The 57,671-nt window shown below is 43.5% G+C and carries 57 protein-coding genes and 3 tRNA genes (2 of these 60 only partly in view); 30 read left to right on the top strand and 30 right to left on the bottom strand.

All coding sequences use genetic code 11. The annotated features are described in order from the left end of the window. A protein-coding gene (secA, locus tag RMO68_RS07580) for a preprotein translocase subunit SecA (protein WP_310440119.1) crosses the window boundary here: on the bottom strand, nt 1-1,109 show its 5' end (the start). It extends 1,459 nt beyond the left edge of the window; only the first 1,109 of its 2,568 coding nucleotides appear in the window; it begins with the start codon at nt 1,107-1,109; its stop codon lies beyond the left edge, outside the window. A gap of 118 nt (nt 1,110-1,227) precedes the next feature. On the opposite strand from secA, the gene lolA reads away from it, so the two are divergent. Then, nucleotides 1,228-1,746 carry a LolA-like outer membrane lipoprotein chaperone gene (lolA, locus tag RMO68_RS07575; RefSeq protein ID WP_310440118.1) on the top strand — a complete coding sequence of 173 codons (519 nt, stop codon included), beginning with the start codon at nt 1,228-1,230 and terminating at the stop codon, nt 1,744-1,746. 3 nt (nt 1,747-1,749) lie between these two features. Here lolA and RMO68_RS07570 read toward each other — a convergent pair whose 3' ends face one another. Then, nucleotides 1,750-2,664 carry a cation diffusion facilitator family transporter gene (locus tag RMO68_RS07570; protein ID WP_310440117.1) on the bottom strand — a complete coding sequence of 305 codons (915 nt, stop codon included), beginning with the start codon at nt 2,662-2,664 and terminating at the stop codon, nt 1,750-1,752. A 147-nt stretch (nt 2,665-2,811) separates the two neighbouring features. Here RMO68_RS07570 and RMO68_RS07565 point away from each other — a divergent pair, with 147 nt between their 5' ends. From RMO68_RS07565 to RMO68_RS07555, 3 genes are all read left to right on the top strand, one after another. After that, on the top strand, nt 2,812-3,459 hold the full coding sequence (locus RMO68_RS07565; RefSeq protein ID WP_310440116.1) for an EF-hand domain-containing protein: 648 nt from the start codon (nt 2,812-2,814) through the stop codon (nt 3,457-3,459). A gap of 61 nt (nt 3,460-3,520) precedes the next feature. Then, the gene (locus RMO68_RS07560) at nt 3,521-4,189 is read left to right on the top strand and encodes a response regulator transcription factor (protein WP_310440115.1); all 669 of its coding nucleotides are present in this window, start codon (nt 3,521-3,523) and stop codon (nt 4,187-4,189) included. Then, nucleotides 4,182-5,444 (top strand): ArsS family sensor histidine kinase, encoded by a 1,263-nt coding sequence (locus RMO68_RS07555; RefSeq protein WP_310440114.1) that lies wholly within the window; start codon nt 4,182-4,184, stop codon nt 5,442-5,444. Before RMO68_RS07560 ends, RMO68_RS07555 begins: the two co-directional genes overlap by 8 nt. Here RMO68_RS07555 and RMO68_RS07550 read toward each other — a convergent pair. Beyond that, on the bottom strand, nt 5,436-6,689 hold the full coding sequence (locus tag RMO68_RS07550; RefSeq protein ID WP_310440113.1) for an arsenic transporter: 1,254 nt from the start codon (nt 6,687-6,689) through the stop codon (nt 5,436-5,438). The genes RMO68_RS07555 and RMO68_RS07550 overlap by 9 nt on opposite strands. Continuing rightward, nucleotides 6,686-7,123, bottom strand: a complete 438-nt coding sequence (locus tag RMO68_RS07545; protein WP_310440112.1) for an arsenate reductase ArsC — start codon at nt 7,121-7,123, stop codon at nt 6,686-6,688. The genes RMO68_RS07550 and RMO68_RS07545 overlap by 4 nt, the downstream gene beginning before the upstream one ends. 111 nt (nt 7,124-7,234) lie before the next feature. Between RMO68_RS07545 and RMO68_RS07540 the strand changes: the two genes are divergently transcribed. From RMO68_RS07540 to RMO68_RS07525, 4 genes are read left to right on the top strand one after another with little or no spacing between them, the layout of a single operon-like run. Further along, nucleotides 7,235-7,558, top strand: coding sequence for a metalloregulator ArsR/SmtB family transcription factor (locus RMO68_RS07540; RefSeq protein WP_310440111.1), 324 nt, complete (start codon nt 7,235-7,237; stop codon nt 7,556-7,558). Continuing rightward, nucleotides 7,555-7,959 carry an arsenate reductase ArsC gene (locus RMO68_RS07535; protein WP_310440110.1) on the top strand — a complete coding sequence of 135 codons (405 nt, stop codon included), beginning with the start codon at nt 7,555-7,557 and terminating at the stop codon, nt 7,957-7,959. The genes RMO68_RS07540 and RMO68_RS07535 overlap by 4 nt, the downstream gene beginning before the upstream one ends. 2 nt (nt 7,960-7,961) lie before the next feature. Continuing rightward, on the top strand, nt 7,962-8,912 hold the full coding sequence (locus tag RMO68_RS07530) for a permease (RefSeq protein ID WP_310440109.1): 951 nt from the start codon (nt 7,962-7,964) through the stop codon (nt 8,910-8,912). A gap of 8 nt (nt 8,913-8,920) precedes the next feature. Further along, on the top strand, nt 8,921-9,157 hold the full coding sequence (locus RMO68_RS07525) for a thioredoxin family protein (RefSeq protein WP_310440108.1): 237 nt from the start codon (nt 8,921-8,923) through the stop codon (nt 9,155-9,157). A gap of 7 nt (nt 9,158-9,164) precedes the next feature. On the opposite strand, the gene RMO68_RS07520 is transcribed toward RMO68_RS07525, so the two are convergent. After that, on the bottom strand, nt 9,165-10,760 hold the full coding sequence (locus tag RMO68_RS07520) for a cation:proton antiporter (RefSeq protein WP_310440107.1): 1,596 nt from the start codon (nt 10,758-10,760) through the stop codon (nt 9,165-9,167). Nucleotides 10,761-10,814: 54 nt separating this feature from the next. After that, entirely contained in the window at nt 10,815-12,308 is a 1,494-nt protein-coding gene (locus RMO68_RS07515; RefSeq protein WP_310440106.1) for a SulP family inorganic anion transporter, read from the bottom strand. 187 nt (nt 12,309-12,495) lie between these two features. Between RMO68_RS07515 and RMO68_RS07510 the strand changes: the two genes are divergently transcribed. Further along, the gene (locus tag RMO68_RS07510) at nt 12,496-14,181 is read left to right on the top strand and encodes a SulP family inorganic anion transporter (RefSeq protein ID WP_310440105.1); all 1,686 of its coding nucleotides are present in this window, start codon (nt 12,496-12,498) and stop codon (nt 14,179-14,181) included. 2 nt (nt 14,182-14,183) lie between these two features. Here the strand turns inward: RMO68_RS07510 and RMO68_RS07505 are convergent, their stop codons facing one another. Next, a complete protein-coding gene (locus tag RMO68_RS07505) occupies nt 14,184-16,520 on the bottom strand; it encodes a putative bifunctional diguanylate cyclase/phosphodiesterase (protein WP_310440104.1) in 2,337 nt (778 codons plus the stop codon). A gap of 85 nt (nt 16,521-16,605) precedes the next feature. On the opposite strand from RMO68_RS07505, the gene flgA reads away from it, so the two are divergent. From flgA to RMO68_RS07445, 12 genes are all read left to right on the top strand, one after another. Further along, entirely contained in the window at nt 16,606-17,475 is an 870-nt protein-coding gene (gene flgA / locus RMO68_RS07500) for a flagellar basal body P-ring formation chaperone FlgA (RefSeq protein WP_310440103.1), read from the top strand. After that, nucleotides 17,472-18,002, top strand: coding sequence for a UbiX family flavin prenyltransferase (locus tag RMO68_RS07495; protein ID WP_310440102.1), 531 nt, complete (start codon nt 17,472-17,474; stop codon nt 18,000-18,002). Before flgA ends, RMO68_RS07495 begins: the two co-directional genes overlap by 4 nt. Continuing rightward, nucleotides 17,995-18,486, top strand: coding sequence for a pantetheine-phosphate adenylyltransferase (gene coaD, locus RMO68_RS07490; protein WP_310440311.1), 492 nt, complete (start codon nt 17,995-17,997; stop codon nt 18,484-18,486). The genes RMO68_RS07495 and coaD overlap by 8 nt, the downstream gene beginning before the upstream one ends. Next, nucleotides 18,471-19,052 (top strand): dTMP kinase, encoded by a 582-nt coding sequence (gene tmk, locus RMO68_RS07485; protein WP_310440101.1) that lies wholly within the window; start codon nt 18,471-18,473, stop codon nt 19,050-19,052. The genes coaD and tmk overlap by 16 nt, the downstream gene beginning before the upstream one ends. Further along, nucleotides 19,049-20,269: a histidine--tRNA ligase gene (gene hisS / locus RMO68_RS07480; protein WP_310440100.1), complete on the top strand. Its 1,221-nt coding sequence runs from the start codon at nt 19,049-19,051 to the stop codon at nt 20,267-20,269. Before tmk ends, hisS begins: the two co-directional genes overlap by 4 nt. Nucleotides 20,270-20,286: 17 nt before the next feature. Beyond that, entirely contained in the window at nt 20,287-22,116 is a 1,830-nt protein-coding gene (gene speA, locus RMO68_RS07475) for a biosynthetic arginine decarboxylase (protein ID WP_310440099.1), read from the top strand. Nucleotides 22,117-22,125: 9 nt separating this feature from the next. After that, nucleotides 22,126-22,827, top strand: coding sequence for a serine O-acetyltransferase (cysE, locus tag RMO68_RS07470; protein ID WP_310440098.1), 702 nt, complete (start codon nt 22,126-22,128; stop codon nt 22,825-22,827). A 103-nt stretch (nt 22,828-22,930) separates the two neighbouring features. Next, the gene (locus RMO68_RS07465; protein WP_310440097.1) at nt 22,931-24,343 is read left to right on the top strand and encodes a hypothetical protein; all 1,413 of its coding nucleotides are present in this window, start codon (nt 22,931-22,933) and stop codon (nt 24,341-24,343) included. After that, nucleotides 24,330-24,698: a DUF1425 domain-containing protein gene (locus RMO68_RS07460; protein ID WP_310440096.1), complete on the top strand. Its 369-nt coding sequence runs from the start codon at nt 24,330-24,332 to the stop codon at nt 24,696-24,698. Before RMO68_RS07465 ends, RMO68_RS07460 begins: the two co-directional genes overlap by 14 nt. Nucleotides 24,699-24,710: 12 nt before the next feature. Next, nucleotides 24,711-25,328: a penicillin-binding protein activator LpoB gene (locus RMO68_RS07455; RefSeq protein ID WP_310440095.1), complete on the top strand. Its 618-nt coding sequence runs from the start codon at nt 24,711-24,713 to the stop codon at nt 25,326-25,328. A gap of 3 nt (nt 25,329-25,331) precedes the next feature. Beyond that, the gene (locus RMO68_RS07450) at nt 25,332-26,090 is read left to right on the top strand and encodes a hypothetical protein (protein ID WP_310440094.1); all 759 of its coding nucleotides are present in this window, start codon (nt 25,332-25,334) and stop codon (nt 26,088-26,090) included. 15 nt (nt 26,091-26,105) lie between these two features. Further along, complete coding sequence (locus tag RMO68_RS07445) at nt 26,106-26,504, top strand: glycine zipper 2TM domain-containing protein (protein ID WP_310440093.1); 399 nt, start codon at nt 26,106-26,108, stop codon at nt 26,502-26,504. On the opposite strand, the gene RMO68_RS07440 is transcribed toward RMO68_RS07445, so the two are convergent. Further along, nucleotides 26,505-27,542, bottom strand: coding sequence for a bifunctional 3,4-dihydroxy-2-butanone 4-phosphate synthase/GTP cyclohydrolase II (locus tag RMO68_RS07440; RefSeq protein WP_310440092.1), 1,038 nt, complete (start codon nt 27,540-27,542; stop codon nt 26,505-26,507). A gap of 160 nt (nt 27,543-27,702) precedes the next feature. Here RMO68_RS07440 and RMO68_RS07435 point away from each other — a divergent pair. The 4 genes from RMO68_RS07435 (at nt 27,703) to RMO68_RS07420 (ending at nt 28,868) form a co-directional block, all read left to right on the top strand. After that, nucleotides 27,703-27,777 (top strand) — tRNA-Gln (locus tag RMO68_RS07435). Nucleotides 27,778-27,788: 11 nt separating this feature from the next. Then, a tRNA-Met gene (locus RMO68_RS07430) sits at nt 27,789-27,865 on the top strand. 61 nt (nt 27,866-27,926) lie between these two features. After that, nucleotides 27,927-28,003 (top strand) — tRNA-Met (locus RMO68_RS07425). A 181-nt stretch (nt 28,004-28,184) separates the two neighbouring features. Next, the gene (locus tag RMO68_RS07420) at nt 28,185-28,868 is read left to right on the top strand and encodes an SIMPL domain-containing protein (protein WP_310440091.1); all 684 of its coding nucleotides are present in this window, start codon (nt 28,185-28,187) and stop codon (nt 28,866-28,868) included. A gap of 15 nt (nt 28,869-28,883) precedes the next feature. On the opposite strand, the gene RMO68_RS07415 is transcribed toward RMO68_RS07420, so the two are convergent. Then, nucleotides 28,884-30,518, bottom strand: coding sequence for a methyl-accepting chemotaxis protein (locus tag RMO68_RS07415; protein WP_310440090.1), 1,635 nt, complete (start codon nt 30,516-30,518; stop codon nt 28,884-28,886). 158 nt (nt 30,519-30,676) lie between these two features. Between RMO68_RS07415 and RMO68_RS07410 the strand changes: the two genes are divergently transcribed. After that, nucleotides 30,677-31,537 (top strand): hypothetical protein, encoded by an 861-nt coding sequence (locus tag RMO68_RS07410; RefSeq protein WP_310440089.1) that lies wholly within the window; start codon nt 30,677-30,679, stop codon nt 31,535-31,537. 171 nt (nt 31,538-31,708) lie between these two features. After that, the gene (locus RMO68_RS07405) at nt 31,709-33,544 is read left to right on the top strand and encodes a sensor domain-containing diguanylate cyclase (protein WP_310440088.1); all 1,836 of its coding nucleotides are present in this window, start codon (nt 31,709-31,711) and stop codon (nt 33,542-33,544) included. 245 nt (nt 33,545-33,789) lie between these two features. On the opposite strand, the gene RMO68_RS07400 is transcribed toward RMO68_RS07405, so the two are convergent. The 14 genes from RMO68_RS07400 to RMO68_RS07335 all read right to left on the bottom strand — a co-directional run bounded on the left by RMO68_RS07400 (nt 33,790) and on the right by RMO68_RS07335 (nt 44,727). Continuing rightward, the gene (locus RMO68_RS07400) at nt 33,790-35,055 is read right to left on the bottom strand and encodes a DNA polymerase IV (RefSeq protein ID WP_310440087.1); all 1,266 of its coding nucleotides are present in this window, start codon (nt 35,053-35,055) and stop codon (nt 33,790-33,792) included. 60 nt (nt 35,056-35,115) lie between these two features. Further along, nucleotides 35,116-36,381, bottom strand: coding sequence for an RNA polymerase factor sigma-54 (gene rpoN, locus RMO68_RS07395; protein WP_310440086.1), 1,266 nt, complete (start codon nt 36,379-36,381; stop codon nt 35,116-35,118). 200 nt (nt 36,382-36,581) lie between these two features. Beyond that, nucleotides 36,582-36,872: a 2Fe-2S iron-sulfur cluster-binding protein gene (locus tag RMO68_RS07390; RefSeq protein WP_310440085.1), complete on the bottom strand. Its 291-nt coding sequence runs from the start codon at nt 36,870-36,872 to the stop codon at nt 36,582-36,584. Nucleotides 36,873-36,951: 79 nt separating this feature from the next. Further along, nucleotides 36,952-37,329, bottom strand: coding sequence for a 2Fe-2S iron-sulfur cluster binding domain-containing protein (locus RMO68_RS07385; protein ID WP_310440084.1), 378 nt, complete (start codon nt 37,327-37,329; stop codon nt 36,952-36,954). An 82-nt stretch (nt 37,330-37,411) separates the two neighbouring features. Further along, a complete protein-coding gene (locus RMO68_RS07380) occupies nt 37,412-37,918 on the bottom strand; it encodes a nitrogen fixation protein NifZ (protein WP_310440083.1) in 507 nt (168 codons plus the stop codon). Continuing rightward, nucleotides 37,875-38,249, bottom strand: coding sequence for a nitrogenase-stabilizing/protective protein NifW (locus RMO68_RS07375; RefSeq protein ID WP_310440082.1), 375 nt, complete (start codon nt 38,247-38,249; stop codon nt 37,875-37,877). The genes RMO68_RS07380 and RMO68_RS07375 overlap by 44 nt, the downstream gene beginning before the upstream one ends. Nucleotides 38,250-38,259: 10 nt before the next feature. Continuing rightward, nucleotides 38,260-38,775 carry a flavodoxin gene (locus tag RMO68_RS07370; protein ID WP_310440081.1) on the bottom strand — a complete coding sequence of 172 codons (516 nt, stop codon included), beginning with the start codon at nt 38,773-38,775 and terminating at the stop codon, nt 38,260-38,262. Nucleotides 38,776-38,785: 10 nt separating this feature from the next. Then, the gene (locus tag RMO68_RS07365; RefSeq protein ID WP_310440080.1) at nt 38,786-39,238 is read right to left on the bottom strand and encodes a NifX-associated nitrogen fixation protein; all 453 of its coding nucleotides are present in this window, start codon (nt 39,236-39,238) and stop codon (nt 38,786-38,788) included. A gap of 4 nt (nt 39,239-39,242) precedes the next feature. Continuing rightward, nucleotides 39,243-39,695 (bottom strand): nitrogen fixation protein NifX, encoded by a 453-nt coding sequence (gene nifX, locus RMO68_RS07360; RefSeq protein ID WP_310440079.1) that lies wholly within the window; start codon nt 39,693-39,695, stop codon nt 39,243-39,245. Continuing rightward, a complete protein-coding gene (gene nifN, locus RMO68_RS07355) occupies nt 39,685-40,983 on the bottom strand; it encodes a nitrogenase iron-molybdenum cofactor biosynthesis protein NifN (RefSeq protein WP_310440078.1) in 1,299 nt (432 codons plus the stop codon). Before nifN ends, nifX begins: the two co-directional genes overlap by 11 nt. Next, nucleotides 40,983-42,344, bottom strand: a complete 1,362-nt coding sequence (gene nifE / locus RMO68_RS07350) for a nitrogenase iron-molybdenum cofactor biosynthesis protein NifE (protein WP_310440077.1) — start codon at nt 42,342-42,344, stop codon at nt 40,983-40,985. The genes nifN and nifE overlap by 1 nt, the downstream gene beginning before the upstream one ends. A gap of 59 nt (nt 42,345-42,403) precedes the next feature. Continuing rightward, entirely contained in the window at nt 42,404-43,009 is a 606-nt protein-coding gene (locus RMO68_RS07345; RefSeq protein ID WP_310440076.1) for a methyltransferase domain-containing protein, read from the bottom strand. Continuing rightward, on the bottom strand, nt 43,006-43,848 hold the full coding sequence (locus RMO68_RS07340; RefSeq protein WP_310440075.1) for a mechanosensitive ion channel family protein: 843 nt from the start codon (nt 43,846-43,848) through the stop codon (nt 43,006-43,008). Before RMO68_RS07340 ends, RMO68_RS07345 begins: the two co-directional genes overlap by 4 nt. A 9-nt stretch (nt 43,849-43,857) precedes the next feature. Beyond that, nucleotides 43,858-44,727: a hypothetical protein gene (locus RMO68_RS07335; RefSeq protein ID WP_310440074.1), complete on the bottom strand. Its 870-nt coding sequence runs from the start codon at nt 44,725-44,727 to the stop codon at nt 43,858-43,860. Nucleotides 44,728-44,870: 143 nt separating this feature from the next. Between RMO68_RS07335 and RMO68_RS07330 the strand changes: the two genes are divergently transcribed. Further along, nucleotides 44,871-45,209, top strand: a complete 339-nt coding sequence (locus RMO68_RS07330; protein WP_310440073.1) for a TraR/DksA family transcriptional regulator — start codon at nt 44,871-44,873, stop codon at nt 45,207-45,209. A 17-nt stretch (nt 45,210-45,226) separates the two neighbouring features. Beyond that, nucleotides 45,227-45,847 (top strand): protein-L-isoaspartate O-methyltransferase, encoded by a 621-nt coding sequence (gene pcm / locus RMO68_RS07325; protein WP_310440072.1) that lies wholly within the window; start codon nt 45,227-45,229, stop codon nt 45,845-45,847. 2 nt (nt 45,848-45,849) lie between these two features. Here the strand turns inward: pcm and amrS are convergent, their stop codons facing one another. The 5 genes from amrS to RMO68_RS07300 are packed head-to-tail and all read right to left on the bottom strand — an operon-like array spanning nt 45,850 to nt 52,528. After that, the gene (amrS, locus tag RMO68_RS07320; protein ID WP_310440071.1) at nt 45,850-46,875 is read right to left on the bottom strand and encodes an AmmeMemoRadiSam system radical SAM enzyme; all 1,026 of its coding nucleotides are present in this window, start codon (nt 46,873-46,875) and stop codon (nt 45,850-45,852) included. A 41-nt stretch (nt 46,876-46,916) separates the two neighbouring features. Then, nucleotides 46,917-49,028 carry a Tex family protein gene (locus tag RMO68_RS07315; protein ID WP_310440070.1) on the bottom strand — a complete coding sequence of 704 codons (2,112 nt, stop codon included), beginning with the start codon at nt 49,026-49,028 and terminating at the stop codon, nt 46,917-46,919. Continuing rightward, nucleotides 49,025-50,278, bottom strand: coding sequence for a DEAD/DEAH box helicase (locus RMO68_RS07310; RefSeq protein ID WP_310440069.1), 1,254 nt, complete (start codon nt 50,276-50,278; stop codon nt 49,025-49,027). The genes RMO68_RS07315 and RMO68_RS07310 overlap by 4 nt, the downstream gene beginning before the upstream one ends. Before the next feature lie 58 nt (nt 50,279-50,336). Then, complete coding sequence (gene corA, locus RMO68_RS07305) at nt 50,337-51,305, bottom strand: magnesium/cobalt transporter CorA (RefSeq protein WP_310440068.1); 969 nt, start codon at nt 51,303-51,305, stop codon at nt 50,337-50,339. Nucleotides 51,306-51,319: 14 nt separating this feature from the next. Continuing rightward, nucleotides 51,320-52,528 (bottom strand): phosphoglycerate kinase, encoded by a 1,209-nt coding sequence (locus RMO68_RS07300; protein WP_310440067.1) that lies wholly within the window; start codon nt 52,526-52,528, stop codon nt 51,320-51,322. Between the two features lie 163 nt (nt 52,529-52,691). Between RMO68_RS07300 and RMO68_RS07295 the strand changes: the two genes are divergently transcribed. Further along, nucleotides 52,692-54,137, top strand: a complete 1,446-nt coding sequence (locus tag RMO68_RS07295) for a pyruvate kinase (RefSeq protein ID WP_310440066.1) — start codon at nt 52,692-52,694, stop codon at nt 54,135-54,137. An 11-nt stretch (nt 54,138-54,148) separates the two neighbouring features. Here RMO68_RS07295 and glgP read toward each other — a convergent pair whose 3' ends face one another. Next, the gene (glgP, locus tag RMO68_RS07290; RefSeq protein WP_310440065.1) at nt 54,149-55,792 is read right to left on the bottom strand and encodes an alpha-glucan family phosphorylase; all 1,644 of its coding nucleotides are present in this window, start codon (nt 55,790-55,792) and stop codon (nt 54,149-54,151) included. Between the two features lie 41 nt (nt 55,793-55,833). Beyond that, on the bottom strand, nt 55,834-57,671 hold the 3' portion of the coding sequence (glgB, locus tag RMO68_RS07285) for a 1,4-alpha-glucan branching protein GlgB (RefSeq protein WP_310440064.1). The gene runs 100 nt beyond the window's last position; only the last 1,838 of its 1,938 coding nucleotides appear in the window; the start codon falls outside the window, past its right edge; the stop codon is at nt 55,834-55,836.

Raw genomic sequence — 57,671 nt, 5'->3', positions numbered from 1 at the left:
TTTCCATACATACGGAAATAGTTTTGGTAGGTAATATCGGCAAGCGTTTGGGTCTCTTCTTTTATGATGACCCCCTCTTTCGCTTCAAGCGCCTGATGCAGCCCCTCAGAATAACGACGTCCCTCGGAGAGACGACCCGTAAATTCATCAACAATAACGATTTGTCCGTCCTGATTGACGTAATCGACATCGACTTCAAAAATATAATTTGCTTTTAACGCTTGGTCAAGGTGATGAGAAAGGGCCGAGTTTTCGATACTATAGAGGTTATCTACTCCAAAAAGTTCCTCAGCACGCGCTATCCCCTCTTCGGTAATGAGGATGAGGCGGTCTTTTTCATCGACGGTAAAGTGTTCTTCAATAACAAGTGCTTTGGCTACGGCATCGGCACGGGTATAATTTTCAAGCGTTCGATTGGTAGGACCGGAAATAATAAGCGGAGTACGCGCTTCGTCGATCAAAATAGAATCCACTTCATCCACGATAACGTAGGCGTGACCTCGTTGAACCATATGCTCTTTCGAATAGGTCATGTTGTCACGAAGGTAATCAAATCCGAACTCGTTATTCGTACCGTACGTAATGTCACATGCGTATTGTTCTCGTTTATTGGCCGGATTGTAGCCGCTCTCAACCAATATCCCCGTCGTATATCCCAAGAAAGAATAAAGTTCAGACATCTGCGATCCGTCACGATTTGCGAGATAATCATTGACCGTTACGACGTGCACCCCTTTGCCCATCATGGCATTAAGAATTACAGGCAAGGTGGCAACGAGCGTTTTTCCCTCTCCTGTTTTCATTTCGGCGATGCGCCCCTCATGAAGAACCATTCCGCCGATAAGCTGAACATCAAAATGACGCATACCTAAAACACGTTTACTTGCTTCACGGGTAATGGCAAATGAATCGACCAAGACATCGTCCAAGGTTTTCGTATGGTTTTGAACAGCCTCTTTTAGTGCACTAAATGCGTCTTGGAGCTCTGTGTCGCTTAATCCTGAGAAATAGGCTTCTCGCTCATTGATTTGGATAACACGTTTGAGATATTTTTTAATTTCGTGATCATTCTTAGTACCGAAAATTTTGCCGAGGAACGTTTGGAGCATTAAAAACCTTCATTATGAACAGTATTGAAAAAGTCGCTGATTTTAGCATACGAAATCTATTGTTTTGGTTAATGTGCATAGGGTACAATGTCATAATTATACTGTTGAAGGATTTTATGTGCGTTTTCTACCCCTCTTGTTTGCCCTTACCCTCTCATTATACGCGGTTCCAAAAGAGATCAACTCTTTTAACGGAAAGTTTGTTCAAACCATTATTGACGATAACGGAAAGAAGATTATTTATAACGGTGAGCTATGGGCAAGCAAGCCGCAAAACGCCCTTTGGATGTATCAAAAACCGATCAAGAAAAGTGTTTATATCAATGGACAAAAAATTACCGTAATTGAGCCCTCAATCGAGCAAGTCACCCTTCGTATGCTTGATGATGAAATCGATTTTTTACAAATTATTCAAAAAGCCAAAAAAGTAGACGATGAAAAATATTCGGCTACGGTCAAAGGGCAAACCTATACGGTGATGTTTAAAAATGATATTTTGAACTCCATCAGCTATACCGACGGATTTGAGAACCGTGTATCGATCCACTTTATCAACCCTGCTCAAAACAAAGCCATAGAAGCAAACCGATTCAAACCGATTATTCCTGAAGATTTTGATGTCATTAAAGATCGCTAATACTTAATGATACTCACATCTCTCTAATACTTTATTTCGTCCGTTTTTCCCTACTTCACACTGAAATGTTGTGTGATGTATCCCGATTTCCTCAAGAGCATGCATAAGCTCATGAACAACTGCATTGGCGGCACTTAATGTCAAATCTTCGTGAAAGTTGAGCCGTGCTTCAAGAAAAACCGTTTCATCGTCTAATTGCCATAAATGAATATGGTGGATACCTTCAATACTTTTAAATGCTTCTACTTTTTCAACAATTGCATCGACAGAGACGTGATCCGGTGAAAACTGCATCAACATCCCCCCTGATTCACGAACGATACCGTAGGATGAGCGGATAAGATAAAATGAAATCAGTAACGATAGTAGCGGATCAATCCAATATAACCCATAAAAATAGATCATAATACCCCCTGCCAACACCGCAAAAGAGGTCATCAAATCCCCCATAAGATGCAAATAGGCCGATCGGATATTAAGGTTATTGCCTGCATCACGATGAAGCAGCCATGCCGATAGTCCGTTCACAACTATTCCTAGAGCCGCTAATCCCATTACCCATGTCGACTCTACTGCTTGAGGCGTAATAAAACGTTGAATCGATTCAATAATGAGATAAACAGAAACGGCAATCAATACCGAAGCATTGAACAATGCGGCAAGGATTTCAGCGCGTTTGAATCCAAACGTTTGACGGATATTTTGAGGTCGATGTGAGAGACGGTGGGCGTAATAACTGATGATGAGACTCATCACATCACTAAAATTATGCAATGCATCACTTAACAATGCTAATGAACCGGAGAGTATTCCGCCGATAAATTGAGCAACGGTAATGACAAGATTTAAGATAACGCTAAAAAGAAGCTTGCCTCCGCTAATGTCGCTATCATGATGATGGTGGTGATGGTGGTCCATGTAATAACTGCCCAATAATTAAAATTGAGAAACTTTATCTCAAATTTCTTTAATCTGAATCTATGTTACCCATTAGTTACTGTATAAAAATTATCCTTTCAACTGAGTAAGAAATTTTTTCTTGCTACACCTGATAAGGAGTTTCCCATGACAGTCGGAACGAATTACAGTTCGTATACGTCATATGGTTCTTCGACCTCTTCTACCGAAAAAACGTCAAAACCGAGTTTTGAAGAGATCGCTCAAGAGATGCTAAGCAGCATGGATACAGATGGTGACGGTGCTATTAGCTCTAGCGAATTTACCACTGCGGCTTCAAACAACTCAAGTGCCGGCGATATCTTTTCTCTGCTCGATACCGACAGCAGCGGAAGTATGAGTACCGAAGAGCTTGTAGCGGCACTTAAAAACATGAAACCGCCTGAACACTCTCAGGGGGAAAGTGAAGGGGGAATGCCACCTCCACCTCCTGGCGGAATGCCGCCTCCACCACCGCCGAGTGAATCATCATCCTCTTCCTCGGAAAGTGAAAGTGCGAATGAGATTTTCTCTGCTTTGGATACCAATCAAGACGGAACAATCAGTTCTGAGGAGTTTATGGCTTTGTTTGAAGAGAAATCTTCAGAGAGTACAACCGCTTCTTCGGAAACGACTACAAGTACCGCCTCGACAGAGACAGCAACCGAGGATGCATTTAAAAATATGCGCAACGATATGCTGCAAAAAATTCTCTCCTACTATGGCAGTAATGCCTCTTCAAGTAATTCTACTTCCCTTTTAAGCATCAGCGCTTAAATGACCATGCCCTCTCGGGCATGTTACTTTTTATTTACTTTCTCCCCGATATAATCGTTTGATGGTTAATGTACTGATGATTGAAGACGATGTCGAACTGGCACAATTGCTAAAATCTCGCCTTTATAAGGATGAGATTGAAGTTACCGTTGCCGCTACTCCCCTAGAGGGATTAAGTCTTTTCCAAACCAACCTCTTTGATCTGCTCGTTCTGGATCTCTCTTTACCGCAAATGGATGGGATGGAGATTTGCCGTCTCATTCGCCAAGAGAGTCCCATCCCGATTATTATCTCTTCGGCGCGCTCCGATATACGGGATAAAATGATGGGATTTTCTCGCGGTGCGGACGATTTTCTCCCCAAACCGTATGATCCTCAGGAATTGATTTTTCGAATTGATGCCATTATGCGTAGACTCCATCCGACGATGAATAAAAAACTATCTCCGTTTGAAGTGGATGAAGAGCGGCACGAAATAACCCGCGATAATGCACCTCTTCGTCTCACCCAAGCCGAGTACGATATTGTCTCCTACATGATTCAAAAAGATCGATTCGCCATTTCACGCGAAGAACTGCTCATGAATATCGGTTCTATTAAATACGAAAGCAGTCTTAAAAGTATCGACGTTATCATGGGACGAATTCGTCAAAAAATCGGTGATGATCCTAAAAACCCTCGCTACATAGTCTCTGTGCGTGGTGTGGGATATAAATTTGTCAATGAATAATCGCTCCCTTATACGTCTGATTGCCCTCTTCTTTCTTCTAATTTTTGCCATTATTAATGCTCTTTTTTGGTTTGCCCATCAACATTTTATAAAAGAACAAGAATCCGATCGTATGCAGCGTTTTGCCTTGGCCGAGAGGCTTATCCATCATCCGCTTGGAAAATTTGATCCCGAGCTCAAGCAACTGATGGTTGAAATTTCCCCGCTATCACCGGACTTTCTCCGCACCAACGGGAAAGATTTGTCGGTCTTTCCTTTTGGAAAAATAATCGAATATCAAAAAAGAATTTATTTTATTAAAACTCCTCCACCCAAATTTTTCCCGGGGGGACGACCTCCGTTTTTCGATAATTTTCCGCCCCCAATGGGTGGACGGTTCCCTCCGCCTAAACATTTCAATACCGTTCTTGAAGATACGAAAGTACCCTCTTCCTTGCCGTTTTGGGTAGTAATGCTGGCAATTGATCTCTTGTTGTTGCTCTTTTTTAGCTACATTTTACAAAAATTACTCCCCCTGCATCGTTTGAAAAATGCGATTATCCATTTTAAAGAGGGGGATACCCGACTTAATGTTCTCATCAACGGAGACGATGAAGTTTCTCAAATCACTCAGGAATTTAACCTTGTATTGGAAAAGATTGCTTCCATGAAAGAAGCACGCTCTCTCTTTTTGCGTAATATTCTCCATGAACTTAAAACCCCGATTATGAAAGGGTCGCTCACCGCTGATTGCATTGGAGAATCAACTGAAAAAGAGCGATTGAAACGCATCTTTGATCGTATGGACTATTTATTGGGAGAGTTTTCTCGTATGGAGCGTTTCAACAGCGGCGAATGGCACTTAAACTTGCAAGAGTACCGCTTTGTCGATCTTCTCGATCATACCTGCGATATCTTATTGTGTGAAAAGAAAAACATAACGATAAAAGGGGAAGAATCTGCACTCATTATCAATGTCGATTTTGAGCTTTTTGCTATCGCCATGAAAAATATTTTGGACAATGCACTCAAATATTCCAATTCGAAGCCGATCCTCACTATTTTAAGCCATGCAATCGAAATATGCAGTGTCGGAGATCCTCTGAGCGAAGAGAACCAAAACTTTTCAAAACCCTTCAACCGTACCTATGAGAGTACCATGACGGGGCTTGGTTTGGGACTCTATATAACCCATTCCATACTCCAAAAACACGGCTTTACTTTTGAATATCGATATAATTTAGGCGTTAACTGTTTTCGGATTGTATTACACTAGCCCCAGCAATGCCACCAATAAGACCGGCGGGGTAATCACCAACCCTACTTTCATATATTCACCCCATCCGATCTTGACCCCTTTTTGCGCCAAAACATGAAGCCAAAGAAGGGTCGCGAGCGATCCGATCGGGGTCATTTTAGGTCCGAGGTTACATCCGATGATGTTGGCATACGCCAATGCGCTGTTCCCTGCTTGCTCAATCGCGATGTCCATAATCATAATAGTCGGCATATTGTTCATCACCGAGCTGAGGATCGCGGAGAGAAAGCCCGTCCCGATCACGGCATAGACGTTCCCCATACTCTGAAGCTCGATAATCACCCCTGCGAGATAGGTCGTTAATCCGCCGTTTTTCAGACCGTAGACGACGACGTAAAGCCCGATACTAAACCACACCACCTGCCACGGTGCCGCTTTGATCGTCATAATCGGTTTTGTCGCTTTAAAGTAGGTTGCGATGGCTAGGAATACCAAAGCACCGCCGAGGGCAAACACCGAGATAGGGAGATGATACGCATCCCCGATAAAATAGCCTACCATGAGTAATCCCAAGAACCACCAGCTAAGACGGAACATGGTCAGATTTTTGATCGCCGATTCAGGTGTGGCGAGGTTTTCGACATCGATATGCTTCGGGATGTCTTTACGAAAAAATAACCACAATACGACGATAGAGGCGATGATACTAAGGATATTCGGGAGAAACATTGTTCGCGCGTATTCCCAAAAACCTATTTGGAAGTATCCCGCCGTCACGATGTTGGTGAGGTTAGAGATGACGAGAGGATTGGAAGCACTGTCGCCGATAAATCCACCTGCCATCAAAAAGGCAAACATTGCTACGGGGTTCATTTTCAGATATTTCATCTTGGCCAAAATAATAGGCGTAAGGATCAATGCCGCACCGTCATTGGCAAAAAAAGCCGAAACGAGCGCTCCGAGGATCATCAAATAGATAAACATGAGATTCCCGTTACCGTGTGAGAGACGCGCCATTTTCAGTGCCGCCCACTCGAAAAATCCAATCTCATCAAGCACCATCGAAAGGAGAATGATTCCGATAAAGGCTAACGTCGCATCCCAGACAATGGAAGTTACCGTCCATACATCACCTAGGCTCACGACTCCAAGAATCACTGCTAAAGCGGCACCGATTACCGCCGTGGTACCGATCTGTAACCCTCGCGGTTGCCAGATAATAAAAAGTAAGGTAGCTAAAAAGAGTGAAACGGGTAAAATCATAAGGTATTCTCTGCAAGAGGATTGGCAATGAATGCCTGTACTTTAGCTTCAATTGTATCACGGACACCGCGTACTTGCTCCATAATCTCCTCATCCGAACCGACAAAGGTAGACGGATCAGGAAAGCTCCACATAATGATGCGGCTGATACCGGGGAAGATAGGACATCGTTGAGCTGCTTCGGCATCGCACACTGTGATGATATGACTGTAAGTACGTCCCTCTTTGTAGAGGTTAAATACCCCTTTGGTTTCATTTCCGGAAATATCAAACCCTTTTTCTCCCATTGCACGGACAACATAAGCATTTAACTTACCGGGTTCTATCCCTGCGCTCTCAGCACTGTCACCTGCTTGAGCGTATTGATTAAAGAAAGCTTCCGCCATTTGGCTCCTTGCACTGTTGTGAATACATACGAACAAAACTTTTAACATGGAAAGCCCCTTGTGTTTTAGTGACAACATCATAACACTAATTTTTTATTAAATCAATATATCTTGATATATTATTACAGTTTCGCTACAATACGTTTAACGGAGGTGATTATGGAAATCTTTTCAGAGACAATATCCGCACTCAATGACGAAACACGAATTAAATTACTGGCATTTTTGGACCGATACGGGCCATTGTGTGTATGCGATTTGCAATCTTCGTTAGGTATGATCCAATCGCGTCTTTCACGCCATTTGAAAATCCTCAAAGACGGGGGGTTTTTACGGGTTGATCGGTGCGGTACGTGGGCGTATTATTCTATACGTTCTCCGCTTGACCGTTTCCGAAGCGAAGCGTTGGCTGAAATCCGATGTCTTGGGATTGAACTCCCTCCACTTATTAAAATATCCGAAACAGGAGACTGTAAATTATGAAAAATGTCCTTATCCTCTGCACCGGTAACAGCTGCCGCTCGATCATGGCTGAAGCCCTTATTAACGCTAAAATGGGAGATTGTGTATTTGCACAAAGCTCAGGCGTCAAAGCGAGCGGAAAAGTAAATCCAAACGCACAAGCATTGTTGGAAGAAAAAGGGTATTGGAGAAGCGAATACCACTCCAAAGTAATCGATACCGTGATCGATACGCCCTTCGATCTCGTCGTCACGGTCTGTGATCATGCGCATGAGACCTGTCCGATGTTCCCTAAAGCGGTAAAAACGATCCATGTCGCATTCGAAGACCCAAGCGATAAAGCAGTCGAAGAATACGCAAAAACACTCGCTCTCATCGAAGAAACACTATTGCCGATTATTCAATCCGAGTTGTGTGACTGATCATGTGGCAGGAGAGCGTCAATTTCTTCATATATGAATGGCTTCAACTACCTCAGGGAGAGAAGCTCTCAGATGCCCTCAACTTTTTTATCTACGATACGGTTAAAATCCTCTTTTTACTCATTGTTATTATATTTATCGTAACCTTACTCCGTTCGTATTTCTCCACCGAAAAAGTACGGGAATATCTCAGTAAAAAGCATGAGTATACGGGGAATGTCCTCGCGGCATTGTTCGGGATTATTACCCCATTTTGCTCATGTTCGGCGATTCCCCTCTTTTTGGGCTTTTTGCAAGCACGGATACCGCTGGGAGTGACATTTAGCTTTCTTATCTCCGCTCCGCTTAACAACGAAATCGCTATCGCAATGCTCTTTGGGATATTTGGCTGGAAAATAACGGCGCTGTACATCGGGTTTGGTTTACTGGTGGCGATTATCGGCGGTATCATTATCGGAAGGCTCGGATTAGAGAAAGAGGTTCTCATCGAGGTCAAACCGATAGAGGGGGAAATTCGTGCCGAAAATCGGGTGATAGCATTTAAAACACGTCTGATCGATGCAAAAGAGTACACATTGGATATTCTTCGTAAAATTTGGCTCTATGTTTTGGTCGGTGTCGGAGTGGGAGCTTTTATACACGGCTATGTTCCGACCGAATTTATCACCTCTATCGCAGGCGGAGACAACCCGTTTGCCGTACCTCTAGCGACACTTCTAGGGGTTCCGATGTATTCCAACGCCGCAGGGGTGATGCCCCTCATCGAAGTGCTCACCTCTAAAGGGATGCTTCTGGGGACGGCGTTATCGTTTATGATGGCGATCACCGCCCTCTCCCTCCCTGAAGCGATGATCCTCAAGCGGGTGATGAGCCTCAAACTCATCGCCATCTTTTTCGGTACCGTGACGCTGGGGATTATGGGCGTCGGATATTTATTTAACACAATTTTATAGGAGTTAATATGAAAATTGAAATTTTAGGGACAGGATGTTCTAAATGCAAAGCCCTCGAAGAATCAACGAAACAAGCGGTGGCACTTAGCGGAATGTTCGCTCAGATCGAAAAGATTGAAGACATTATGAAGATCATGGAGTATGGTGTCATGAGTACCCCCGGACTCGTTATCGACGGTAAAGTAGTCAGTACCGGAAAACTCCTCAGTGTCGCCGAAATCGTCGATCTAATCAAAGTACACTAAAAGCTCATTACTCAATAATAAGCTGAGATACCTGTTGACTCATCACATCATTTTCAATGATAATGTTGGTGATCCCAAGTTCTGAAATAATATTTTTCTCATGCTGCGTATGTACTTTTACGATTATTTTGGAGTTATCGACAAACTGCTCTATAGTCTGGCATACGTGATAGAGCTTTGCGGGATTATCGATAGCCACGATTACGTATTTCGCGAACTTAATATTGGCTTTTTTTAGCACCTCTTTTTTGAGTGCATTACCGAAAATAGCCGGCTCTCCCATCTTTTGAATCTCATGAAACGTGTTGATGTTGTTTTCGATCGCAAGATAGAATTCACCTTTTTCTTTGAGTGCTCTAGCAACGTTGCGTCCAAACTCTCCAAAGCCTAAAATAATCGTGTGATCCTTTAGCTCGTCCGAAAAGAATTCATTGGGAATATTTTCATCCTCTTTTTTTATCAATATATCGGTTAGGGGGGTTAAATGTTTTAAAATGACAGGAGTAACAATCATCGATAAAATAATCGTTGCAATCAATACTTGACTGTAGGGCTGTGCAATCAGATCGTTCGATCGTGCCAGCTCCAAAATTGCCAATGAAAATTCCCCTATTTGTATAAGACTTAGAGCTGTTTTTAGGCTAACTCTTTTACTTTCATCTATTCGTATCAGAGCGAAAATGATGATAAATTTCAACACCATGACACCTAATAACAGCAACAATACAATATGCAATTGAGCCACAAGTAGGAAAAAATCTATCTGCATCCCTACGGTGATAAAAAAGATCCCGAGAAGCAAATCTCGAAAAGGGATTAGATCAGCTTCTGCTTGATGTTTATATTTCGTTTCGGCAATCAGCATACCCGCGATAAAAGCACCCAAAGAGTAAGAAAATCCGAGAATATGGGCTAGATACGATGCCCCTATCGCCAAAAACAGAACACTTCCGACAAAAAGTTCATCCGAATTTGTTTTTAGGATTTGGGTTAAAAAAGGCTCCAGTATATGCTTTCCGAATGCCCATAAAAATGCTAATAAAATCACCGCACTTATCAGCATATCCTGCAATAGCGAGGATATGTCATTCGAACTGCTGCTCATAAATCCGATAATAAGCAAAATCGGAATAACGGCAATATCTTGCATAATCAAAATTCCCAGTGATCGCTGTCCATGCCGGCGGTTTATCTCACCGCTTTCATTTAATAGTTTTAGGACGATAGCGGTCGAAGAGAGGGCGATTACAAGAGAGATAATAAATGCTGAGTTTTGATCGAATTTTAAACCGTAATAGGCCACCGCAAAAATAACAGAGGAAGTTAGAAGAATTTGCAACGTCCCCGTAACAAATACTTCATGTTTCATCCGTTTTAAATGTGCTACCGAAAACTCCAGCCCGATGGTAAACATCAAAAATACAACCCCAAATTCAGCAATCTCTTTAAGATCATGATTTCCGACTGCATCATGAAGATCAAATGCATACGCTATGATCGTTCCTGTTAGAATGTATCCAATAATCGTAGGGAGATGAATTTTACGGATAAAAATATTGATCAGGAGTGACAACAGCAATGTGGTTACAATAATCGTTAGCACGCTACCACTGCCCTTAATTTTTTTGGTTATTGTAACGCAAATATATGAATGTTATTAATGCCCACCCATCACTTTTTCAATTTCTGCTGGTTTATCATGAATACCGAAACGGTCAATAATAGTACGGGTTGCTTCATTCTGCCCCACAACGTCTACCTCTTTCCCCATATTACGCAGTTTAATCACTGCTTTATCGAGAGCGTAGACAGCGGTTATATCCCAAAAGTGGGCACGGGACACATCAATAATAACATTTTTGACTTCCTCTTTGTAATCGAACGCATCGGCAAAACGATCGGCAGAGTTAAAGAAAATCTGACCGATAAATTTATAGATACGGGTACTGCTTGTCTCTTCAAATGATTTGTCCCAATACATAAAATGGCTGATTTTATTGGCAAAAAATAGCGATGCGAGAAGTACCCCCGTAAAGACACCGAGGGCGAGATTATGGGTTCCTACAACAACAAAGACGGTTGAGAGCATAACGACATTGGTCGAAAGAGGCAAGGTTTTCAGCCCTTTGATCGAAGCCCAATTAAATGTCCCGATGGAGACCATAATCATCACCGCAACCAATGCCGCCATCGGGATGATGGAGATCAAATCTGACATAAAAACAACCATAATGAGTAATAGAACTCCGGCTACAAGCGTCGAGAGCCGCCCTCGTCCCCCTGATTTAATATTGATGACCGATTGACCGATCATCGCACATCCTGCCATCCCCCCCATACATCCGCTGGCGATATTAGCGATCCCCTGCCCTTTGGCTTCACGGTTTTTGTCGCTGTCGGTATCGGTCATATCATCGATGATCGTTGCCGTCATAAACGATTCGAGCAAACCTACCGCCGCCAATGCAGCCGAATAAGGAAATATAATCGCCAACGTCTCAAAATTAAGTGGAACATCCGGCCATAAAAAGATCGGCAACGTATCGGGAAGTGCACCCATATCGCCGACCGTGCGAACATCGATTCCCAGAGCTACCGTCACAGCGGTTAGGACAATAATGGTTACAAGCGGTGAAGGAATCAACGTTCCCAACTTTGGGACATACGGAAAGAGATAGATGATTCCAAGCCCCGCCGCTGTTAACGCATAAACATGCCACGTAACATTGGTGAGTTCGGGAAGTTGTGCCATAAAAATCAAAATTGCCAATGCGTTCACAAAACCGATCACGACGGTACGGGAGACAAAACTCATCAATGAACCGAGTTTCAAATATCCCGCTACTATTTGCAATACCCCGGTTAAAAGGGTTGCCGCCATCAGGTACTCTAATCCGTGTTCTTTTACGAGGGTTACCATAAGTAATGCCATCGCTCCTGTTGCAGCTGAGATCATCCCCGAACGCCCGCCGACGAATGCAATGACCGCCGCGATACAAAACGAAGCGTACAGTCCCACTTTGGGATCAACGCCTGCGATGATTGAAAAAGCGATCGATTCAGGAATAAGGGCAAGAGCGACGACGATTCCGGCAAGAATATCGCCGCGAATGTTCCCGAACCACTCTTGTTTTGGAGATAAAATCAGCATAGTGACTCCATTTTGAAATGACTGTACAAAATCCGTTCCATATGGGGAGAGAAGCCTAAACAACGAAACAGAGGATTTCGAACATGTGGCAGAATAGGAGGTGCATTGTCAGTTTGAATTTTGATACTTTACTTAAAAACAGTTGAAGAGTCGCTAAAAGTGCTAAACTTGTAAAACAATTTTAATTTTGAAAGATTCATCAATGCTTCGCTCGATTCATGATTCCCTAGAACCGAAACTTATTACCCTTTTCAAGCGACAAGGATACAGTCGCAGTGACTTTATTGCCGATGCTATCGCAGGTCTAGCCGTAGCCATCGTTGCACTTCCGCTGGCTATGGCGATTGCTATAGCCTCTAATCTACCACCCGAGCGTGGTCTCTTTACCGCGATTGTTGCCGGATTTCTCATTTCGGCACACGGCGGCAGCCGCTATCAAATCGGAGGGCCGACCGCTGCGTTTATTGTCACCGTTGCATTAGTCGCAATGAAACACGGCTATGAAGGGCTGGTTCTCGCTACTATTATGGCTGGTGTTATTTTAATAATCATGGCCTTTTTCCGTGCGGGGGAGCTTATTAAATTTATCCCCTACCCCGTCATCGTCGGATTTACCTCTGGGATCGCATTACTTATTGCGTTCTCACAGATACGGGATTTTTTTGGTCTCTCCATCACAACCGTTCCCCCCGATTTTATTGATAAATTGAGTGTTTACGTTGCCCATTTGCATGAAACTAATTTTGCCGCAGTAGCCCTTGCGCTTGCCTCTATCGGTGTTATATTTCTTGCAAAACAACATATTCCTCGCATTCCAGGCCCTATCATCGTCGTTACCCTCAGCGCACTTGCCGTGTGGGGGTTTACTCTTCCCGTAGAGACGATAGAGAGCCGCTTCGGTTCTATCCCCTCCATGCTTCCTACTCCCGTATGGCCTGATATTACGTTTGAAAAGCTTCGCCTTCTTCTACCCGATGCCATCACGATAGCTACACTTGCCGCTATTGAATCACTCCTATCTGCCGTTGTAGCCGATGGAATGACCGGAACACGACACAAGTCCAATGCCGAACTCTTGGGACAAGGTATTGCCAATGTTGCTTCAGGCATTTTCGGCGGTCTCCCTGCTACGGGTGCAATTGCCCGTACCGCTACGAATATTAAAGCCGGCGCAAGGACTCCCGTAGCGGGAATGATGCACGCATTTTGGCTATTTCTCTTTATGCTCTTATTATCTCCGTTAATTATTAAGGTGCCTCTTGCGGCACTTGCCGCTATTTTGATGGTTGTGGCATGGAATATGTCGGAGATTAAACATGTCCGTGAAATCATGAAAGCACCCCGAACCGATCGGATCGTCCTAATCGTAACATTTCTCCTCACGGTATTGGTTGATCTAAACTTTGCCATTCAAGCGGGTATTGCATTAGCCTCTATTTTGTTTATCAATCAGATGATGCAATCAACCCAAATACGTTCGGTAGAATCCGAAGAAAGCGATCCTGATTCTACCGCCAATAAGATCATCCCTCAAGGTGTTGAAGTATATGAGATACAAGGGCCCCTCTTTTTCGGTGTTGCAGAAAAGCTAGTAGATACCTTGTTATTATTTGAAAAACCTCCGCACGTCTTTATTTTACGTATGCGCTACGTTCCGCTCATCGATGCCGCAGGTCTGCATGCGTTGGAAATATTGCAAGAGAGACTCTCAGAAAACAACACGTGTCTCATCCTCTCCGGAGTCAATTCACAAGTACACCACTTTATCAGTGCTTCTCACATTGACAAAGCAATCGGATGCGAAAATATCGTCGATCATATCGATAAGGCACTCTTAAGAGCTAATGAAATCATCGATAATAAAGTAAGTTAATCTTACCCATGTGTAATGTAAGTCTGAATCAGCATCTCTTCAAATCGATGTGCTTGAACGGGTTTGCTGCATAAGTATCCTTGGTAATACTGACACCCGTGATTTTCTAAGAATTTGAACTGATCGAGTGTCTCAACCCCTTCAGCAATTACGTTAAATTTAAAAATGGACGCCATCGATAAAATTGTCTCTACCAGCGCCGCATCATCGGCATCGCTCATAATATCACGTACAAAACTCCGATCAATTTTCAATGTAGTAAACGGAAGACGTTTTATATACGCCAATGAGGAATATCCCGTACCGAAATCATCCATAGAAATATTGATTCCTGCCTGACGTAAGCGATTCATTTTATCGATAACCGTATCAATTTTTTCAATAACGGTCGATTCAGTAAGTTCCAACTCAAGCATTGAGGGGACAATACCGCTCTCCGCCACAATACGTATCACTTTATCCACAAAATCATTTTGACGAAACTGCACGGCACTTACATTCACCGCGATTCGATCGATAGAAGCGTGGCTTATGTTATCGGCACGCCATCGAACAAATTGTCTACACGCTTCACGTAATACCCACTCACCGATTGGGACGATCAACCCGCTCTCTTCTGCTATATCAATCATTTCATCCGGCATTACGAGACCGAGCTCAGGGTGATTCCACCGTAACAATGCTTCAGCACCGATAATTCTATTCATAGAAATTTCAATAACCGGCTGATAATAGAGTTCCAATTCGCCGTTTTTGATCGCGTGACGCAAAGCATTTTCCAAAAAGAGACGCTTTTTGATCCATTGATCCATCTGTTCTTGGTAAAAACGTGTCGTGTTTCTCCCCTCTTTTTTTGCTTGGTACATTGCGGTATCCGCAAATTTTAATAAATCATCTGCATTTTGGGTGTCTGAAGTCACTAAAGCGATTCCGATACTGGAACTGGTGCTAATCGGCTCTAACTGCCCGATATCAAACGGGACTGAAAAAGCTTCATGAATTTTTTCTGCAACGCTCTCCGCTCTGGTAGCGGCACCGTGAGTATCCTCTCCAAGCTCATTGAGTAATATAACGAATTCATCTCCGCCCAATCGGGCTACCGTATCCCCCTCACGACAAATGCGTGTTAAGCGTGTAGCCGTTTCGATCAGTAATAAATCTCCGACGTAATGTCCTAGGGAGTCGTTAACGCTTTTAAAATGGTCCAAATCTAAAAACATAACCGCGATCAAATTTCTGTGACGTCTATAGTGCGCAAGAGATTGTTCTAATCGATCTTTAAATAACAAGCGATTTGGAATGTCGGTAAGTGCGTCGAAATACGCTTGATGTTTAATTTTCTCTTCGGCATTAATACGTTCTGTAATATCCGATACGATTGCAACCCCACCGATAATACGGCGTTCGGCGTCGTAAATCGGAGAGGTGCGAAAACTGATCCACAAAGTCAACTTCATAATCATACTGGTATAAGGACCTTCATAAAATCCTTTTTTACCGCTTACCGGCAGTATTATGGCTTCGTGCAAACAACGATCAGGGAGATTTTTTAGATCTAATCCGATCATTTTTTCTCGCGGTATTTTAAGGATTTGCAACATTTCGTTATTGGTTTCAATCACTATAAGATTAGTGTCATAATAAAAAATACCTGCCGGCGCTTCTTTAAAAATGGTTTCAAAATGCTCTTGCGAAAGACTCAATGCCTCTGTTGCTTTTTGATGCAACAATCTAGAGGTAAGGGCACTCATAATATTAGAATGTATCCTTTTGGAAGCGCTAATTAATAGCAGGAAAAAAGCTAAAATCAACACCCCCATCATCCGCTGTTCGAATGCCCCGTGTACAAGCATCATGATAAACATAGGCGATAAAAGAAAGAGCAAAAATACTATTGATGCTCCTAATAAAGAGGCTAAAGTCCCTGAAGCGACGGAAGCAATCCCCGTCAGTAAAAAAATAATAAAAAAATGGTGGAGATGGTTAGGAGTCTGCATTATAAAAAATGCGGCACTTCCCCAGAGCAGTGCCGAGGTATACATCATATATTTGAAACGTATTTCCCATGTATGATTATTATGCTTATACGAATGATGTCGATAATCTCTGAGAAGAAGAAGACGCCAAAACAACGTACCCATTATCAGCGTAAACCACCCTACTGCCGATTCTGCCGACGAGGTATCGTAAAAGAGGTATAAAACAACGGATGCACCGAAAAAAAGGGGAAATATAGAGGCAAAAGCTTGCTTATAGGCGATAGCGATTTGTTCGGAACGGATACGTACTTTATCGGCACTATCCACTTCAGATAAAACATCTTTTTTATTTAAAATCATGCCACTTTATCTTTCAATTTTACGCAGTCAGCTAGCATAGCGTAAAGCAAATAAAAAACAAATTCCGTTATGCTACAATTCTCTAATGAATAACCTCTTTTTTTCCCTTATTATTTTATCGCTGACTACTCTTAGCGGCTATGAGTTGCAGGAAAGTTACACGTACGAGCATAGTACTATCTATTCCACTGACCTATTTCCCGATATTTCGAAAAAATTTGAAATCCTAAAAATTCCGGAAGATAAAACACAATACCGCCTCAATGCACAAATCATTTCAAAAACTTTTGAACTAAACGGGATTGCAGTCGATACGGGTAAAGTACGATACGTTAATTTCATCCAAAAAAGTCCTGTTGATTTTACTCCGTTAAAGGAGCAATTAGAAACACTTTTACGCGGCCAATACCCCTCTATCCGTATCGAAAATATCACCATTACCTCCAGAGGCTATCTCCCCTCATTAAGTCAAAAATCACGCGGAATCTTTGATGAGAATTTTTTTCAAAATTCAAAAGGGACATTTTATGTCGTCGATGAGCATGGGGTACGACGCTACCTTGATTATTCTGTTCGTGCGACAGTCAATGTCCTCCATTCCAATCAAAAAATTTCACGCCGCGACCGTCTAAGCGGATTTAATACCCACATCAAACAAGTCCCTTTCACTTCGTTCAAAGACACCCCTCTCACTACCTTGCCCAATGAGCCCTCACGATTTCGCTCTAACCTCAAAGCAGGGCAGCTTTTAACACTCCGTAATATTGAGTCCGTTCCTCTCGTTTTAAAAAATGAAAAAGTGATTGTCGAAGTCAAAAATGATACGGTAATTGTTGAGTTTGGAGCGACAGCGACGCAAGAGGGGCTACTCTATGATATTATTACGATCCAAAAAAGTGACGGCAAGCGCGTCAGAGCCAAAGTAATCGGAGAACATCGGGTGGAATTGCAATGAAAATCGTCGTAGGGATCAGCGGTGCGAGCGGAGCAGCACTAGGGTTAAAACTCGTCCGTGCCCTCCCCTCTGACATTCAAAAGCACCTCATACTCTCCGAACACGCCCAAATTGTGCTCGAAAAAGAAGAGAATCTCACCCTCCACAAAAACGATGAAATTTGGGCTTCCGTAGCCTCAGGCTCGTACGGTGCGGATGCGATGATTATCACCCCTTGCAGTATGAACACACTCGCGAAAATAGCGTGCGGTATTGCCGATAACCTTATCACCCGTGCCGCTGCGGTTATGATCAAAGAGCGTCGAACTTTAGTCCTTGCACCGCGTGAGATCCCATTTTCACCCATCGCGCTGGAAAATATGCTCAAACTGTCTCGTCTGGGGGTCATCATCGCTCCCCCCGTACTTGCCTATTACGGGGATCAGGAAGATTTAGAATCGATGGAAAACTTTATGATCGGTAAATGGTTTGATCTTCTCGGAATACAAAACGATCTCTACAAACGATGGGATGACAGCCATGCATAAAATAGCCCTTTATCCGGGGACATTCGATCCCATCACCAACGGCCATTTCGACATAATCGAGCGGGGAATCAAACTTTTTGATGAAGTGATCATCGCCGTAGCCGATTCTCAGGAAAAAAAACCGATGTTTACGTTGCAAGAGCGGGTTGATATGGTTAAATTAGCGGTTCGAGGGTTAGAGCGGGTACAAGTTGTCGGATTTGACAACCTCACAGTTGAGCTTGCCAATACCCTCGGAGCTACGGTACTTATTCGCGGACTGCGTGCGGTAAGCGATTTTGAATTTGAACTTCAACTGGGGTATCTTAATAACTCACTTGACCCTAACATCGAAACGGTCTATTTGATGCCGAAACTCAAACATGCATTTATCAGCTCCTCCATCGTCAGAAATTTGCTGAAATTCAACGGTAAAACGGTGCATTTGCTCCCTGAACCCGTCCAAAATGTTATCGGGAGTATGAAATCATGTACGTTGCGATAGAGGGGATCGATACCGCCGGAAAAAGCACCCAGATCGAAGCATTGCGCTCCCTTTTTCCCGAAGCACTAATTACCAAGGAACCGGGTGGAACTCCCGCAGGTATCGAGATCAGGAACATGGTTTTATTTGGTAATTTGAAAAGTAAAATGGCGGAGATTTTGCTCTTTTTAGCCGACCGTGCCGAACATACCGAATCGGTCATATTATCAAATATGAACAGACTGATTATCAGTGACCGATCCGCCGTATCGGGGATGGCGTATGCCAGTGTCCAAAATCTATGTGATGAACCAACGCTCGTATCGCTCAATCGTCTCGCGACGAACGGAATACTCCCCGATACGGTATTTATCCTCAAATTGACACCTGAGGAGCTTGAACATCGTCTGAGCCAAAAGGAGCACGATGTGATCGAATCACGGGGAGTTGATTATCTTCTCCGTATCCAAGATGCCCTCATCGCTTCAGCGTATGCACTGGGGATCCAAACCGTTGTAATCGATGCGACACAATCTATCGATACCATTACAGAAGAAATTACCACCTTTATCAAAGGAGCCTTATGATCCAATCTTTGCGCGGAATGAACGACATCCTCTCCGAAGAGTTCGAGCGTTTTGAATACTTTTTGAGTGTAGCTTCCACCATCGCCAAGCGATACGGATTTCATTACATCGAAACCCCCCTCCTTGAAGAGACGGCACTGTTCAAACGCTCCGTCGGAGAATCGAGCGATATCGTCGGCAAAGAGATGTATCAGTTCATCGACAAAGGTGAAAATGACGTTTGTCTCCGTCCTGAGGGGACAGCCGGAGTTGTACGTGCATTTGTACAGCATAAGCTCGATAAAAAAGGGGGAATCCACCGTTTTTATTACCATGGGCCGATGTTTCGTTATGAGCGCCCTCAAAAAGGGCGTTTGAGAGAATTTCATCAGTTCGGGGTGGAAAGTTTCGGTGTTGATTCCGTCTACGAAGATGCATTGATGATTATGATGGTTGCCGATATCCTCAAAACATTGGGAATCGGGTATCGCCTCAAACTCAACTCTCTCGGGGATCAAAACTGTATGCCTGAGTATCGTGAAAAGCTTGTCACCTTTATCGAGAGTTGCGGCGATGCGATCTGCGGAGACTGTGAACGTCGCAAACTCACCAACCCTATCCGTGTATTGGATTGTAAAAATGAAGCATGCCAAAGTCTCTACGTCAATGCACCGAAATTAATCGACAATCTCTGCGATGGATGCCAAAGCGATTTTGATACCCTAAAATCTATTTTGGATCAGCACACTATTGCTTATGAGATCGATACCAATCTTGTACGAGGTTTGGATTATTACTCTAAAACGGCATTTGAATTTGTCAGCGACAATATCGGAAGCCAAAGTGCCATTGCCGGAGGAGGACGCTACGACCGCCTCATCGAATTTTTAGACGGCAAACCTACCCCTGCGGTCGGATTTGCTCTGGGAATCGAGCGATTGATGGAACTCATCGTGATGCCTGAGAGCGTACGTGAGGGATACTATTTCGGTGCGATGGATGCTCAAGCCATTACCCCTATCCTTTTGGCTGCCGAAAAAGTACGCCGTACCCATAAAGCGGTCGTCGAATACGAGCCGCGTTCTCTAAAAGCGCACCTCAAAGGAGCCGATCGCATTAATGCTCGCTATTGTGCCGTAATCGGAGAAAATGAACTGGCTCAAAACAGCATATGGGTGAAAGATTTGGTTGAAAAAACTGAATCAGTTCTCTTATTAAACGAACTATTATCTCTTTAGCCATCCAAAGGACAAACATGCAAAATTATGGTATTGATATTTGGGGTGAAAATAACTTTATGATCGATCAGGGAGTGGTTAAAGTTAACTACAAAAGCTCCCCTTCTTTGATTGAAATCAGCCAAAAAATTCGTAAAACCAACCTTCGCGGGCCGTTGATCTTACGTTTTCCCCATTTGATCGGTAAACAAATCGATCTTTTATATTCCAATTTTCATCGCGCTATCTTTGAAAACGATTATACGGGTAAATTTCGTGCCGTTTTTCCTTTGAAAGTTAATCAGTTCCCCGAAGCGGTTGATGCCATCGTTGAGCATGGCGAACGATACGGTTACGGCCTCGAAGCGGGCTCCAAAGCCGAACTCGCCATTGCCATGGCAAAAACGGCTCTCGGTTCCCCTATTACCGTCAACGGATTTAAAGATGAAGAGATGGTACGCCTCGGATTTATGGCGGCGCAAATGGGTCATGATATCACCATCACCATCGAAGGGTTGGGTGAGCTCGAATGGATTATCGACGTAGCCCAATCGTGTAATCTCAAAATACCCAATATCGGAATCCGAATCCGTCTTCAATCCGAAGGGAGCGGTATCTGGGCAAAAAGCAGCGGGCTAGGCTCTAAATTCGGCCTTACCTCCACGGAACTCATCGAAGCAATGCATATGCTCCAAGAAAATAATCTGGTTGAGCATTTCAGTATGATTCATTTCCATGTCGGAAGTCAAATGGAAGATATTTCGACCCTCAAACGCGTTTTGCGTGAAGCCGGAAATATCTATGCCGAACTCAAAAAAATGGGTGCGGATAAGCTTGGTGCTATCAACATCGGCGGTGGATTGGCGGTTGAGTATTCCCAACACACGGCAGGCCGTTTGCGCAACTATACCCTCGAAGAGTTCTCCAACAGCGTCGTCTTCTTGCTTCGTGAAATTATGAATGCGAAAGGGGTATCCCATCCTGATATTTTCACCGAATCGGGACGTTTTATCGTCGCTTCGCACTCCGTACTGATTGCCCCTGTTCTGGAACTTTTCAGCCACGATTACCAAGCCAAATCACTCAAACTCAAAGAGAATAATCCGCCATTGATCGAAGAGTTGCGTGAACTCAATTCTCTCCTCTCTCCGCGTACCTGCATCGAGTATATGCATGATGCGCTAGATCATATGGAATCACTCCTCACCCTCTTTAATCTCGGGCATATTGACCTTCAAGACCGCTCGAACGCCGAGATTTTAGTGCATCAGATTATCAAAAAATCGCTCTACCTCTCACAAGATAATCCGATGCCGGAGATCGAGCGGCTGCAAGTAAAACTCCAAGAGCGCTATTTGATCAACAGCTCTATTTTCCAAAGTATCCCCGATTATTGGGGATTACAACAACAGTTTCCTATTATGCCGCTGGATCGTCTCGATATTCCCGCCATCCGAGCCGCAAGTTTATGGGACATTACCTGTGACAGTGACGGTGAAATCCGTTTTAAACCTGAAACACCGCTGTATTTGCACGACATTGATTTGGATGAAGAGGAGTATTTCCTCGGCTTTTTTAACGTAGGAGCTTATCAAGAGACATTGGGGATGAACCACAACCTCTTTACCCATCCGAGTGAGTGTACTATCCTTATCAGTGATACGGGGTATGAAATCGAAAACTTTACCGAATCCGATAATGTCCTCAATATTCTCGAAGATATCGGCTATGACGCTTCAAAACTTCTGACTAACCTTAAAAATAAACTGGCAATCAGTGATTTTAGGACAGAAGAAGAAAAAAGTGATACACTTCAAAAACTCGAAATGTACCTTTACCAAAACGGGTACCTGCGAACCACACGATAAGGATTGAATTTGGGACTTTTTTCAGAAATTGCCGAAGATTTTTCGAACGTTTATAAAAATGATCCCGCCATCAGTTCCCGAATCGAACTCTTTTTTAACTATCCGGGGGTTTGGGCCATCTTTTGGTACCGAATCTCTAACCGACTCTACCGCAACGGTTTCCGTGCCCTAGCTCGTATTTTAATGGGGATAAATCAACTTTTTACCAATATTGATATCCATCCGGGGGCTACGATAGGGCGACGTGTTTTTATCGACCACGGTTTCGGCGTTGTTATCGGTCAAACGACGGTGATCGAAGATGATGTCTTAATCTACCAAGGAGTTACCCTCGGCGGAGTCAGCCTCACCCCAGGAAAACGCCATCCTACTATCAAAAGCGGTGTCGTTATCGGAGCGGGAGCCAAAGTACTCGGTAATATCACCATCGGAGCCAACTCTAAAGTTGGAGCCAACTCGGTCGTCGTCCGTGAAGTTCCGGATAACTCCACTGCTATCGGTATTCCCGCCCATGTTATCCAAAAAGGACGTGATAAAGATCCGTTCAGCCACAATAAACTCCCCGATATCAATAAAGAGATGTTTGAATATCTTCTCCGCCGTGTTGCCGTACTCGAACACTACATGGTTCAAGACAACACGGAGATTCTCGAGCAAGATCTACAGCTTGAAAATATCTATGAATCGTTTATCAAGGCTATGAAAAACTAGTCTTCTTCTTTGCCACTTTTAGATTCAACGCTGTTAAACAATTTTTAATTCATAAACCAATACAATCATTAAATACAACTCTACATGCACCAAAAGGTTCCTAATGGCTAATAAGCTGCAACTCATCAGCTGTTCTTTGCTTTGTTCACTTCAGCTTAGTGCGACGGCCTTAGACTCAGATACCCTTAGATCGAGTCTATCCAAACCTCAATTTGAGCAGACACTAGCCACATTAAGTGCAGATACTTCCGATCAAGATGAATTTTGGTATTGGCTTAATCTTGCACGGCTACAGCAGGCAAACGGCGATTTCAACTCCTCTATCCACTCTTTTCAAAAATCATTTGAGATTTTAGACGAATATGAAAATCGTGCAAAAGTGAGTTTGCGTAATGTCGGCTCTTTTTTAGGCTCCGCTTTTTTATCCAAAGGTGCTGAAAGTTACTACGGCAAAGGGTATGAACGTACCCTTATGCATACGCTGAATGCTCTCAACTACACCATGCTCGGTAATTTTGAAGGGGCAGCCGTTGAAATGCGCCGCATGGAACAACGTCAAGAATTTTGGCTCTCCGAAACCGAAGAGAAAATAAAAGAGGCGGCAGAAGAGAAAGCCAAAGCAGAAAAGAGCGGAAGTGATCTCTCAAGTATGCCAAGCGGGTACACTATGGCTTCTATGCTCGAAGATCCGAGTGTCCGTAACCTAGCAAACAGCTATCAAGATCCTTTTTCTTATACCCTTAGTAGTATTATCTCCTCCATTGCTTTTCCCCATGAGAATCTAGGCGAAGTGAGTTTAAAACGGGCACTTAGCCTCAATCCCGATGTCTCAAAAGTATTCGTAACACTCCCTCAAGGCGTAAAATCTGCCCAGAAATCACCGGTACAACCAGCAAAAGGGAAAAATGCCGCAAAAGGAAAAAAAGGGGGTGAAACGCCGAAAATCGAGAAAATGGATATCACGGTAGTTATATTATCAGGTGAGGCACCGTCGGTTAAAATAGAAAAAATCCGTTTTCCTCTTTTTAACGGTGCCAATTACACCAGTATCGATCTACCGGCCTTTAATCCGCCGATCAATGATATAAGTGTAGTCACGATCTCTACCGACAAACTCCGTCTTCAGCCCCCTAGACTTTTGCAAACCAACGCAATGGCGTACAAAACACTCAAAGACGAATTGATCGGTGAACTCTCTAAAGCGGTCGTTCGTGCCACGACCAAAGCGGTCGTAGCCAAACAAGCCTCCGATAATTTTGGATTTTTTGGGGGACTTGTGGCATCATTAGCAATGGATGCCGGAAGTTCATTAGCCGATTCAGGATTCCGAAATTGGGAACTTCTTCCCAACTCAGGGTATCTTTCAAAATTTGAAGCCTTTAAAGGGGAGACTTTTACGATAACCATGAACGATCGTCAAGAATCGTTCACCCTTCCAAAAGACAAAAAAGGGGTTCTCGTTCTTGTCTCCTATTTAACCAACGATAACATAAGGATTGATCATGTCGCTTACTAAAAACACCCTCCTCTCCCTCACGCTCGGAAGCTTATTGCTTCTCGGACTAAGCGGATGCGCCAGTAAAAATAACGGAAATTTTATTGGAAAAGAACGCGTTGTTCTGAAAGAGCATAAAAGCTTTCAAGAAGGCAAATTTTTAAAAGTTACCGCTACTTTTGAAAATGAAGACGATACCGAAGTCGAAGGTATGGTTTATCAAATCCAATGGCTCGATAGCCGAGGTATCATGGTCGATCAAACGTCATGGAAACCGTTTACCATTATCGGAAAACAACAAATTCATGTAGTCGATATGGCAAGCCGTCCGGATATAAGCGACTATCGTATTATCATTTCAACCCCAAACAAATAAGGAAAATTCTCTATGACAACATTTACAAAACTTTCACTCACGACAACTTTGGTTCTCTCATCATTTTTAATGAGCGGATGTGCTACAGGGGGAGCCGGAATGGTAGGTGCTTCTTCTAACGTAAAATACGGCGATGCCAAAGCGGCAGAAACGGTTACGGCTGATTTCGGTTCAACCGACCTTCAATCAACGGCGGAAACATTGACACAGTCTCTTCTTGAGTCACGTTACATTGCAAAAGCGCAACAGCCTCCGAAAGTGCGTCTTCGTACGGTAAACAACCTGACGTATGAACACATCGATACCAAAGCGATTACCGATAAAATCCGTATTAAATTACTCAAATCCGGACAAGTACGTTTTCTAGCCGACACGGCTAATCTTAATCAGGTTAACAGTGAACGTGATTTGACTACTACAGCGACTACCAAAACAAAAATGAAAGCAATGACCGATTCGGATTATATTATTACCGGAAATGTCCGCTCTATCAAAAAAGCTAACGATGATGTCAAAGATGTCTATTACAATGTTTCTATGGAACTTGTAGACCCGCAAAGCGGAGAAATTTTGTGGGCTGATGAGAAAGAAATTCGTAAAGTAACGGCTAAATCTTCGGTTGGATGGTAAATCATGAAACCGATACATTCTGCAATTCTTATCCTCTCAAGTCTCTCCTTATCGCTATGTGCTGCTATTCTCCCAGCGGGGGAAAGTGTTGAAGTAAAACCGCTGACCTATAATTACACCGTGGTACAAGATTTTGAACACAGTGTGGCGGAAGCTTCACACAATCAAGACGGTGTGGTCAAAGAAAACGAAAACGTTGAACACAGCGCACAAGCCAGCGGAGCCGGATTTTTCTCGTATCATGCTGCCGGATCGGCCAAAGCAAGTATGAAGCGGGATAATGAATACAAAGATTATAAAGAAAATCGCAAGTTCACGGCCAGTACCTATAACGATACGGTTATCGTCGAGAAAATAATGTATTCCGATAAGATGACCAGTGTTATCGAAACCGCTTTCCATGACGCAGGTATCTTAATGTCAAAATCGGGTGAATACGTTTTAAACGGATCAATCAAAACGATGCGTTGCAGTAAACCGCGTCTCGTTCCTGATGGGAGTAACGTTCGCTATGCGATTACAGCCACGACTTCGGTTCATATTCAGGTTTCGGATAAAAAAAGCGGTAAAGTTGTTTTTACAAAAACTTTCACCGGTACAGGACAACAAACGTTTAATAGAAATGACCCAGTACCGGTTGATGATACCGTGGACGAATCGGTAGAAGACTTAACGTCAAAGATGGTTGAAGCCCTAACCGGTAAAAAAAGATCGACCGAAGTTGATTATCAAGATTCTCCTGGGAAACGGCTCGTCGATTAATTGAAAAGGATCGTTATGAACGCCTTATATACCCTCATTTCACTCTCCCTTATCGCTATTACAGCCAATGCCGATGCGCTGAATACGGGGAGCAACGACTATTATATGACATCGCCCGCTTCCAACTCTTCCTCGGTGACGTCGCTGCAAAACACGGCGCCCATAGAGCAATGTTGGTATGAGCAAGTACCGATCAGCGGTGTTCCTCAAGAAGACAATTCCCCGAATGTCGCCGGTGCGGTTGTCGGTGGAATCATCGGAGGGATTGTCGGTCATCAATTCGGTAGCGGAAGCGGAAATACCGCGGCTACAATCGGAGGGGCGGCTATTGGAACCGCACTGGGTGCGAACTCAGGCAATGCCCCTGCCACACCGCAGTATCAGCTTATCCGTAAATGTAATACGGTTCGCTAATTAAATCCCCTCTGTGGGATTAATCGTCTCTACAACATTCAATCCAAATCCGCTTAACCCTGCGAAATCCGATACTTTAGAATCCGCGATGAGACGCATATGTTTGACCCCTAAAGATTTTAGAATCTGTGCACCGATTCCGTATTCTTTCATGTTAACTTGCTGGTGGTGAGGCTTATTGATAAAGAGCAATACGCCACTGTTATGTTTGAGATAGTGAATCGAATCGATTAAATGACCGTATTTGCTTTGATTGAGGAGTAAATCGATATCAGGGACAACATTATGGACTTTAACATTCGCCGTTTCACCCGCTTTATAAAAAACGACGGCCGTATGTCGGTTATCCTGATGATCGGCAAACTCATATTTTTTCACGTGGACACCGAAAAACTCAATCTCCTCTTCCGATACGGCTTTAACCAATGTTTCATTCGCAAGACGAAATTCGACGATATCGGAAATATAAACCGTTTTAAGATCATGTTTAGCGGCAAACAGATCGAGATCGTCACGGCGTGCCATCGTTCCGTCTTCTTTCATGATCTCACAGATAACAGCCGATTCCGCTAATCCGGAGAGTCGGCACAAATCAACAGAGCCTTCCGTATGACCGATACGAACCAGTGTTCCCCCCTCTTTGGCGATAAGAGGAAAAATATGTCCCGGCATAACCAACTCTGACGCGTGGGAAAGAGGATTGGCCAAAATTTTGATCGTCATGTCACGCTCGTAGGTTGAGATACCCGTTGTAGCTACCGTAGCGTCCACTGAGACGGTAAACGCCGTCTCATGCATAGAAGTATTCGATTTTACCATCGGCTCCAAGCTGAGGCGTTTAGCGATGCCGGGATTGATAGCGACACAAATTAACCCTTTGGCATGCGTAGCCATAAAGTTGACATGATCAGGAGTCGAGAAAACAGACGCATAAACAAGATCGCCTTCATTTTCGCGATCTTCGTCATCCACCATAATGACCATTTTCCCTTTTTTAAACTCTTCGATTGCCTCTAATACCCGTTGCACTGCTGCCATTGAATACTCTTTTTATATTAATATAGTAAGACAATTATAGGGTAAAAGGGTTAAAAAACTATCACAATCAAAAAAATGATATTTTTTAAGTGCGTTGTTTACGAAACACTTGACAAATTTGAGAAAAATGTCTATAATTTCGGCCTCTTAACGAGAACATTGGGGTGTCGCCAAGCGGTAAGGCAACTGGTTTTGGTCCAGTCATTCGGGGGTTCGAATCCCTCCTCCCCATCCACCTTTTTTTACCGCGGAATAGAGCAGTCCGGTAGCTCGTCGGGCTCATAACCCGAAGGTCGTAGGTTCAAATCCTGCTTCCGCAACCAATCTAGACTTACAAAAATCTACCCTCTAAATTTAGACACTAGAAACTAAAACTTTTTATACCGCGGAATAGAGCAGTCCGGTAGCTCGTCGGGCTCATAACCCGAAGGTCGTAGGTTCAAATCCTGCTTCCGCAACCAACCATCCACCATTTTTAATTACTATTCATACCTTCTCTCTAAATTCTGTCTTTTTAATGAATCCTATTTATCATGTCCAGTTATCAATCCACACTCTATTCATTACTCCCCTTCTAATAATCAATTATTAAAACTATAGTGATACAATGAAAATTATAAACTCCTGCAATGAGGTAAATATATGACGAAAACGACACTGATGATTGCTCTTTTATCTCCGTTATGTGTAAGTGCAGCAATGAATATCACAATAGATGAGCAGGTTTCACACTCATTAAAACCTGATGTACTGCAAGTAAATCTCAGTTTTGAAGAGCAAAGTAAAAATGCCGATACGATAAAAAAACATCTCAATGCCATTGTAACTGCAGTAAAAGGGTTCGATCCGCAAGGAGAGTTTTGCCAAGGGGGTGGATATCACCTCTCACCCTATTATAGTTATAAAGATCAAAAACGAGAGTTCATTACCTATAGCGGCAATCTAAATTTTAGGTGCGAATTTAAAACGCTTGAGGAATATAACGGACTTATCACTAAACTCGATAAGGCAAGTACCCCGAGTATTCGCAAAACCGAGGGAGAATTGTCATGGGGGGTAAGTGAAAAAACCAAAAAGATGGTAAAACAATCACTTCGCTTAGAGTTATTACGTACCGCGAAAGCTCAAGCGGATACATTTTCCAAAGAGATGGGGATGGAGTGTAGTGTGGAATCGGTGAAGTTCGAGGGTATAGCGCAATCAAGACCTGTGATGATGAAGACGATAATGGCAGAATCGGTTCCTACCGAGAGCCCGATTCAACGTGATGAGACATCATCCCTCGATGCAACGGTAAGTTATAGCTGCTCAAAACGGCTCCCGTGAACGAGGAAATATTATCTAAGTACGAAACTTTTCTAATTTTTGATTGATTTCCGCCGTGCTTTGATCAAGACGATACGCAACATCCGTAATTTCCTGAATACTATTGGTATTTGAAGACGCAATCGTATTTAGTGTATCAATTTTGTCCGATATCAAACGCATCCCCCCTGTCAGATTTTCAAGATTATCACTTGACTTATGAACGCTATCCGCGGCAACCGAAATAAGAGAAGAGGAATCATTAATAATCTGTTGGACGGAATTGGAATCTTTTGAAACGCGTAATACCGATCCCGTAGATTTATCCATTTTATCGCTGGTATTGATAATAGCATTGACAATAGTGCTGATCGTACTGTTGATTTGTGCCAAACTCTCTTGCGTTCGCTCCGCTAATTTCCGTACTTCATCCGCTACAACGGCGAATCCGCGTCCGTGTTCACCTGCCCGTGCCGCTTCAATAGCGGCATTAAGGGCAAGGAGATTGGTTTGATCGGCGATGTCTCCGATGATACTTAAAACCCCTTTGACCTGATGTGCTTGAGACGAGAGTTCTTGCAGTTCATCGGAGAGGCTTTGTTGAATTTGGGCAACGGTTTGTATGTCATTGTTCATTTGCGTAATTTGCATATTGGCTTCACTCAAATTGGAATTGGCTTCGTCAATTTTGCAGGTCGTATCACGCGCCGAAGAGGTTGAAACATACACGATAGATTGGAGTTCCACAAGCTGTGAATGGGTTATGGCGATGTCTGCGGTACTCGTTTCAAGACGTTGACGGATCGTACCTGCTACATTGTTAAGCTCTTGCGCCGTAGCGATACTCTCAAAAGAGGAAGCTTTGATATTGGTAAGGATTTTTTGAAGTTCTTCCATCGAAGCGTTCATTTCATAAGCAGCCGTAGAAAGCTCGTCTTTTCCCTCTACGTTGATCCGTTCTTGGAGATTTCCTTTGCGTAAATGGTGAATAATCTGCGATAGAAGGGTTATTTTATGGATAAGCTCACGCGTAATAATCCGAAGGGTGATAAAGATGACGATCATACCGATAGGAAAGATGACCGCTATCAGAAGAAGCGTTTGGTTGAACTGAGTTTGGGCATCGTTGTAAAGCGACTGAGTATTTTCCAACTGAACCGTAATCAGCGTATCAAAAAGATCGCTTAAAGGGGCGAAGCTAAAGGGAAAATCGCTTTGCACCAAATCATGAATCTCCATGATCTCACGATTACTTATCGCCGTTTCAAGTGCACTCATCGAGCGATCTGCCCGTGCGACTTGGTTTGTAGCCTCTTCGATTTGCAGCCGCTCTTTCTGCGTTTTAGGCGATTTTAAATAGGCGTTCCATTGTATATTAAACTGTTTATGCGCTGCTTTAACCGCTATTAAATCCTTTTCATAGTCCCCCTGCCCTTCAGAAATCAATTGCGCTTTCGCCTGAATCACATTGACCATTGCATGTTTGCACTGTCTAAGCTGATCTAGCGGATGGAGACTTTGATCATTTATCCGTTCAAGTGAAGCGTTAGATAAAAACATACCTATGATACCGATGGAGATGGCGATAACCGCAAATAGCTGTGTTGTAGCAACGATAAAAGTAATTTTTTGTCGTATGGTGAGACGTGAGATAAGATGGAGGGATAGCATGAATGTACCTTCAGAAAAAGTGCAGAAGTGTAAAACTCAAAGGTTACAGAAACGAAACAGAGTATCCTTAAACTTCATTCCTATCTTTTTTTTCCATCTCACTCTTAATACGATCGGTGCTAAAACGTATAGTGAAAATTCAATAAAGGAGAGTTTTCATGAAACGGATCATCAGTATCTACACCGAACATAAAAACAGTGTTCAATTTTACCTTCGTACCACAATGGAAAATTTTCATCCTCTCTCAAAAGATGTCAAAGATATGCGACGTTTTTTTGAATCCGAAAAGTCGGCGGAAGTGATCTATAGCGTTAATGACACCTTTGTGCAATGCTCACCCAGTTACGGAAGAAACTACATCGACGAAAATCGCAACGGTGCCGATAAATCATTCTATTTTAAATGGGTCAGCTTTACCAATGAACCGATCCATATCAGTAATCCCTACCTTCATCATGTTACAGGCTTACCGACCCTAAGTGCCGTAAAACGTGAAAAAGATTTCTATTTTGTCGCCGATTTTGATATGTTAAAGCTTCTCGAAGAGCTCCGCCTAATCGAACATAACAGCGCTTATGAGCAAATCAACCGATGTGTAATGGGAATCGGCGGATTATTACTGGGGATCGTATCGGTCTTTTTAATCTTATACGGCGGCTATATTTTTTACGGTATGCTCATTTCATCGAATTCTGCCGAAATGGTTATGCATAAAATATTTACCTCTATTATCTCCATTACAATCGGTCTTGCTATCTACGATTTAGCTAAAACACTGATTGAAAATGAGGTACTCTTTAAAACATTTCATTACGGCAATGATCTCCAAAATAAAACCCTCACCAAATTTCTAACCTCTATTATTATTGCCCTCTCCATAGAGTCGCTGATGGCGGTATTCAAAATTGTTTTGGATGATTACACCAAACTGATAAACGCTTTTTATCTGATTATCGGGGTAACGCTCCTTATTGTAGGAACCGGTATATACAATCTTCTTTCTCGTCAAGCGAAATAAATCTAAAAGTTAGATTATTTTTCGGTATAATTTATAAAAATGAATGATTATTCATAATAGATTGATGGACGACAAGCTTTGAAAAATATACAAGGTTCCTTTAGCGAGTACTTTAGTAATAAGCGAATACAACAAACTCCTTATTATCTTATTCTACTTCTCACTTTCAATATGATTGTCGTAGTTACCCTCACTATTGTGCTTCTTTATAACCTAGGATTTAATCGACAAAAAGCCCATTTAATCGAACTGGTTGAAACACAAGCCGTAATGATCAATATAGTAGCTCAGCAAGAGCTTCTCCTTCATAAGAATATTTCTGCCGAAATGAAAAAAAAGGTTGCGGAAAAAATTATTCAAAAAATCTCAACTGCTCATTACCAATACGCGAGTTTTGGCAAAACAGGTGAATTTACACTGGGAAAACGTGAAGATGACCAAATCCGATTTTTAATAAAACAACGCCATTTTAATATTAATAAACCGGCGTCAATCCCATGGAATTCAAAACTGGGAGAGCCGATGCGCCGTGCTCTCAATGGAGTAAAAGGGGCGGATGTTGCCTTCGATTATCGTGGTACAGTCGTTTTAGCCGCTTATGAGCCTATCAAAGAGCTAGAGTGGGGACTGGTTGCCAAAATGGATCTCTCAGAAGTGCGTGCTCCTTATATCGAAGCAGCGCAATATGCACTCGGTATAACACTTATTTTAGCTTTTGCAGGAAGTCTATTTTTTTGGTATTTTCTCCACCCGCTCGTTCAAAATATAGAAGATTCACGCCATTTCAGCAGTATGTTGATTACTACTTCGACGGCAGGACTTGCATTATGTTCATTGAAGGGAAATCTTATCGATGCCAACAGTAGTTTTCTAAACCTAGTCGGTTTTAGCGCAGATGATATAAAACGAATAAATTATTTCAGCCTCATTTCTGATAGCTTTTTAGCACGTGAAAAAAAACATTTGAACCTTCTCGTAAAAAATGGGAATGTTGATCCGTATGAAACTCTTTATATCAGTAAAAGTGGTAAACATACGTGTGTAAAAGTCTCAGGTAATATTGTTTCAATTAAAGGGAAGCCCTATATATGGCTGAGTGTCGATAGTATTCAAGATTATAAAGAACGTGAAGCGGAACTTTTACTCTCAGATGCAGTCTTTCACAATACTTCTGAAGTCATTTTTATAACCGATGCATCTGAAAATATTATCAAAATTAATGAAGCCTTTACCCATGTAACAGGATTTGAATTTGAAGATGTTGTTGGGAAAAACCCGAAAATCTTTAAATCCGGTAAACACGACAATCAATTTTACGATGATATGTTCCACTTCATTCACACCACAGGTAGATGGCGTGGTGAAATATGGAACAAACGGAAAGATGGAACCCTCTACCCCTCATTGCAAAGCATCTCTGCAATTCATGACGAACAAGGGAAACTTATACGCTATGTTGCCATTCTTAGTGATATTACTATTCAAAAAGCGTATGAAGAGCAATTACTAATAGACTCTCATCACGATGCTTTAACAGGGCTTCCGAACCGGTTATTTTTAAATCAAATCCTAAACCAAACACTTGCACGTGCGCAACGCTCCCAAAAAATATTTGCACTCTTTTTTATCGATCTCAATCTCTTCAAAGAGGTTAATGACACGTATGGACATGAAACGGGAGATACTCTTCTAAAAACAGTGGCATTACGCTTACAAGAAAATATACGCTCAGATGATTTTGCCGCCCGTTTTGGGGGTGATGAATTCACCATTATTTTTGAATCTATCAATGAGAAAAATGATGCGATTAGCGTTGCTAAAAATCTTATTGATAAAGTTGCACAAGCTATTTATATTAATGAGATCAAATTTACCCCTTCCATCAGTATCGGAATCGCTTTTTATCCTGAACATGGAACGGATGCGGCAACATTGCTAAAATGTGCGGATCAAGCAATGTATTTTGCAAAACATCATACCGAAGAACATTATTCCCTATTTAATTAACATAAAATGCAACACAAATGCAACACTAATACTATAGGATACAAACTTGCATAAATTTTATAGTGATAAAGGGAGAAAGTGATGTTAGAAAAGTTAAAATTATTTCTTTTCAAAAGAAAAAGCCTCCATTCCGATACTCTGGCACAATGGCTTGTATCTTCAGGAACCATACATGAAACAACCTATCTGAAAAAAAGAATATTTCTTAAATAAACTCAATATCAATCCGCTTATTTCTATAGGGTTTAGAGTTCCCCTCCTCCGCGTACAATATCCATTCCGTATTTATCTCTTACCTTGGTTAGGGCATCCGTAAGACTCCGCATTATAGTATCGTTTTGGATTTCAAGCAGATCAAAGCTTTTGGGATCATGATGAATAAATTTACTCGCACTCATCGCGATATGCGTCACAGGAATATGGGGATAAATGTCAAGTTCTTTAAACTTTTCAATCGTAAAATTTTGAAGAAATGTTTCGTTAAAAAGACGGTAGAGAGTATATTGTTTTTTAGAACTCCCCCAATTCTCATACCCTAATGAAAAAGAGTAGGTCGTGGGATTCACCCCAAGCTTCATGATGGTGTGGCTCCAATGACGTATAAGGATATGAATACGTCGAAAGAGTTCATCCCGCTCTTTGATCGGGTGATCCATGGAGCGCGATATCCCTATCCCTTTTCGTGATCGATTCGCTTGCACCGCTTCATTATCACTCCCTCTGAGCCTCGTATAAAGGTCTAAACCTTGTCTCCCCCACGATTGGATTAGGGTTTTCGATTTCCATGCATCACCGACCGTTTTGATCGCGTAACGCTCCATCTTAAGGGAAAGAACTTTTCCGACGCCGGGGAATTCCCTTATGGGGATATCTTTAACAAACGATTCGATTTCATCTTTAGGGACGACACAAACACCGTAAGGCTTCGCCGCAGAGGTAGCCAGTTTTGCAATCCATTTGGAACTGCTCGCACCGATAGAGACGGGAAGCTTAAACTGCACGGAAATATCATTTTGAAGGTGTCGGATAAACTCGTGCGTATCTTCTTCCGCTATCCAGCCCCGAAGGTCTCCGAACATCTCATCAATACTGTACTGCTCCATTACGGGAACGACGCTCGAGAGATACTCCATCAATTCGTGACTCATCGTGTGATAGAGGAGATGATGGGGAGGGAGGAGAATCAGATGCGGACAAAGACGGAGGGCCTCATGAACACTCATCGCTGTTTTAATCCCGTAAGCGCGTGCTTCATAGCTTGCGGTGGTGATAATCCCCCGTATCGTATCCCCGTCTTTAAAATAGTTACGGCTGTCATGGTCGGCATGAAATAAGGAGGGGACAAACGCTCCACTATTCAACGTCATAAGTTTTTTGGCACGCGAGGGCTTTTTATCGAAGATAAACGGATCGCCCCGTCCTCCGACAGCCACACATTTCCCCTCTAATAAGGGATTGCGAACCCGCTCGCACGAAGCAAAAAAACAATCAAGGTCCAAATGGATAATCATAAACACGATAATAGAGTGATTTTAGAAAAAACCTCTATTACCTGTCAGATTGACATAGAACTACAGTAATTCGAGTTTATAAAGAAAGAGGCGTTCTTTATACGAGGGGATATCGAGTTCCTGACGGTACTTCGCAATGACACGGCGAACCATTTTTACCCCGAAGCGTTCCTCAATCATCTCATGGAGGGTTTTATCGCTGAAAGGGTCGTCTTTATTCTCACTGCTGACGAGACGTTTGAGAAAATGTTTAATCTCCGATGTCGATACCTCGCCGATAGAGTTGGAGAAAAAATCTTTAAACGCGAATAATCCCCGTTCGGTCTGGATATATTTATCGGCAATCGCACGGGAGATCGTCGATTCATTAAATCCCAACTCATCCGCAACATCCTGAAGACGGAGCGGTTTTAGCTCTCCTCCCATAAAGAAACTGTATTGTTTCTCCAATAAAACCAATGCGACGTTATACAAAGTCGCTTTACGCAAATCGAGGAGTTTAACAAGCTCACGCGCTTCTTTGAACTTTTGTTTGGCAAAATTATCGTATTTATCGATCATATTGACCTGTAAATCGGGATAAAACGCATGATTAATCCGAATATTGAGTTCCGATCCCGAAAATTCGACAAACAAATCGGGGGTAATCTGTGCTTCAGGCTCCATATACTCCAATGCGGGAGGATTTTTCAGATGCTGCAATACATGTTTAGCGTCATGAAGACGGGGATGGTTGATAAATTTTTCCATTTTATCAAATTGTAAAATCATCGCTCCAAGCAAGATACTGAGCTCATCATCCAAATCATAATCGCTGAGTTGAAATAAAAAAGATTCTTTATAATCCACCGCTCCGACACCGGAGGGCTCCAAATGGGCAAAACGCTGGCGTACCCGCTCTACCGTATGGGCATCGGTATCACATTGGCTGGCAACCTCTTCTACGGAGCCTTCAAAGTATCCCTCGTCGTTAATGTAATAGACGATTTGACGCGCTATCTTTTGGGATATCGGCGTAGGAAAAAGAGGAGCTACGATCTGCTCATCGAGCTTTTCATAGAGTGACGTCGAAGAGATGCTCAACCACTCGATTTGCTCACTCGAAGAGTTGGAAACATAGTTTTGGAATGCACCGTATGCCGCAGTACCGCCGGCTACGGCGTTAGACTCTTCAAAGCCCGATTTGACTTCTAAACAGGGGTTTTCATTGGTAATAACTTGTAGATGTTTTTCAAGGTCGTTTAGCGAACATTGCAATAAAGGTAGCCACGTCTGCATGGAGAGTCGCGGGAGTTGTTTTTGTTTATAAGAGAGTGAAGTTTGCATGATAATCCGCCTAAAAAAATACACATTTATTCAATTAAATGCATATGTTGTTCTTGTGAAAAGTATAGGCTTTTTTTAAGCAGAAGAGTGATCAAAAAATAAGCAATAACTAAATCTGCCTCGAATGAGGCAAGCTTTAGTGCCTTAGCGGCAAGCGTAGCCAATCGGGATGAATTCCGATGGCGTTCAAAAAGGTAAACTTAGTATTTAATACGTACCAATCCGTTTGGCGCGACGACTTTCATTTGACAAGCAAGACGAGCTTTCGGGTTACTCTCATTGAGAGTTTTAAGTACCGCTTTCTCTTTATCGTTGATTGGACTCATAAATTCCATACCTGACTCGATCATTACGACACAAGTACCGCATTCACCGTCACGGCAACCGAATGGAAGCGCACTTCCAGAAGCTTCTACGATATCTTGGATCGTTTTGCCCGGGTGGACATTGATCGCCAAAAAGTCATTCATAATTTCTACACGTGTTGTCATCCCAACTCCTTTAATGATTATGATGTTCGCTAAACGAATTGTTTCCGTTTAGATGTTAGCCCGAAGGCACTAGAAATACTTAATACGGTTTGACTAAGATTGTATCTTTGATAACACATTGGCAAGCCAAACGTATCGGAGTAGGACGATTGAATTGTTGCGCAATTTCAGCCTCTTTTTTAGAGATAGCACCCATTGAAATCAACGTTTCAAGCTCTTTGTCATCCATATAGACCGCTTTGCCTTTTGACGCGTATTCTTCTGCATTCGGATCCATTGACTCGTTTGTAGCGATGTCTTCGATCCGTACGATACAGCTACCGCACATACCGTCTTTACAGTCTGTCGGGATTACAATACCGTTGCTTTGGGCAACTCGTAATAATAGATCACCGGCTTTAGCGTACACACGTTTATTTTGACCTTCGCCGAAGCCGCAAAAAATGACACTGACCATCTTAAACCTCCTCATATTTCCCACATGACATGCTCATGACTTCATGTTCAATGTAGTATGCACAAATCTCAAAAAGTGCAGATTACTCCCCCTCTTCTTGAGATTGCGCCGCTTTCTCAGCCGCTCGTGCAGCCCGATGCTCTTTGAGCCATTTCAACTCTTCTGCCACTTCATCGTATCCATCTTCTTCGAGAGCATTTTCAAGTTCCGCTTCACGACAGCCGAATGTCAAACCTTCTTCGATAAAGTTTACTTCATACACACGAATAGTCTGCAAAAAATCGCCGATTTTGCGAATATACCCCTCAGAGCCTGCATCAACTAGGACATCACCCACACTTGCGTGAGGATAGGTACCGTCATTTCGTATCGCTTTTACGAGTCGAACTCTTTGACCGACTCTGAATACAGATAGAATCTCATCTTTAGTCGACATCTTGTAGAGATTTGTTTTTCGTGCCTCATTGTTAATCGGCATTGTTTCATTATCACGCTCACACGACTCTAATCCGGCTTGTGCGGCATCCGCCGTTTGCTCCAAAAAATCAGAAGCTGAGGGTTTGTTGGCTTGTACAGGCGTGGACTCCATGACTGACCTCCTCTACATCACTGCAACTGCTCGATGTGGAACATGTTCCGCAAGCACTCGGCTTATCAAACATTGCCCAAACATCGGCGGCAGAGGGGCTATAACCGTTTTCGAAATTTTTATATACGGTGAGAAGGGCAAATTTATAGTATTCAAGCAATTTAGTGTCACCACCCATATCATGCCCGCTTGCTTTTTCAACAAGCTCACCAAACTTTTTCATGATATGAAACCGTTTTGCATTTACAAGACGCTCGTCGTATGCGAGATCAAAAAACTCAAAAAAATCTTCCGTATCGGTTATTTTTTGAAATTCAGCTAACGTTCCCATGATAAACTCCTTATAGTCCTATCTCACTTTTGAGTTGACTTGCCCATAGGGTTACACGTTCCTCGGTCAAATCTTCTTGATTAACATCATCGATCCCAAGTCCGCAAAATTTACCCTCACGCTCTGCGAGTGAAAATTCATATTCGTATCCGGTTGTCGGTATATAGCCGTAAGCTTCAGCACCGAGAGAAACAAATAAATCGTGCATTTTTCCCAAAGCACTCAAAAAATGTTCACCGTGTGTTTTTTGATCACCCGCACCGAAAAACGCTACTTTTTTACCGCTTAAATCAGGACGGTCATTACTCAAATCATAAAGCGGATCAACCCAGTCGCGCTGAGGATCACCCTGACCCCACGTGGATGAACCGAGAATCAATACATCGAAATCCTCGAACTGCTCAATCCCGTCAAAATCTTCTTCCATATCAATCAGTTCTGCACCTTTGATCTCATCTGCTAAAAGTTCTGCCGCACCCCGTGTGACACCGCTGCTGCTTCCGAAAAAAATTCCCACTTTTGCCATTGGTTACTCCTTATCCTTGTTGTATACACGGTTTGTATTGTTCATAAATTTCTACTGCACTTGAGAGCATTTTGTCTCCATCTTCAAATAACGCCTCTAGTGAGCGAAAGCTGAAACGGTGTGCATCTTTAAAATATTTATTAACGATACAGATACGATCGGCGATAACCGCACATCGGCCGAATCCCTCATGGCTCATCTCCATGATGACATTACAGACAACCCCTGTTTTACGCTCAAATGAAAGTGCTACCGCTTTATAAATCATTTTGATGTCATTGATCATCATCTCATCGATGTCGGCGATCAAAGGTACGAGCTTTAGCTCTTCTTTGGTTTTGACGTATTTTTTGATGAGCAACTCTTCATCACTGATTCTCGACCAATTACCGAATTGATCAAGTGCACGAATCTGTCGTACAATCTCCAACCCAAATTCACTCAATTGTTTTTCTGCTTCCATTTTCTTATTCTCCCTCTGCCCATCGGTCTTGTCGTACATCGTGTTCGGTTTTCATTTGTATAATTTGTTTTACCCATGGCGGCGGGTTACCGTTAATCATTTGAACTAAATTTTTGAGAATGTCTTCGATCAATGTAGATTCGCTGACTTTCATAGGGTGGATCCCCGCACGGATAACTTTTGCCGCTGCCGTCCCTCCGATACTTTCACAATACATGATATTGACCCCTTTAAGGGCACGTACACGAAAATCGGTTTTATCATCATCTTCAACGTCGGCGTTATCGGTTTTGATCACTTCGGAGACTTCATATCCCTCTTTGGTAACGTTATAAACGACAAACTCTTTGGCTCCTCCGAAATGGGCGTTTACCTCTTCCATATCTTTGGTTGCAAAAGCAACTCTTAAAGCACTGTCCATCGCACCATTCCCCTCTATACTGATTTTAGTGTTCATGTTTAACCTTTCTCAATTCGTTAGCAATCTCAAACAAAAAGTACGTGCTTCCCTCATACAGTTGATCGTTTTTAAGCTGATTACCTAACTCTTCATAATTAGGAAATCCTCGAATAACGAGCGCCGTATTATCTATACTATGCAAGATTCGTTCTGCATGAAAATTACTGATTACCATGTCCGCAGAATCAAAAAATCTTCGTGCATCTTCCAAATCTCCGACAAATACGCTCTCCGCTTCTATCGTATGCAAAACATCGCTGAATGTCGTGGAAACTGCGGCATCGACAGTTCCGCCGACACTGCGGATGAGCGCGCACATTCCACTGAGCATATCAGGTTCTCCCGTAATAACGAAATGGGAACTCCCGATCAAAAAATGGGCATCCAACATCGCATCTTGCAATCGTGCGCGCCATCGCTTTATCATCGGTTTTGGTTCCGCTTGTCGTATTTTCATCAAGCATGCTACAAAATTGTCACACCCGTCCAATCCCATCACATGATCAAAATGAAAGTGTTCAACAAGGGGATTTTTCTTTTGCAATGCCTGCGCCGATTTTTTCATCGATGCACCGATGGAAATTACGACGCTTGAGGTTGCTAAATCACGTATCTGATCGACCGTTATTCCGCCGTTGGCCAACTTACCCTGCCCCGCTTCCCAATATCCGTCCAGTGAGGTGGAGAGATCGGGGAGTGCATAGGTCTCAAACCCGAAATCTTCGCAAAGGGTTTTGATCTTTTCTACTTCAATCGGCTGCATACTCAAATGAGGTAAAAAAACGAGTTTATTCGGTTTAACTTCGGTAGCGGCCTCGGTGAGCTGTTCGATCATCGCCGTGACCGTCAATGCCCATCCGCTCTCCATACCCCCCTCGTAATCGGGGGTGTTGACAAATACGTAAGGAATCTCGATGTGCATCCCAACACCTCTCACGTCATCCCCTTTGGTCTCCGTCAGCCCCGTCGTATGCAACCCTATCATGGAGGGTTTGAGATTTTTCTCTTTGTTCTGAATATTTTCAATCGCCATCAGGATCGAGTAATCTCCGCCATCAAGTACGGCTGTGATATCACTCACGGAAGTATTATTAATCGCGATGGGTTCGTTGAAGTGGCGAGTAAAGAAGACTTTGGTATACGAGGCACACCCTTGAGCGCTGTGCATCAGCGGCATACAATCTTTTACCCCCAAATAGGCGAGGGTCGCTCCCATGGGTTGGGAGTGTTTGATCGGGTTGACTTGAAGCGGTTTGTGTTCATGACGCGAAAGGGAGAATTCCATTATCCAACCTCCCACGGTGCAGGTTTTCCGACATTGGCAAACACGGGATTACGAAAGGCGTATTTTAAATCTTCTGCGAGGTTTAGCAATCCGCCGTATCCCCCGTAGCTCGTTTTTTTCTCCTGATTGACATCGATAAAAGAGATTTTCTTCTTGATGGCGGTGTAGAGACTCCGTCCACCCGCGAGAAGAATGTGCGCCCCCGTAGAGTCGATAATTTTCCCTTGTTCAGAAGCAGGTTTCGTCATCAAAACACCGTTTTCACCCAAATATTCCCGTGCTTTATCGATATCATCCTGCGTCGATTTCGCCACACTCGTCGCGACCACTTCAATCCCCAAATCCTGCAATCCCGATGCTATCGACCACGCTTTGTTCCCTCCGGTGTTGAGAACCGCTTTTTTACCTTCAAAGAGGGCTTTATAGGGAGCAATTTTGGCTTCTAAAGCCGCTTCTTCTTCGGCAATAACCGTTTCGGCACGTGCAATGAGTTCAGGATCACCCAAAGCGTTTACAATCTCTCGAATCGCAAATGTCGTGTCACGTTTACCGTAAAATGAGACCGAAATCCACGGGATACCGTACTGCTCTTGCATTTTACGCGTCAGCGTTATCAGTGATTTGGCACACACGATGACGTTGAGTTTCGCACGGTGGGCGCTGCGAATATCCCCTACCCGACCGTCACCGCTCATGGAACTCAGCACTCGAAGTCCGATCTTCTCGAAGATAGGGAGATACTGCCACATATCCCCAGTAACGTTATAATCACCGATCAGGTTAATATCATAGGGGGTCGTAAATTCGGGTTCTTTGGTACCGATGAGATGTTCTAATACCGCTTCACCCGCGAGACGAGATCCGAGATTTTTACTCCCCACAAATCCGGCGGCATGAACGGGTACGACCGGTACTCCATGTTTTTCGCTTCCGAGTTTACAGGTCATATCGATATCATCACCCACAAGCGCCGTTACACAGGTCGAATAGACAAAAATAGCTTCAGGGCGGTAGTTTTCCATAATGTAATCGATCGAGTCAGAGAGTCGTTTGTCACCGCCGAAAATAACGTCATTGGTCGTTATACCCGTCGTAAATCCCATCTGTGTATGATCACGCCCTTTAAACGACGTTTTTGTCTCACGTGTTTCCCACGATGCCCCCAAACATGTTTGAGGGCCGTGGACGAGATGCACCGCATCAGCGTACGGAAAAAGAGAGATTTGAGCACCGTCAAAGGCACATCCACCCGCCGCAAGTCCCGGTTTAGGCTTATCACACCCTTCTCCCGGTTTTTTGTCTTTGCTATGAGAGCAGGCGCTCTCGTTCATGAGTTCTTTGATTTTCGCACGGCTGACCATAGGATACTCCTAGAGCTGAAGTATCCATGATAATGCAAGAAGCGTGCGAGATAAGGGTTTTAGGACTTTTTGGTGGCGGTTACGAGGAATATTGGATAATTTCCATTCTCTTTTTCAACCGTATAGGCATGATGGAAACGGACATGTTCAAATCCTGCGTTTTCAATTGTTTCACGCAAAGGATCGCGTTCAAACCCGAAATGGTGCACCCCTTCATTTCCATGCGTATGAAAAGTTCCGTCTTCCGCTTCGAGATCGGCAATCGCTATAAAACCGTCTCGTTTAAGGTGAGCATGAAAGGTCTCAAACAATGCCGCCGTATCTTCGACATGATGCATCGCCATCGAACTGACAATTCCATGAAACTGTTTCTCCAACGGCTCTTCACAAATATTTTGACAAACGGCTTCGACCGACAAGCAAGGAGAGTTTTTGTTATGCAGCTGCTCAAGCATCTTTTCGGAAAGATCCACCCCTACGACATTTTGAACCATCGGAGCGATTTTAAAACTCAGCAATCCCGTCCCCGCACCGAAATCCATAATACTCATATGATTCAATAATGAAATTCGGCTCGCAATCGTTTGAAATACCGCATGGGCTATGTTTTGACGCATATCCCCTTTATCCCACCCTTGCGCAGCTTGGTTGAAACGCTCACTCATTTTTGCCCTTCGATATTAGTTTGTCCGATCATTCGAATCTCCCTCTGCGGATAAGGGATGGTGATTCCTGATTCTTTTAACGCTTTATAGATTCCCATATTGACTTCAAACTGCGTCTTAAAAAAATTTCGAGTCGGCACCCAATAGCGTATCCCGATATCAACCGAACTTTCTCCAAATTTCTCGATTCCGACAATCGCTTTAGTCTCCGTAGAGACATTTTCAAATCCCTCAATCACTTTTTGGATCAAAGCTATTGCTTTTTCAGCATCCGCATCGTAGGAGATTCCGACACTCGATTCGACTACACGATAATTAAAAGAGTTGACGATCACCTCTCCAATCATATTTTTATTCGGAACCGTGATTAACTCTTCATCTTCGGTACGAAGCGTCGTGTAGGCAAGACGGATCTCTTCAACTTCCCCGTATACCTTGTTAATCAAAATCGTATCGCCGATTTTAAACGGACGGGTGATAATCAGTGAAATTCCTGCGGCGTAGTTGGCAACGCTTCCTTGTATCGCTAATCCTGCCGTTAAAAAAACGGCACCGACCGCCGCAATAAACGGAGCGATAGAGATACCGAGTTTTCCGATAGCGACCACCAACATCGCTCCGAAAATCAGTATACGTACACCGTTGGCGGCAAATTTGCTGAGAGTCGGATCGAAGTCATGCTGCTGAAAAAATTTCATCAGTAGGTTAAAGACGTATTTTGAAAAGAACCACCCGATGATTACGATGATCAATGCTCCGATGATCTGAAAACTGTAGTTGGCTAGAAAATCGATCACTTTAAGATAAAACTGATTCAGATAGGCGAGTTCTTGATCCATTAATAACTCCTAGCTCTGTGCTTCATGTTTTTTACGGCTCACGTAGTTAAGTATCGCCATAGAGACGATCAAAATACCGACTCCGCTGATAAGATAAAACGCGAAATGCATATTTCGGATATCGTTGATCGCAACTTTAAATACTACCATCAGCGATTCGATCGAGAGGGCGATAATGATCGAAGTCAAAAACTTGGTTAAGGTTTTATATTCGTTCCCTTCTTCGGGGGTTAAGGAGCGATAAAACACCTCCTGCTCCAAAATCGTTTTTGCCAAATCATAAATCGCTATCGCGAGGGTAATCCCGATAATGGATTTAAAAACGTACTGAAGCGTTTCATCACCGACACTCATAAGTGCTTTGGCAAATCCTAACAATCCATATCCGCCCAAAAACAATGCCAGTAAGACAAGTCCTCCGCCAAGCAGACCGTAAACCCATACGGAGAGTTTTGAGATGAGTCGCGTACTCTCAATCAGATGCATTTTGCCCAGTACCGCAACAAGATCGAGATCGAATACGGCAATCTTCCCATCGGAGTATTTACGAGCGACCGAGACTTTCGGCTGACCGCTGTTGGCACAAATATAAGGGTTGGAAATATAGTTGCCTTTATCGTCAAACTGAATACGGTTGATAAAATAAGCTCTATCGGAACCTTTCAAACTCATATCATGGCCGCTTCTGCGCCATGTCGGGGTGATCTGTTTCCCCTTTTCATCCATCAAATACATATCAGTGAGACATGGAAGACGCTTAAAAAATTTATCGACTTGAACATCATCGAAATCGTGCTGAGGCGTGTCACTGATGGTACTCAGCAAAAATCCCTCTACCGCTTCTCGGTTTTCACGGTATATCTGCATCATTTGTTTCATTGGTACTCTTTCGCCGTGTTAAAGTTCTTTAGTGTACCCAAATCGACTGCGTGATGTCAAAAATAGTTAAGATGGATTCTTATTTTGTTACCATTATTGCGTTATCATTTATCAAGGTTAAGTTTTTGTAAAAGGGGCATACAATGAGTACACGACACGATTTGGATCTCAATGCATTTGAAGCGATCCTCAAAGCAGAAAAAGCAAAAATTGAAAAGAATATCGCTCTTATAAAAGTGGAGCTTAGCAGTATCGGAATGGACGGCGAGTTGGATGAAATATTGGATATGGCCGAGATTGAAATCGAAAATTCCACCGACCATATGCTCCTTGAAAAGCTCGAAATGGAGCTGGATGAGATCAATGCCGCACTGAATCGGATTGCTCTGGGAAACTACGGTATTTGTGAAAAAACCAACCAACCTATTCCGATTGAGAGACTAAAAGTAAACCCTACGGCACGAACGATTGTAGGGGAATAAAATCTACGAGATAGAACATGAATACGAACGAGCAACTTATCCGTCATCTGATAGCCTCAGGCGTACTCTATTCCCCTTCTCTAATTTATGCTTTTAAAGTATGCGACCGTATCCATTTTATTCCCGAGGAGCTCTATCCGAAGGGATACGATGATCATCCCCTCCCGATCGGTGAATCACAAACGATTTCCCAACCTACCACCGTCGCCTTTATGCTGGAACTTTTAAATCCGACAGCAGGAAACAAGGTGTTGGATATCGGATCAGGATCGGGATGGACGACAGCTCTTTTGGCCGCTGCCATAGGAAGAGACGGATATGTTGAGGGAGTGGAGCGTGTCGCGTCTCTTATCGAACACGCCCATGAGAATTTAGAAAAAGTTCATATTCATAACGGATCGATTAGTTTGGCAAACCCCTCTGTTTTAGGAAAACCGGGAGAGCATTACGATCGTATCCTGGTTTCTGCCAGTGCAACTGAAATGCCGACCGAACTGTTTGATCAGCTAAAACCCGGAGGGATTCTCGTTGTTCCTGTTCAAAACACTATTTGGCGCATTACCAAAAAAGAAAACGGTTCACTGGAATCTACTGAATTTCCGGGATTTGTTTTTGTACCGCTTATTACCTCGGTGTAGTTCTACTTCCACACCCCTTCGATTACCGTAGTGCAGTAGGGACAATGATTTTTTTCTACCAAATGGTTAGTGACGAACTGTCCGATATGACCGTGACGGTCAATAACCATTTTATAACAGCTCGGACAATAGGTCGATTCGCGTGATTCATCATCGATATTCCCGACATAAACATATTTCAATCCCGCTTCTTTACCGATCTCATAGGCACGACTAAGCGTTGATGCGGGGGTTCGGGGAACATCGTTCATCTTGTACATCGGATGAAACGCACTGATATGCCACGGCATCGAGGGATCAAGTGAGGCTTGAAATTCGGCTATGGAGCGAATCTCCTCCTCCGAATCATTGAGCCCTGGGATCAGGAGGGTCGTCGTCTCGATCCATATCCCTTTTTTGTGGGCGTATTCGATGGTATCTAACACGGGCTTGAGCGATGCTCCGCAAATATCTTTGTAAAATGGTTGGCTATACGATTTAATATCAATATTCATTCCATCCAAAAAAGGAGCTATCGTATCAATCGCCTTGTGAGTCTCATAACCGCTGGTAACAAAAATATTTTTCAAACCTGCTTCGCTCGCCAATCGCGCCGTATCATAGGCGTATTCAAAAAATACCGCAGGTTCGTTGTAGGTGTAGGCGATGCTTTGGCATCCGTGTTCGAGTGCCAAGGCTACGGCATCTTTCGGTGAGAGTGGACGTCCGATGATTTCGTGATGGTGTTCTTTGGGGTATTGGGAAATATCGGCGTTTTGGCAAAACGTGCACGAGAAATTGCACCCCACGGTACCGAATGAGAATACTTTTGAGTCGGGTAAAAAATGAAACATCGGTTTTTTCTCGATCGGGTCAATATTCACCGCCGCCGCAAGGCCGTAGGTGAGGAGATAGAGTTCACCGTTTTCAACTTTGCGGATACCGCAAATGCCGTATTCTCCCTCCGAGAGTTTACAGTGTTGAGAGCACGCTTCGCACGCGATCCGTCCATCAGAGAGTTTTGATGATAGCCATGCTACGGATGCCATTATTTCCCCCTCTTTAGAGACAGAGTTCTTTCACTATTCTATCACTCTTTGAGACTCAATCCTACTTTCCCTTTGGCAACATCGACTTCAACCACTCGGATACGGCTGAGCTGTTGATTGACACTGAGTACTTCGAGCGGGTGAGAGATCCGTTTCTCCGACATCTGAGAGATATGGATCAAGCCGTCATTTTTGAGTCCGATGTCCACAAATGCCCCAAAATCGGCGATGTTTCGAACAACGCCCGAGACGATAGATCCCTCACGCAACTCTTTGATGTCGGTGAGATCGGAGCGAAACATGATCGGCGGCAAACTCTCGCGGGGGTCAAATCCCGGTTTGCGTAACTCTGCGATGATGTCGCCGAGCGTCGCTTCCCCTATACCCAATTCCTGCGCAATATGGGGAATCTGGTCTTTGGTGATAGAGGGGAGATCATAGCATTTTAAAAGGGTATTCGCCGCTTCGTAGCTCTCAGGGTGAACACCCGTGTTGTCCAGCACACTTTTCCCCTCCCGTATCCGAAAAAATCCCGCACACTGCTCATATGCTTTCGCCCCCAGCCCTTTGACTTTGAGGAGTTCTTGTTTGCTTTTAAACGCTCCGCTTGTCTCACGGTACTCCACTATCGATTTAGCAACTTTTGCCCCCACCCCCGCGACGTAGGAGAGGAGTGAGACCGAGGCACTGTTAGGATCAACACCGATGCGGTTAACCAAATCTTCGGTGACATCGCCCAGCTTCTTTTCAAGCAGTTTTTGATCGACGTCGTGCTGATATTGCCCAACGCCGAGCGATTTTGGATCGATCTTCACCAATGCCGCCATCGGATCGCGTAGCCTCTGAGCTATCGAGATTGCTCCGCGTATCGTCACATCGAGTTGCGGATACTCCTCTTGGGCGATTTTGGAGGCGGAGTAAACTGATGCCCCCGCTTCAGAGACAACCGTATAAGAGAGGTTCAATTCCTCATCACGGTTCACCCTCGCAAAAAATTCCTGTGTCTCACGCGATGCGGTTCCATTCCCGATGGCTACGGCATTGATACCGTAACGATCACACAACTGTTTCACCACCTTTGCACTCTTCTCATAATCGCTTTGGGGCGGTGTCGGATAGATAACGGCGTGATCCAGATACATACCGTTCTCATCGACGACGGCAAGTTTACACCCCGTCCGATACGCCGGATCGGCACCCAAAATGGCACGCTTCGTGACGGGAGGGGAACCCAAAAGCTGTGAGAGGTTTTTGCCGAAGGTATTGATCGCTTGAATATCCGATTTTTCTTTGATCATCGCGTGCACTTCCCTCTCCAACGAAGGAAACAACAACCGTTTGAACCCGTCGAGGTAGCTCGCTAACAGCAGAGTTTGAGAGCTTTTGGCGTTGCGGGGGATTCGATGGTTTTTAAGGCTATTTTCCACCCGATCCATATCGAGGGTGATCTTGACGCTCAGCTCTTTTTCGCTCACCCCGCGCATAATCGCGAGATAGCGGTGCGAGGGGATGGAGGCTATCTTCTCACTCTTTCCGGCGAGCTTGGCGAATAGCCCCTCCTCACTCATCCCTTTGGTCGCTTTGATCTCAAACGAGGAATAATCCAGTATCTGATGACGCCAGTGGTCGCGCTCACGCGGGTCGTCACTGTAGCGCTCCGCTAGAATATCCTGAGCCCCTTTGATCGCATCTTCGCGAGAAGTGATAGAACCTTTTACAAAACTCTCAACACGCTTCGTAAATTCTCCCAACTCCAACTGCGCACGCTCCAACAAATCAGCCAACGGTTCTAGCCCAGCGGCGATAGCGACACTGGCACGGGTATTTTTCTTCTCTTTGTACGGACGATAGATGTCTTCGACCTCTTGGAGGCTCTGGGCGTTGTTTAGCCGTGTACGAAGATCACTACTCAACTCCGAGCGCTCTGCGATCAGCCGTGCCACCTCCTCTTTACGCTCCAACAGTTTTTTCGAATAGCCGTAGATGCTCTCGAACTCACGCAACTGTTCATCCGTAGCACCCCCCGTCATCTCTTTGCGGTAGCGGGCGATGAAGGGGATGGTAGAGCCCTCTTCGAGGAGTTTTAGGATATTGGTAACGGTTTTGAGAGAGAGTCCCGTCTTTTGGGCTATGAGGTCATTAAGGCTATTCATCGGTTTCCTGAATTGTTTGCATTTTTGGCGGCAAGTTCACGTGCTTTGTCTTTTTTACTCTTCCCTTTCCCTTTTACCGGTTCTGGGCCTTTGACTTTCGGCGGTGGAGTCCCCACGAGTTCAAACCCCTCGATCTGCTCACGTGGCAATCTGATAGAGGAGCGTTTTTCGATCAATCTAAAATGATCCCGTTCCTCGTAACCGATAAACGAAATCGCGAGACCTGACTTACCTGCACGACCCGTCCGTCCGATACGATGGATATAATCCGCAGGTGAGCGGGGAAGATCAAAATTGATAACACAGGTGATGTCGTCGATATCCAGACCGCGCGCGGCGATGTCGGTGGCAAAAAGGATACGGATTTTTTTCGCTTTGAACTGCTCCAACACATAGGTACGATCCTCTTGGAGGAGATCGCCGTTAAACGAGTCGGCCGAAAAACCGTATTTGCGAAATTTTGCGGCGATGTTGTCGGAGGCTCGCTTGTTCGCCATAAAGACCAACACTTGCTCCCATTTTTCACTCTCAAGAAGATGTCTAAGCAAAGGCCCTCTATTTTCGGGATTCACCTCGATAACCCGCTGTTGGATACTCTGTACGGTTGGCATTTCCGCTTCTATGGAGATATGGATCGGGTTTTGGGTGATGCGAGAGGCGATTATCTCCATCTTCGGCGGATAGGTCGCGGAGAAAAGGAGATTTTGACGCTGTGTGGGGATCGATTCTAAGATCAGCTCCAACTCTTCGGCAAATCCGAGATCAAGCATCTTGTCCGCTTCATCGAGGACGAAAAATTCCAAGTGCGAGAGGTTCATCTGCTTTTTTCTCAACACATCGAGAAATCGCCCCGACGTTGCGACGAGAATATCGCACCCCTGCTGGATGGCATAGAGCTGATCGCCGATCCCCTCACCCCCGATGAGACTCACCACTTTGGGAGTTTTAGGCAAATATTTCCCCATCGTCTCGAACGTCTGAGCCACTTGGAGGGTGAGTTCGCGTGTCGGGGTGAGGATGAGGGCTTTGATTTTCCCTTTTCCCTCCCCTCGCGCCTGCGACCAAAGCTCTAAAATCGGCAAGACGAAACTCGCACTTTTCCCGCTCCCCGTTTGTGCCTGAGCCAGAATATCACGGCGCTCTAACACGAGCGGAATCACCTTTTCTTGGATCGGCGTCGGCTGTGTATAGCCGCTTTCGCTCACGGCTTTAAGAATAAACGATGATAGGTTAAAAGGTGAAAATGGCATGGGGAATCCTCGTAAAGTGTGAAAGAAGTATAGTTGCTTTTGGTAGTCAAGCGGCTTATTAAAGCCACTTTTTTTTGCGAAAGTATATGAGAGGGATAGCGCTGGAAAGTGCCATCAAAATTAAAGAAAACGGATACCCTAGCGTCCATTTCAATTCTGGGATAAAATGGAAATTCATACCGTAGATACTTGCTATCAAAGTCGGAGGCATTAACGCAACACTGGCTACCGTGAAAAGTTTAATAATTTTATTTTGCTCGATACTGGTTTGCGCCAGAAAAAGATTTTGTAAATTGTCCAAAGTATTGTCATCAATAGCAATAAATTCGATCAGTGAGTTGATATCTTTCATCATAATCGAGAGATCTTCTTTTATGGTGGGAGGGAGTTTAGGTGATTTTGCCATTGCGGTGAGAATCCGCCGTTTATCAAAGACCGATTGGCGTACCTTCAGAGTAAATTCCTGAAGAGTAGAAATTTTTCTCAACAGCTCTATCGAATGACTGCCGTGTTCCCATAAAAGTTTTTTTCGGATTTCGTCACTCTCTTTGGAAGCATATTCGAGTAAATCGGCATCTTTATCGATACGAATATCAAAAATTTGGATAAAGATATCGTATCCCGAAAAAAGCTCTTTAGGATGTGACAGTAATATTTTACTCATCATTTCAAATGTTTGGAGTTCACTGTCACGAACCGTAAAAAGGATATTATCCTGTAGAACAAAGCTAACACTTTCGTTGTAGTGTGATTTTGCACTCTCAACAAAAAAGAAGGAGACAAAAAAATAGGAGTTTATCTTAATGGATCGATTGTCTTCCCAGTAACGTGAACTAAGTTCTATCTCTTCACGATCATGTTTTGTGGGTAATTTAATATCAAATAATATTTCAATCCGTTCTATCTCTTCCGCATTTGGCTGAAAAATATCGATCCAAAAAATAGTCTTGGAATCGATAGGTTCTTTGAGATTTTTGAGCGGGTGACTTTCAAAGGAATCATCATGTCGTAGGTATATAGTAACCATAGTATCCGCTCTCTTTATTTACGATCAAGCTTTTCAAATCCGGGGAGAATTTTCCCCTCCAAAAGTTCCAAACTCGCCCCTCCGCCGGTAGAGATAAAACTAAATTTCTCTTTTTCACCCGCTTTTTCAACTGCATCAGCGGTATCTCCCCCTCCGACAATACTAAACGCATAGCTATCCGCAATGATAGAAGCGAGTTTATACGTCCCTTTTGAGAATTGATTAATCTCATAGATTCCCATCGGTCCGTTCCAAATAATCGTGTTAGAGAGTTCAATCGCTTCTGAAAAAAGTTTGAGCGTTGCGGGCCCTATGTCTACGGCATGAAAGCCATCCAATACGTCTTGAACGGGGGTAATCTTTACATCAACGGGATGTTCGATCGAATCGGTCGTGACGACATCAACGGGTAAATAGACTTTTACCCCTTTCGCCTTGGCTTCACTCAGTACCTCTTTCGCCACTTGGACGAAATCATCTTCTACCAATGAGGCTTTCATGTCGTAACCGAGCGCTTTCAAGAACGTATTGCTCATCGCGCCGCCGATAATGAGTTTATCGATTTTCGGCATAACAGAGGTCAGCAGCGTTATTTTGGAGGAGATTTTAGAGCCTCCGACCACGAGTGCAATCGGACGAATCGGTTTTTCAAGCGCTTTAGTAAATGCTTCGATCTCCCGCATCATTAAAAAACCCGCTACTTTGATCTTGGCGTAATCAGCGATCCCGTAGGTCGATGCGTCTTTGCGATGCGAGGTTCCGAACGCGTCGTTGACGTAAACATCACATAAATCGGCTAATTGTTGACAAAACACAGGGTCATTTTTTTTCTCCCCCTCAAAAAAACGGATATTTTCGAGTAAGAAAATCCGCTCAATGGAACAGTGGGTATTTTCTTCTTTGAGAGTTTCGAGATTATCGATAAACTCGATCTTTTTCTCCAATAAACGCTCTAAGCGCTTTTGAATATGGCGGAGGCTAAAACGCTCATCATATCCCCCCTTCGGTTGTCCCAAATGGCTTACAAGGGTAATCGAACACGCTTTGTGATCGATACAATAGTTGATGGTCGGAAGCGCCGCACGGATACGGCTGTCGTCAGAAATATTGAACTGACCGTCCATCGGGACGTTGAAATCTACCCGTATGAGAATTTTCTTCCCCTCAATCTCGATATCTTTAAGACTCTTCACACCGCTCATCGTGATAATGTTACTGATCATAGATTCCCTTTTCTTTGGGTTGCATAGGTATATAGCGCTAATATAGTCCAATGCGGTTACCTGTATATTACACTAGAATAACTTGAACTTAAAAAATCACTACACACTTGTAATCTTTTTATCGTACTATTAGAGCAATAGAGTCCAAAAACAAGGAAGAGCAATGAAAAATACTTTGTTAACAAAGTTATTTACTAAATTATCGGATCTGAAAGAAAAAATGTCTTTTGAAATCGATCCTGAGATAACAGATATCTCTCTACTCAATATGAAACATTATCTCAACCTCCGTAAATATGATTTTTCACAGCTGCAAGATGATTTAACCAAAGTCGGATTATCCTCTTTCGGTCGATCACAAGCTCATATGGAAGCAAGTATCAATGTAGCGTTAGAGATGCTGGCGCTTGCTCTTAAAAAGGAGCTGCATCTTCCAAAACCCCGATTAAGCTATGAAGCTTCCCATGCGATTATGGATAAAAACGCCGAAATATTTTCTACCTCCAACGACAAAACTAAAATCATGATCACCGTCCCTTCCGATTTTACAAAAGATAAAGCGTGGTTTAGCAATCTCTCTAATGAGGGAGTACACCTTTTTCGCATCAATACCGCTCATGATGCTCCAGAGGCATGGAATCAAATGGCTCAATCGATCAAAGATGCCCGATGCGAGGATAAAGATTTAAAGATCTATGTCGACCTCGCCGGTCCTAAAATCAGAACGGTTCTGAAAAAGTCCAAAAAAACGGGAAAATCAAAAAAAATCAAACTCTTGTACGGAGAGCGTGTTTTGATCCGATCCTCCCATCAACCGCTTCATGAGGAAAAATCAAAACACTACGATGCAATCATCGGATGCACACTGGAGAAACTGGGAAGCTTAGTCAATATCAATGATACGGTGTTCGTCGATGATGGAAAGATTGAAATGGTCATTGATGAAATACTCGGCGAAGATATTCTATGCCGTGTTTTAACCCGAAGTGAAAAGGGAGTTTCGTTAAAAGATGAAAAAGGGATCAATTTTCCAAACAGCGATATAGCGATCCATGCGATCTGCGACCATGACAAAGAAGTTTTGCCGCATATCTGCGAATATGCCGATATCATCGGAATTTCTTTCGCACAAACGCCTGAAGATATTGATGACTTGATCGAACAATTAGATCTATTGGGGAAAAAAGGATCGATCGGTATTGTTGCTAAAATCGAAACAAAAAAAGGGGTTGAAAATTTACCCCGTATCCTCGAAGCGCTAATACGATACGGTAATTCGGGGATTATGATAGCACGGGGAGATTTGGCAATCGAGATAGGATTTGAAAACTTAGCCTACATGCAAGAAGAGATTCTTGATCTTTGTACTGCAGCGCATATGCCGGTGATTTTGGCGACCCAAGTGTTGGAAAATAAAATGAAAACCAACATCCCAAGCCGCGCTGAAATATCCGATGTCGCATTTGCCCATAAAGCAGAGTGTATTATGCTCAACAAAGGGGAATATGCCCTAGAGACCATCACCATCCTCACGACTATTTTGAAACAGATGGATCTTATCTTCCGTAAAAATAAGTTGCTCTATAACCCAAGCTTTCAGTGGAAATAGCCCACTTGGATTCAGTAGCTATACATTTTTACATAATACTCATGTGCCATACGGCCTGAATCAAAGGCCGGGATAACGTCTGACATGGCATTCTTCATAATTTGCGTCCATTGCTCAGGTTTGTCGTAATACATCGGAATAATCTCATTTTCAAGCATATCCATCATATTTTTATTATCCGCTTCATCCTGATCTTCAATCGGACAGTTGTGGTCAATCGGCGGAATGGTAAAAGAGTTGATCGTATGTTTTGCAAATTCAGGGTGCCAACCGTCATCGGTGGATAAATGGATAGAGCCGTTCATACTCGCCGTCATACCGCTCGTTCCGCTCGCTTCTCGTGATACACGCGGTGTGTTCAGCCATAAATCAGACCCTTTTTTGAGCATTCTGGAGAGGTCAAGCTCATACCCGACCAAAACCGCCATATTCGGATAATCGTGGCTGATATGAATCAATTCGTTAAACACATTGATCGCATTGGTATCAAACGGATAAGGTTTTCCTGCCCAGATGATTTGAATCGGTTTATCTTTGCGTTCAAGGAGTTTTTTAAATCGGGCAAAATCGTGTTTGATAAGTCCCGGGCGTTTGTATTCGGCAAAACGTCGCGCCCACACAATCGTCAACACGTCAGGATTAAACATTTTTCCGGTTTGATCGGCAACAACGGTAAATAATGACTGTTTAAGATGTTTTTTTCGACTGATTATTTGGTAATCTTCGTGGTCATCCAATGCGGCCAAGAGGGCTTTGTCTGTCCAAAAACGGCGATTTTGTGCATTGGTAATGTAGATGATTTCAGATCGCCCCTCACAATCTTGCCACATACGATTTGCCACTTCGCCATGAAATTTTGATACTCCATTGGTGATTTTGGAAGCACGCAGCGCACCTACGGTAAGATTAAAATCATGATCGTTTTCCATCAGCATAATGGAGCGAACCGTCTCCAAATCTAACCCGTTAAAAAATCCGAATTTATGGAGAAGATCAATATTATGCTGTTCATTTCCCGCGTCTTCAGGGGTATGTGTCGTAAATACCACCCGTTTTTTTACCTCTTCCATATCACGATATTTTGCATACAGTTCAAATACAAGCGGTAATGCATGTCCCTCATTCATGTGATAAATGTCAATTTTTTGCTTAAGCGCTTCGAGAACTTTCACCCCGCCGATCCCTAAAACGATCTCTTGAGAAATTCGGGTCTCTTCGTTCGCATCATAGAGTTTATGGGTAATCGTCCGCGCTAAAAAATCATTTTCGGGGATATCGGTTGAGAGGAGAATCAAAGGAGCTGATCCGAAAATATCAGGCGACAGATAAAAAGCTTTAATATGCACTTCCTGCGAATGGATCATCACGGTTGCCTGTATTCCCAAATCTTTGAGAAAGTAGTAATGTTTACGAACAAATTCGGCTTTGAGACTCCGATCGGGACTGCGTGTCTGATCGTAATAGCCAAAGCTCCATAAAATACCGACACCTACAATATTCTGACGTAGATCATACGCACTTCGCATATGTGAACCCGATAAGAAACCAAGGCCGCCCGAATAGGTTTTAAGCCCTTGATGAATCGCAAATTCCATTGAAAAATAAGCGACGCTTTTTGCATATTTCGAGTCGTATTCGTAATCGTGTAAAATCATTTTTGCTTCTTTACTATCATTATTCTCATCATTATTCCCTACTAATCCTTAACGATTTGCTTTAGGTAAAGTACGCCAAGCGGCGGAAGGGTCACTCTTAGTGTATGTTCTCGTCCGTGCATCGGATATTGCACCGAGTGTAATACCCCTGTATTTCCGATATTCCACCCCTCATAATTAGAAGAGTGTGAGTTAAAAATCTCCACATATTCCCCCTCATTCGGAATACCTATCGGGAAATCATTCCGTGTCTCATCCGAAAAATTGCATACCACATAGATATTTTCCAGCGGATTATCACTTTTACGGATAAAACTGATGCAATTATGGGAGTAGTCACGATCATCAATCCACTCAAATCCCTCACGCTTCTCATCATACAGATGCAAAGCAGGCTCTTGTGCATAAAGGGCGTTGAGGTCGGAGACCATTTTTTGTAGCCCGCGATGAAGAGGGAAATCGAGTAGATGCCAATCAAGCGAGCGCTCAAAATTCCACTCCGCAAACTGGGCGATTTCTCCCCCCATAAAGAGAAGTTTTTTACCCGGATGCCCCATCATATAAGCAAATAGCGCTCTGAGATGGGCGAATTTTTGATTGGTATCCCCCGGCATTTTATTGATCAGGGAACCTTTCATGTGGACGACCTCATCATGACTCAGCGGGAGCATAAAATTCTCATCAAATCCGTACCACATGCTAAAGGTGAGCTGATGATGGTGATGCTGGCGATAAATCGGATCAAAACTCATGTATTTGAGCGAATCGTGCATCCACCCCATGTTCCATTTAAACCCGAAACCGAGCCCTCCGACATCGACGGGACGCGTTACCATCGGATACGCGGTTGACTCTTCGGCTATCATCACAATATCGGAAAATTCTCCATAGAGGCTGACATTGAGTTTTTTCAAAAACTCAATCGCTTCCAAGTTTTCATTCCCCCCGTATTTGTTGGGAATCCACTCCCCTTCTTCGCGAGCATAATTAAGATAGAGCATTGAAGCGACCGCATCGACACGAATACCGTCTATATGATAATAATCACACCAAAACATCGCCGAGCTGATTAAGAAAGATTGTACCTCATTACGTCCATAGTTGAAGATGATACTTCCCCATTCGGGATGGTACCCTTGACGCGGATCATCGTGTTCATAGAGTGCGGTTCCATCAAAGTTAATCAACCCGTGCATGTCCACCGCGAAATGCGACGGTACCCAATCCATAATCACACCGATACCGTTTTGGTGCAGGGTATCGATCAGGTACATCAAATCCTGCGGTGTTCCAAAACGTGCGGTTGCCGCAAAATACCCTACGACTTGATACCCCCATGATCCAAAATAGGGATATTCGCTCAAAGGCATAAACTCGACATGGGTATAGTTCATCTCTTTTAGATACGCCACCAATTCAACCGCAAGTTCTCGGTAGGTGAGAAAACGGTTATCCTCTTCCACTTTACGTCTCCAAGAGCCTACATGCATCTCATAAACACTGATAGGAGCATTATGGGCATTATGGCGGTGACGCTCACTCATCCATTCGCGATCACCCCATGGATATGCTTCTAAACTCCATACACGTGATGCCGATTTGGGAGGTTCTTCCGCATAAAACCCGAACGGGTCACTTTTATCATGAACGATATTGTGAAACTTCGAGACGATATGGTATTTGTAGGTAATCCCCTCCTCTACCCCCTCTATAAATCCTTCCCATATCCCTGATTCATCTGTACGCAATACAAGAGGGTGAGAGTCGGTACTGTAGTTGTTAAAATCGCCTCTTACACTGACATACGCCGCATTAGGTGCCCAGAGCGCAAAATAGATTCCTCGAACCCCCTGATGCTCCATAGGGTGAGATCCCAATT

This window comes from Sulfuricurvum sp., from assembly GCF_031427015.1.
Lineage (GTDB): Bacteria > Campylobacterota > Campylobacteria > Campylobacterales > Sulfurimonadaceae > Sulfuricurvum.
This window is presented reverse-complemented; position numbering and strand designations above follow the sequence as displayed.

Coding starts and splice junctions, on each gene's coding strand:
- RMO68_RS07375 (WP_310440082.1), bottom strand. CDS start 38,249: ATGGGAACGTTAGCTGAATTTCAAAAAATAACCGATACGGAAGATTTT.
- tmk (WP_310440101.1), top strand. CDS start 18,471: ATGTACGTTGCGATAGAGGGGATCGATACCGCCGGAAAAAGCACCCAG.
- RMO68_RS07550 (WP_310440113.1), bottom strand. CDS start 6,689: ATGATTTTACCCGTTTCACTCTTTTTAGCTACCTTACTTTTTATTATC.
- rpoN (WP_310440086.1), bottom strand. CDS start 36,381: ATGCAAACTTCACTCTCTTATAAACAAAAACAACTCCCGCGACTCTCC.
- corA (WP_310440068.1), bottom strand. CDS start 51,305: ATGGTTACTATATACCTACGACATGATGATTCCTTTGAAAGTCACCCG.
- RMO68_RS07440 (WP_310440092.1), bottom strand. CDS start 27,542: ATGGCAGCAGTGCAACGGGTATTAGAGGCAATCGAAGAGTTTAAAAAA.
- RMO68_RS07415 (WP_310440090.1), bottom strand. CDS start 30,518: ATGCTATCCCTCCATCTTATCTCACGTCTCACCATACGACAAAAAATT.
- RMO68_RS07450 (WP_310440094.1), top strand. CDS start 25,332: ATGAAACCGATACATTCTGCAATTCTTATCCTCTCAAGTCTCTCCTTA.
- flgA (WP_310440103.1), top strand. CDS start 16,606: ATGAATAACCTCTTTTTTTCCCTTATTATTTTATCGCTGACTACTCTT.
- nifE (WP_310440077.1), bottom strand. CDS start 42,344: ATGGTCAGCCGTGCGAAAATCAAAGAACTCATGAACGAGAGCGCCTGC.
- RMO68_RS07525 (WP_310440108.1), top strand. CDS start 8,921: ATGAAAATTGAAATTTTAGGGACAGGATGTTCTAAATGCAAAGCCCTC.
- RMO68_RS07495 (WP_310440102.1), top strand. CDS start 17,472: ATGAAAATCGTCGTAGGGATCAGCGGTGCGAGCGGAGCAGCACTAGGG.
- nifX (WP_310440079.1), bottom strand. CDS start 39,695: ATGAACACTAAAATCAGTATAGAGGGGAATGGTGCGATGGACAGTGCT.
- coaD (WP_310440311.1), top strand. CDS start 17,995: ATGCATAAAATAGCCCTTTATCCGGGGACATTCGATCCCATCACCAAC.
- RMO68_RS07445 (WP_310440093.1), top strand. CDS start 26,106: ATGAACGCCTTATATACCCTCATTTCACTCTCCCTTATCGCTATTACA.
- hisS (WP_310440100.1), top strand. CDS start 19,049: ATGATCCAATCTTTGCGCGGAATGAACGACATCCTCTCCGAAGAGTTC.
- RMO68_RS07570 (WP_310440117.1), bottom strand. CDS start 2,664: ATGGACCACCATCACCACCATCATCATGATAGCGACATTAGCGGAGGC.
- RMO68_RS07315 (WP_310440070.1), bottom strand. CDS start 49,028: ATGAATAGCCTTAATGACCTCATAGCCCAAAAGACGGGACTCTCTCTC.
- RMO68_RS07535 (WP_310440110.1), top strand. CDS start 7,555: ATGAAAAATGTCCTTATCCTCTGCACCGGTAACAGCTGCCGCTCGATC.
- RMO68_RS07400 (WP_310440087.1), bottom strand. CDS start 35,055: ATGATTATCCATTTGGACCTTGATTGTTTTTTTGCTTCGTGCGAGCGG.
- RMO68_RS07370 (WP_310440081.1), bottom strand. CDS start 38,775: ATGGCAAAAGTGGGAATTTTTTTCGGAAGCAGCAGCGGTGTCACACGG.
- RMO68_RS07530 (WP_310440109.1), top strand. CDS start 7,962: ATGTGGCAGGAGAGCGTCAATTTCTTCATATATGAATGGCTTCAACTA.
- speA (WP_310440099.1), top strand. CDS start 20,287: ATGCAAAATTATGGTATTGATATTTGGGGTGAAAATAACTTTATGATC.
- RMO68_RS07420 (WP_310440091.1), top strand. CDS start 28,185: ATGACGAAAACGACACTGATGATTGCTCTTTTATCTCCGTTATGTGTA.
- RMO68_RS07410 (WP_310440089.1), top strand. CDS start 30,677: ATGAAACGGATCATCAGTATCTACACCGAACATAAAAACAGTGTTCAA.
- RMO68_RS07540 (WP_310440111.1), top strand. CDS start 7,235: ATGGAAATCTTTTCAGAGACAATATCCGCACTCAATGACGAAACACGA.
- RMO68_RS07300 (WP_310440067.1), bottom strand. CDS start 52,528: ATGATCAGTAACATTATCACGATGAGCGGTGTGAAGAGTCTTAAAGAT.
- RMO68_RS07515 (WP_310440106.1), bottom strand. CDS start 12,308: ATGCTGATTTTATCTCCAAAACAAGAGTGGTTCGGGAACATTCGCGGC.
- RMO68_RS07465 (WP_310440097.1), top strand. CDS start 22,931: ATGGCTAATAAGCTGCAACTCATCAGCTGTTCTTTGCTTTGTTCACTT.
- RMO68_RS07310 (WP_310440069.1), bottom strand. CDS start 50,278: ATGCCATTTTCACCTTTTAACCTATCATCGTTTATTCTTAAAGCCGTG.
- RMO68_RS07405 (WP_310440088.1), top strand. CDS start 31,709: ATGATTGTCGTAGTTACCCTCACTATTGTGCTTCTTTATAACCTAGGA.
- RMO68_RS07365 (WP_310440080.1), bottom strand. CDS start 39,238: ATGGAAGCAGAAAAACAATTGAGTGAATTTGGGTTGGAGATTGTACGA.
- amrS (WP_310440071.1), bottom strand. CDS start 46,875: ATGGCATCCGTAGCATGGCTATCATCAAAACTCTCTGATGGACGGATC.
- glgP (WP_310440065.1), bottom strand. CDS start 55,792: ATGATTTTACACGATTACGAATACGACTCGAAATATGCAAAAAGCGTC.
- RMO68_RS07335 (WP_310440074.1), bottom strand. CDS start 44,727: ATGAAACAAATGATGCAGATATACCGTGAAAACCGAGAAGCGGTAGAG.
- RMO68_RS07385 (WP_310440084.1), bottom strand. CDS start 37,329: ATGGTCAGTGTCATTTTTTGCGGCTTCGGCGAAGGTCAAAATAAACGT.
- RMO68_RS07295 (WP_310440066.1), top strand. CDS start 52,692: ATGAAAAATACTTTGTTAACAAAGTTATTTACTAAATTATCGGATCTG.
- RMO68_RS07345 (WP_310440076.1), bottom strand. CDS start 43,009: ATGAGTGAGCGTTTCAACCAAGCTGCGCAAGGGTGGGATAAAGGGGAT.
- RMO68_RS07390 (WP_310440085.1), bottom strand. CDS start 36,872: ATGACAACACGTGTAGAAATTATGAATGACTTTTTGGCGATCAATGTC.
- RMO68_RS07455 (WP_310440095.1), top strand. CDS start 24,711: ATGACAACATTTACAAAACTTTCACTCACGACAACTTTGGTTCTCTCA.
- RMO68_RS07460 (WP_310440096.1), top strand. CDS start 24,330: ATGTCGCTTACTAAAAACACCCTCCTCTCCCTCACGCTCGGAAGCTTA.
- RMO68_RS07380 (WP_310440083.1), bottom strand. CDS start 37,918: ATGGAGTCCACGCCTGTACAAGCCAACAAACCCTCAGCTTCTGATTTT.
- RMO68_RS07505 (WP_310440104.1), bottom strand. CDS start 16,520: ATGATTTTAAATAAAAAAGATGTTTTATCTGAAGTGGATAGTGCCGAT.
- RMO68_RS07545 (WP_310440112.1), bottom strand. CDS start 7,123: ATGTTAAAAGTTTTGTTCGTATGTATTCACAACAGTGCAAGGAGCCAA.
- RMO68_RS07560 (WP_310440115.1), top strand. CDS start 3,521: ATGGTTAATGTACTGATGATTGAAGACGATGTCGAACTGGCACAATTG.
- RMO68_RS07565 (WP_310440116.1), top strand. CDS start 2,812: ATGACAGTCGGAACGAATTACAGTTCGTATACGTCATATGGTTCTTCG.
- RMO68_RS07340 (WP_310440075.1), bottom strand. CDS start 43,848: ATGGATCAAGAACTCGCCTATCTGAATCAGTTTTATCTTAAAGTGATC.
- RMO68_RS07555 (WP_310440114.1), top strand. CDS start 4,182: ATGAATAATCGCTCCCTTATACGTCTGATTGCCCTCTTCTTTCTTCTA.
- nifN (WP_310440078.1), bottom strand. CDS start 40,983: ATGGAATTCTCCCTTTCGCGTCATGAACACAAACCGCTTCAAGTCAAC.
- pcm (WP_310440072.1), top strand. CDS start 45,227: ATGAATACGAACGAGCAACTTATCCGTCATCTGATAGCCTCAGGCGTA.
- RMO68_RS07330 (WP_310440073.1), top strand. CDS start 44,871: ATGAGTACACGACACGATTTGGATCTCAATGCATTTGAAGCGATCCTC.